This window comes from Nocardia sp. NPDC004718, assembly GCF_053601535.1.
Window position 1 is genome coordinate 57,672 of sequence record NZ_JBSGCA010000021.1, and the last position, 57,671, is coordinate 115,342.

The following is a 57,671-nucleotide window of genomic DNA, read 5'->3' on the forward strand; positions in this document are numbered from 1 at the left end:
CCGGTTGGGCCGATACTCGCCGGGGCGGTTCACCCCCATTCTGCGAAAGCTCGACACTCTGATCATCGATGAGGCATCCATGGTGCGGGCCGATTGGTTCGACTGCCTCACCAGTGCATTGGAACGGTTCGGACCCAGGCCGGGAATTCGCTTCGGTGGGGTCCAGTTGGTACTGGTCGGTGATCTGTTCCAGTTGCCGCCGGTAGTGAAGGAGGTCGAGAAGGACTACTTCGCTGCGAGGTACGCCTCGCCGTACTTCTTCTCCGCTGAAAACTACCGTCGCGAACACTTCCCTACGGTCGAGCTCACCACGGTCTTCCGCCAGATCGGCGACGCACGGCTCGTTGACATCCTGAATGCAGTGCGTGAAGGAGCTTTGCTGGACGAGGCTCGCGCGGAATTGAACTCGCGAACCGATGAAACGTTCCGGCCACCTGTCGACGAGTTCTGGCTGACCTTGACCACGACCAATCGGATCGCGAATGCCCGGAACCGGGAGATGCTCGACCGACTCCCCGGTCTTGCATCCTGTCATCGTGCCAGGGTGACAGGAGATTTGGACCGATTCGACAGGCCGACCGAGGACGACCTCGAGTACAAGGTCGGCGCGCAGATCATGCTCCTGACCAATGACTCCAGCAATCGCTGGGTGAACGGAACGATCGGGCGGATCGCTGGGCACGGCGTCGACCGCGGCGATCCGGTCGTCACTGTCGAACTCCCTGACGGGAGAGAGGTCGAGATAGGCCCGCACCCCTGGGAGGTCACCCGACCCGTCTTCGAGAGTGGGGTGCTCCGTCATCAGGTGATCGGGACGTATACCCAGTTGCCGTTCCGCCTGGCGTGGGCTATCACGATTCACAAGAGTCAGGGCCAGACGCTGGACCGTCTCGTTGTCGACCTCAGTGGAGGAACTTTCGCCGACGGGCAGCTGTATGTCGCGCTCAGTCGATGCACATCGATGGACGGGCTGGTGCTGCGGCGTTCGGTCCAACCACGAGACCTCAAAGTGGACCAGCGGATTCGCCGATTTCTTCGGTCAGTTAGATTTGGTCCGCCGCCGCGTGGGAGCGTGTACCTCGGTATCTGCACCGTCGGTGACGAAGGACGGGCCTGGAAGCCGCGGCCTGTGGAGATCGCCCTGGTGACCGACGATGGCACCGAGGTCACCACGTTGATCAACCCCACTCGCGATCTCGGTGACGCCCGCAGTGCCTACGGCATCACCGCGGGCGATGTGCAGTTCGCACCCTTGCTGAGCGAGGCATGGGCCGCACTGGCACCTCACCTGGCCGGGCGAACTCCGATCGGTCTCGATATCGACCAGCACCTGGGGTACCTAGACCACGAACTCAAGCGCAACGGCTATGTCGCTCCCATGCCCGTCGGCATCGAGCTGGACAGCTCGAATCTGTCGGAGAAGGACTGGCGGCGGCTCAATGCTTTTCGGGCTCTCGACCGAGCCCACGCCGTGAGAAATATATCGAGGAACTCGACGGTCGATATCAGTGCCGCCGACGTCTTTCCCCCGGGTGAACGCCGAGCCGGGTACCTCCTCTCACGCGGCGGTGCACCGGACTGCTTCCAGGTTGGTGGCCATGTCCCCTCCTCCTCGACTCCCGAGCAGGTCCTGGCAGGGTATCTGCGCACCAAAGCCCAGCAAATCCAGATGGATGAACGAATCCAGGGGCTTCTCCTTGAGCTCGAGGTCCGGCTCGGACACACCATCGTCGATCCCGACGTTGATGTCATCGAGCAGGACATCAACACCATCCTTGTCGCGGGCGCTCGAGTCTGCTTCACCGGAACATGCATCGACGAGGAGGGAAACGAGAGGACACGAAGCGACATGGAGGACCTCGCCGCAGCACGGGGACTCGTACCGGTGAAGACTGTCACCAAAAGCAAATGCGATGCCCTGATCACCGCAGAGGCAGGATCACAGTCGGGCAAGGCCAAGACAGCGACCACTTATGGCAAGCCGATCTTCACAGCGAGACAATTTCTCCTTTGGACTTTGGGTGGCTAACTATCACAGCAACAACAAGTTTGAAGTCAGGTAAGTGGAGCAGGCCGGTCGAAACTCGATAGAAAACCGTTGCGGCCAAAATTTTTCATTAACGGGAGAGTATAATGGTCAGTTGGCGTGAATTGGATTTCAGCCGTCGACGAGACGTGCAGGGCCTTACAGCAGCTCTGGGAGATCTTAAGGACGGCATGCACGTCAGCGCGACGTTCAGGTCCGATGAGTACGGAATCTGCCTGGTCGAAGGTATCGCGGTGCTGTCTGTCACCGGCAGCTTCCTGGTGGGCGGACAACCGCTCGACAGCGGATCTCGGCCAGGCGCGCCGCGCAAGCCGGTGGGGTCATTGCGCGCACTCACTCTCGGGATCGCCGTCCGCGATACGGACGATGCCGCTGCGGTGGACGGACCGCTCACGAACGATGTCCTGGCGCACGGCGATTTGGTCCGTGCAACATACGAGCAGTCGCCATACGGCGTATTCGAGGTCACCGGCATAGCAGTTTGGGCGCCTGTGGGCGACGTGTTCGTCATCGGCGGCGGATGGTTCTCACCAGTAAGTCAGGTCAGCAGGCGATGAGGCTGAAAGAGCTGGCGCTACTGGCCCGCCGAGGGAGCCACCGTCTGCATATCCCCTCGAAGCTCGACGCTTGGCCGAGCTCGGACGACACGGAGATGAGCTGATCGTCTGATCAGGCGATTGTAGTGATACGTCGGCGAAGTAAGTGCTGGTCCCCGCATCTCACCGCTTCGGTTCCGTCGAGGTGAGCCAAGGGAACTGGTCAGGTCAGGGCGGTCGCAACCGATCCCACAGCCATGTCGGGCACCCGGGCGGGTTGCTTGCCTACCGCAGCGTGAGGGGGTTCGTTGACGCGGTCGAATTGGGGCGGTTCGGTGGCTTGGTGCTCATGATCCCGCTGTCTCAGTGGCTATTTCGAGGATGTCAGCTTGCACGCGGCATCCACAGGCCGAACGAATGATTCGGGCAACGGCGCTCCCGCCTTTTGGCCTCCAGTCGGGAGTAGTCCGTCGAGTGTCTGCCTGATCCGAGTGTCGGTCGGCTCGTAGTAGGTATGTAGGTCCTCCGCACCGCACCGCACCGCCCAGTGTGCAGATAGGCCGGCTGATTTGCCGCGGTCGAATGTCGGGCAGCGGAGCGTGAGCGCACGATCATCGAATCCGGCTAGTGGGCAGTCCCAGATCTGTCCAACGCGAAACAGATCGAAGTGCTTGGGTATTGCTGTCCGGCGCGGCACGCCGGACTATTCTTGGCCTGTGGGTGATGGGGATGAGCTGGTCGAAACGGTGGGAGTTGATCCTTGGGCCGCTTATCTGCCGGGGCAGGAATTGGTGCCTGCCTATTTGGTGTCTCGGTTCGCCGCGCAGTATCGTGCGATCGTCGATGTGCTGGTCGAGGCGCAGGACACCAGTCTGACCGGGATGTCGTTCGATGAGATCGCTATCCGGTTGCGGGCGTGGGTGAGTGAGCGTGCCGGACAGCAGGTCGCCGATCGGCTGCTGCACGAGGATTCTTTCGCGCTCGATGCGCGTTTGACCAGCCTGGTTCGGTGGGGGGTGCTCACTCGGTGGCAGGAGCCGGCGCGCACGGGGGAGGATTTTTTGCGGCGTCGTGACCGTTTCCAGCTGACTCCGACCGCGGCCCGGCTGCACGCGTTCTGGACTATGGATCTGGCCGCTGATGAGGATGCCGCGGCGGATCTCACTCTGGCTCCGCGCGCGATCCACGACCGGTTGCGCGGGTTCGCCGACGCGGTGCGGGACCGGAATTTCCCGGCGGCTGCGGCGGAGTATCAACAGGTCATCACCTTGCATCACGGGATGGCGGTGGCGGCGCGGTCTTGGCAGCGCAGCCTGGCGCATGCGCTGTCCGGCGGGCCGGACCCGGACAAGCAGGAGGTTCTGTGGCGGACGCTGCAATCCTATGTCGGGATGTGGGGTGAGCAGGTCGACATTCACACGCCAGCTGTCGCGGCGCTGATGGCGGAGGTGGATCCGCAGCTGACCGGCTCGGTGTGGCGGGCGTGTGTGCGCGGTGCCCTTGCCGACGACGCACCTGAGAACGTGGTGGACCTGCAGGTGCAGCGATGGACGCGCACCTGGGAATCGTTGCGGAGCTGGTTCGACGGCGCCGATGGGCAGGCCAGGCGATTGCGCAGGCAATTGCGCGACTTGGTGGCGCCGTGGGCCCGCAACATGCACATTCTGCTGGATACCGGCGGTGCGCTGACCCGGCGCGGAGAGTTGCTGGAGCTCGCCGGTGCGATCGAGCGCGCACCTGACGACGAAGCGGCCTGGTGCATGTGGGACACGGCCATCGGTGTTTTCCCGGCGCGTCATCTGCTGATCGCCGCTGACGGCGCCGACGACCACGCCTTGGCCTGGTCCGATGCCGCTGCGGCACCGATCACGGCACGGTATCGGGAGCACGGCCAGCGGGCTGCGGTCGGCAGGCGGGTCAAGGCAATGAATACGGCCACCGGCCGGGCGGCGGCACGGCGGGCACGAACCGCGGCCTTGGCGCAGCGGCGGGAGGCCGAGGCGGCTTTGCGCGCGCGATCGGGGACCGAACTGGCGGACTGGGCGCCGCTGTCGGAGCCCGAACTACGGATGTTGCTCGATCTGCTGGCGACGGCGCGGGCACGACGTGGAGAGCCGCAACGTGCCGGGGTGACTGAAGACGGCCGATGGCGGGTCACTCTCACCGAGCCGGCGGTTGCCGGCGCCATCACCCTGGACTGCCCGCACGGCCGGTTCGTGACGCGGAACTGGCATTTCACGCTGGACCCGGCAGAGGTTGAGCACGGTGGATGACGATCGGGATGCGCTGGGCCGGCGGCGCGCGTTCATCGGGCTGCTGGCCAACCCGGTCGTCGACCGCGTCCGGCATAGGGAATTGTTCGGCCTCATTCGGCATCCCCGGCATCGGCCGGAATTGGTGAACTGGTTTTCCTCCCGCCTCGGCTACCGCCTGGTGGTCACCGACACCGCGGCCAGGCTGTTCCGCCTGCCCTTGGGGGACACCGTGCTCGCGCCGCGCCGGGTCAACCCGCCGCCGCGCCGGGCACTGGTGCTGGCACTGCTGGCCGCCGCAGCAGCTGAGGAAGCCGAGGACATCACCTCCACCCAGGATCTGTCGGATCGGGTGCGGGTGATCTCGGCGCGCGACGACTGCCCGGTCACGCCCTACGAGCCCGATCGGTTCACCGAGCGCAAGCTGCTTATCACGGCACTGGAGCTGCTGGTGTCCGCTGGTGTGCTGGCGCCGGCAGGCAGCGATAGTGTGGACCGCCGTGACGGCTGGGCCCGGCAGGCGGACAAGGTCGGCGGCACCTACGGTGTGCAGCGCGAGATGCTGCTGCGCATGGCCGACCCAACCGCGCTCAAGGCTGCGCTCAACCAGCGCGGCGCGGTGTTCACCGAGGCGGCTGAACGATTCGCGGTGATGCGGCGGATCCTCGAGCTGCCCGTTTGCCTTTACAGTGATCTCACCGAAGCCGAGCGTGCGTATCTGATCCGGCAGCGCACCCGGGTGGTGGCGTGGTGCACCGAGATGACCGGTTGGACGGTCGAGCAGCGTGCCGAAGGGTTGGCCCTCATCGCCGGTGAGGAATCGGCAACCGACTTGCCGTTCCCGCGGTTGCGTGCGGTCGATTTCGTTGCCCTCGTTGTGCTCGGCGACCTGTACGCGCGCAGGGACGACGATGGCGTGGTAACCGAGGCCGACCTGACGAGCGCCGTCGAACAGGTTGGGGTGCGGCATCCGAAGTCGATCACCGCCGAGGTCGCGGCGCCGACCGCGCGCCGGGAGCGGGTAGTGGAACTGTTGCGGGCGCTCGACTTGCTCCGGCCGGGACTGCGCCCCGGTCTGTGGCAGCTGACCCCGGCGGCCGCCCGATACCGCGCGCCGGAGATTCTCGCCGAAACCGCACGTATCGAGGAGCTTCGATGACCGTCGAACTCGCTGGCATCCAAGCCTGGGGGCAGGACTGGCTTCAAGCCGCGCAGTCTCGGCAACTGCCCTCGCCGGGCCGTCAGCGATGGCAACCGCTGCGCGTGGGCATCGTGAATCTGTGGGAATACGATGACGCGGAATTCTGGTTCGCCGATGGCAGACTCGTTCTGCGCGGCGGAAACGGTGCGGGCAAGACCAAGGTGCTGGAACTGACCACGCTACTGCTGCTGCGCGGAGAGATCGCACCATCGGTGCTCGACCCGTTCGGTTCCCAGCATCGCAGTATGCGATTCAATCTACTGCCCACCGGCGACGGTGACGACCCACGCGAACCTGCCGATGCCGGACTCGGATACGCGTGGGCCGAATTCGGCCGGATCACCGAGGACGGGTCCCCGGCCTACTTCACTTGTGGGCTCGGTGCCTCGGCGCGGGCAGGCAGTGGGACCGCTTCGGTCAGCACCTGGCATTTTGTCACCAGGCAGCGGTTGGGCCGGGACTTCACCTTGCTCGAGGCAGGCCGCGCGCTCGACCTCAAGGACCTCAAGCAAATCGATGGGGTGGCATTGCCCAGCAGTGCTGCGGCCTACCGGGCCCGGCTGGCCGAGGAGCTGTACGGGCTCAGTGCCGAGTCCTACGACAATCTCACCGAACTGCTCAAACAGCTACGTAAGCCGAAACTGGGTGAGCGGCTGAACCCGACCAGCCTGGCCATGACTTTGCGGGACGCGTTGCCGCCACTGGCCGGTCACGAAGTCGATCAGCTCGCCGATGGCTGGGAACATCTCGAGCAACTCCGAGCGACGATGCAGCGCACCGAGGAGTCGGCGCGGGCAATCGCGATGTTCGTCCGCACGGGGTGGCAGCCCTGGGCCAAGCGAGTGATGCGGCTGCGCGCTGACGAGATGGCTGCTGCTACCACCAGCCTGGACAAAACGACGAGTAATAAGAAAGCCGCGGAAGCCACCCTCGCGGACGCGGTGGCGCTGCGTGGCCGATCCGAGACCCGCCTCGCCGAGACACGCCGCGCCCTCGGCGACGCTATGGCGGCCTTGCGGGAACTGCTCGAATCGGATCCCTACAAGGACGCGGTGTCCGCGACCGGACGAATCGAGGGACTGCGCAGAGAGCTCCGCCGGGTGCGAGCCCAGCATGACAGCGCCGTGAAACTGGCTGAACGAGAACGCGTCTCCGAAGCGAATGCCGCGGCGAAAGCCACGAAAACCGCAGAGAAGGTGCGGGAAGCCGGCGAAGCGCTGCGTGCGGCGGAGCAGTCGATGGCCGGCAACGCGGTGCTCGCGGGCCTGGCGGAGTCGGTAGAACGCCACGTGCCTGCCCGGGATGTCGATGCCCTGATCGGTGAGCATCGGTCCCGGCAGGAACGATTCCGGCACATCCGGAAACTCGACGAACAGCGTGCCGCGGCGGCGCAGCGGGTGGAGCGGTCAGGCAGGCTGGTCGAAGCTGCCGAGACCCGGCTCGCCGGGGCGAGGGACGCCGAAGAGGAGGCGTTGTCGGCTGTCCGTCGCGCCGCGCAGACCTTGGAGACGCGGGTGCGCGACTGGTCCGGCGATGCCGAGGTGGCCCGGCCCACGGAAGAGATCCTGGCTGGCTGGTGCGATTCGATCGCCGAACTGACGGTCATCGAGGACACCGGCGAGGTCTCGGCCCAGCCGTCGGTGACAGCGCAGATCCGTGCCCACATCTCGGCCCAGCGCAGCGCGTGGCAGGAGCGCAAGCAGTCCGCGCTGCTCGAACGGGCGCCGATCGCGGAACGGTCCGATGCGGTCGCCCGAGAGCTGGCCGAGGTGCGGGCGGAAACCGATGCCGCGCCACCGGTCCCGACGACTTGGCGACGGCGGATGCGGCCGGATGTTACCCAGGGCCAGGGCGCGCCGCTGTGGCGTCTGGTCAATCCGCTGCCCGGTGTGGACGACAGGGAGCTGGAGGTGCTGGAGGCGGCGCTCGCCGGGTCCGGCTTGCTCGACGCCTGGATCGCACCGGATGGCACGATCGATGTCGAGTTCGCCGACGTGGGTCTGGCCGGCGGCGCTGTGACCGGAGACCGGTCGGGCACCAACCTGCTGGCGGTGCTGGAACCGGTCGAAGCAGGCGGGGTCGGCGTCGAACTCGTACGGCGTGCGCTTGCGCAGTTCGGTTGGCGTGCTGCCGGGGAACCCGAACCGGCTGGCGACTGGCTCGGCGCGGACGGCTGCTGGCGCGTGGGTGGGCTGGCCGGTCGCGCCGACGCCGCCGGACCGGCGACTTATGTCGGCACCGCCGCCCGGGAAGCGTTCAGGGCCCGCCGCATCGCCGCCCTCGAAGCCGAGCAGGACGAGCTGGCTCAGCAAATATCGGCCATCGATTCCCGGATCACGAAAGCCGGAGCGGCGCTGAATCGACTGGACGCCGAGGAGCATGCGCTGCCGGAGACCGAAGAGCGCAAGCTCAACGGTGCGGTGGTGCTGTGGGGCGAACGCGCTCGCGCGACGATCGCCCGTGCCGGCGAACTCGCCGACGCCGAAACCAAGCATGCGACCGAACTGGCTCATCTCGATGTCGCGCGCGCCGTCCTGGCGGAATATGCTGCGGCGCACCGGTTCTCTCAGGACCGACTCGCCGACCAGGCGGATGCGCTCACCGCGTTGCGTGGCGACATAGACCGCTACGGCATGGCCCTGCGCCAGCTGGACACAGCTGAGGATACCCATGACGACGCGATGCTCACCCTCGAGGAAAACACGCAGCGGAGAGTGGAAGCCGAGTCCGCACGCGACGATGTCGCGGAGGAGCAACGCCGCCTCGAAGTGAAACTGCACACCGCCGAGCAGGCGCTCGGTGCCGATCAGCAGCAGCAGTTGGCCAGCAAGGCGGAGCTCGACGCCCGCATCGAGCGGTTGGAGAGCGAGCGTGACATCTACGACGAACAGCTCACTGGTGCGCGCGTGGACGAGGCCCGCGCCGAAGAAGTGCTGGCCAATCATGAACGGGAGCGGGCCGGCGCCGAGCAGCGCCGCGACCATGCGATCGCGCAACTGTGGGAAGCGCTCGATCACGGGCTCGCGCAGCCGCTCGCTGTGACGGTGCCGGAGCGCCGGAATGTGCAGGCAGCGCGGGATCTGGCGACCGCGGTGCGCCGGGAGATCGAGCTGAAAGCCGAACCAGCCGACGTGGATCGGGCATGGCGCGCATGTGTGAACAAGCTGGAGGAACTGCGCCAGGCGCTGCTACCTCAGCAGGATGCACGGGTCCTCGACGACGATGAGACCCTGCCTCGGGTGGAGATTCACACCGATGCCACCGCGGGGTTCCAGTTGCCTCCTGCCGCCGCGGATACCTTGGCCGCACGGGTGATCGAACAACGCGACAGTTTCGACGCTGAGCAGCAACGAGTGCTGGCCACTCTGCTCGGCTCGACTTTCATCGAACACCTGAAAGACCGCCTCGACTACACCCAACGCACCTTCACCCACATCAACAGCCAGCTAGCAAAGCGGCCGACCCGGCAGGGCCACACCGTCAAGGTGGTCTGGCACGCGGATCCGGCCGAGCCGGATGCGGCGGCGGTGCTGGACGCGCTGGGCCAAGGCTACGCCGAATTGTCTGAAGACCGGCAGGAGATGGTACGCCAGTACCTCGCCCGCAAGATCGACGAAGCACGCTCCGAGGCGGCTGCCGAGGGTGCGGTGGACTGGAAGCATCAGCTCGGCCGGGCACTCGACTATCGAGGCTGGCTGAAGATCGGTCTGCACTACCGGCCCGGCAGCACCAGCCGGTGGGTGCCGTTCGATGCGGCCAAGCACGGCGCCAAATCGGGTGGTGAGAAGGTGGTGCTTTTGTCGCAGCCGTTGTTCGCCGCAGCCGTGGTCGCCTATGACGCAGCCGCGGCGCACGCACCGCGCTGGGTGTGGCTCGACGAGGCGATGACTGGTGTCGACGCCCAGGTGAAAGCATCGTTCATGGGGCTTACAGTCGATTTTGAGCTAGACATCATGCTCACCGCGCATGATGAATGGTGCACCTACGAAACGGTTCCCGCCGTGGCGATCTACGAGCTCGCCAGGGAGAAGCACCTGCCCGGTGTGGACGTGCTGCCCTACCTGTGGTGCGGAGGCACGCTGACCGAGGTGGACGTGGACCGGCTCGGCGCAACGCACGATCCTATGCCGGTAGACGGTCTGTTCGGACTCAGCGATGGATGAACTGCCCGCAGGGTTGCTGGCCTGGGCCGCCTTACCCGGCCCCGCACTGGTTGTCGAGGCGATAAGCCGCCGCATCCACCGCGGTGGTGGGCTGGAACGCGGCTCGCTGAAAGTGACGTTGACGACCGAACAGCGACGTCAAGTGGGGCGGTTGCTGGGTGTGGACTGGGAGGTTTCCGGGAATGCGGTGACGTTGCGAGCGCTCGGTGTTGCTCTCGCGCAGCACGGGCTCACCGTCGGCCGATTCGCCGAACTGCTTCACGGTGGCCCCTTGCCGGTGGCGTGGGAACTTGCAGCAGCGCAGCAGCGCGCGCAGCAGCGGGAACACCGCCTAGTGCTGGACACCCTCGGCAGGGTCGGGCTGTCCGGCGACATCGTCGAGATATGGCTGGCCGGTCCCAGGGCTCCGAAGCTGGGTTCCGGCCGAGCCGAGGAACTGGCCGGTCGTATCGCTGGAGTGTGGCCGCTGCTGCCCTGGACCGGTCCGCCGAAACGGCTCGGCCAGCTCGCCGCCGAGGCCACCGGCGACGCGCACGCGCTCGATTACACCACTGAACTGGGGCGCACGGTCGCGCGTCTGGTAGCCATCAGAAGCGGTAGCCCGCCGCCGGCCCGGCCGGGCAGGCAGTGGCGGGCGGCGTGGGCGGCGGCGGGCGTACGCTGCGACACCGTGTCCTCGCGCGTGCTGACACTGAATGTTCCACTGGATATCACTGCCGGGCAACGGCGCGGCGCTCCTTCGTGGCTCACACTGCGGGATCTATTGGGAACGTGGTCTTTCGCGCCGGTGCCGCCGGTGTTATTCGTTTGTGAGAATCCGGCTGTGGTGGAGGCTGCCGCTGATGAGCTGGGCGAGAACTGCCCGTCTCTGGTGTGCACCGACGGCATGCCGGCGCTTGCCGCACTGGACCTGCTTGCCGGCGCCGCGGAAGCAGGAATAGATGTCAGAGTGCGTGCGGATATCGACTCCGCTGGCCTGATCATCGTCCGGACTGTCCAGTCAGTGGTCGCCACCGCCCAGCCGTGGCGTTTCGACGCCCAGACCTACTCCAGTCACTTCGGACTCGAGACGTGTGCGGACACCTGGCCTGCCGATCTGCACGCCCAGTACAGCAAGGATTTACATGAAGAGGCGATTCTGCCGTTGCTGCTGGCCGACCTCCGGTTGGCAGCGTCGCCGGTCTGCTGAATACCTCGAGGAGGGTAGGTAGGGGTGATGCGGACATGCGGTGGCTCGCCTGCGTCGATGCTGGCGGCGACGCGAGCTTCAAGATCCGCAACGGCCTAATAGTGGCCGACCGCCCGGGCGCTGCGTGCGGGGCGCGCCCTCGCTGCGGCGGAACCGCAAGCCGTCCAGCGCGTCGATCGGCTCCCGGGCTCTGGGGAAGTCGCCTGGATGTTGGGCGGCGGTTGTAGTCGGGAACGATGCGAATCAAATATGCTGGGAGAGCGATGAATTCGGACAGGGCGGCGCGAGAAGCGTGAAAGCGTCAGCGAGACCGGCAAGCTGTTGAAGCTCGTAACCGTCGGCTCAACAAGATGAGCAAGGAGTCGCGAGACCTTCTCGAGAGCGTCGCCGACCGCTTGCCTTCTGACGTGGTCGACAGCTACCGGACCTATAGCGACGTTGGTGAGTGGGCGATGCTGGTCGACGTGCTGTGCGCCAGCCTGGTCAAGCGCCGGATCCCGGTCACTGAAGCGGAACGCGATGCCGTGGCGAACGTGCTCGGCCAGTTCAATCTCCCAGTGGAGGGATACCGCTACCTCAACGACCCCCAAGGCGTGCTGTCTGAGCTCAACGTGGTCACTGCGTGAATTCCTCGTGATCCCATCGGCGCGATGCAGTCGGTCTTGTACTTTGTCGGCGAGCGCGACACCGACCGTGTCGTCGAGTTGCAGCACTTCGCGTTTAGCTCCGACCGATTACGCTGTGGACAGCGTCGACATGTTCCAACTCGGTAAGCCGGTAGCGCCAGTCTAGGGCTCGGCCCAACAACGCGTCGGTGATCTTCATCGCTGCGGTGAAGCCGAGGTCGCGGCGGATCAGATGATCCAGCTCGGTCAGCACCAGCGGCGATGCGACCAGGGTTTCGCGTTCCCTCACGCGCAGCGTCTGCTCGTGTTCGTCTTGGCCGGCGTCGAATGCGGCGAACAGAGCCCCCACAACCCTGGATGATCACGGGTAGCCATGCTGGTCCCTGTAGACTAGCCCGACCACGAACTACGGCTGGAGTAGTAGGCCTGCCTGGCGTGTCCGGATGGTGTTCGGCTACCCTGTCGTCAGCACATCGTGGGGTTCGAGTGGGGGATAGCCTGAAGCCATGAGCTTGTTGATCAGCGATGTGAGTTTCTCCTACGGGACTCGCTCCGTGTTACGCCGTGTGACTTGGGAGTTGAATCCTGGTGTGACAATGCTGCTCGGCCCCAACGGGGCAGGTAAGTCGACCTTGCTCGCCTTGGTCGCCACACGACTCGCAATGACGGCAGGCAGCATCTCCTCCGACAAGCTTTCCTGGTCCGCCCCCGGGGATCTGATGACCATTCGGCGCCGCATAGGCTGGGTACCGCAGTCTCTCGATGTGGATCGGGCCATGCGAGTGCACGATTTCGTTTCCTATTGTGGTTGGCTGCGTGGCATGTCCAGCCGAGCGTCGGCGGCCGCGGCTGGGCAAGCACTGGAGCGGGTGGGCCTGGCCGCACGCCGCAAAGACCGGATCAAGGCACTCTCGGGGGGCATGCAACGCCGTGCGCTCATTGCCGCAGGGATAGTGCACTCGCCATCCATACTTGTCCTCGACGAACCAACCGCGGGGCTAGACCCGAAGCATCGACGCTCGCTGAACACGATGATCAACGACCTGGGCCGCGAGGGTGTAATCGTATTGCTCGCAACCCACCTCTCGGAGGACGCCGAATCGGCCGATTGGATCGGTATTTTGAGCGGCGGATCACTGGTCGCGAACGACACGCCCGCAGCGCTGAAGGCCGAGTACGGTTCGATCTCGCAAGCATACGTAGAACTGGCTTCGGACGACGAAGACGCGGGAGCGGTACCCGCGTGAGAAGACTTGTGGCTTACCTCCGCGGTGGTCGACCGATTCCCAAGTCGGCCGTGATAGCTCTTTTCGGGCTTTCGCTGACCTACATGCAGGTCTCGGATCCGAGAGAACAATTCAGCGGGTATTGGCCCGGCGTGGATGTTTCAGCTGCGGGGAGAACCCTGCTCGTGGGGGTGGGTGTAGCCGCGGTTTCGGCGTGGGTCGCGCAACGATGGCCGGTACGCCTTCGAATGCAGGCTTCGGTACGTGCTGGCTGGCAGATCTCGGTCCGCGACCTGGTTAGGCTGTATCTGGTGGTAATCACCATGTTCGCGGTGGATTACGCGTTACTCGTCGCCTACCGGTTCAGTTCGCACGGCGCAGGTACGCCAAAATATTCTGTCGTCGTTGATTGTATGGTGTGGCTTCTGTTTTGTGTCACCGTGGGGTGGGCGATCGGCAGTATACTGCGCGCTGCCGCTGCGATTTTCACCGCCGCGGCAACGACGCTCCTACTGTCGGTGGCATCGGTCATGGCCAATGATGGTCACATCGGTTTTCCCCTGCTTGCCGGACGCCAACTGCCATCATTGCCGTCCTACGCTGTGGACTTGTCTCCGACTCCTATAGTGACGATTGTCGGAATCATCACGACCCTCCTCGTAGCCGCACTGATTGTGGCTGCCACGATACCCCGACGGGTTTCGTGGAAGACCACCGGTGCGGCGCTTGCCAGCGCAGTCGTGATCCCGATCGCAGCTTCGACCGCCACAGGTGGGAGTTCCTGGCTGGAACCGCGCGTCGCGGCAACCGAGCCCGTTTGTGTCGGATCGGAACTGCAAGTCTGTTCTTGGAACGAGGACACCCAGCGACTCGCGGCGCTAGGGCCCGCGCTGCCAAAACTTACCGACGCTATGCGGAATACGGGGTACCCGATTCCGGCGCGGCTGAGCGTATCCGGCGCAATGCCCGACGCGGCGGCGAAAATTTGCCCGTTCCGCACTATGAAGGACGGCGTCGTAAACATACTGGGGCGTGTGTCTGCCGAGAGTGCTTCATGTATCGGCTCGGATCGGCCGAAACAGTGCCCGGGCGACGTTGAAATTCGAGGAGAATACTTGGCTCTCACCCAGATATACATGCGATGGCTCGGCAACTTCCCACTGGGTGCGGATCGGCTGATATCGAGGCATGCCGACGGCAGCCCCACGAAAGAATACCTCGCCGCCGAGAATATTCTAAGCTGGCCGCCGGATAAGCAATTCTTCTATATGTCGCAGGCGTATCGAGCCGTTAGTGAATGCGATGCCTCTTCGGCGCCGGCTTTGCTCGACAACATCGGGTATCGCTGATGCCGCTCAGCCAGTACCTACGTATGCGAACGTTGTTGGAAGCTGTGCCATTCTTCGTGGTGTGCTTTCCGCTCATAGCGTTAGCGAAACAGCAGATACCGCGGCTGTACGGACTGGAACAAGGGGTCGGTATAAGCCCGGCCCGGCTTGTGCCGATTTTATTAGCGGGAGCACTGGTTGTCGCAACCGGCTCGCGTCTCGGTGACGCTCACGAGCATGCACTACTCGGCAGACGCTCCCTTATCGAACGTGCACAATTGGTATTGATAGCCTTTGCCCTCGCAGTACCGGTAATCGGGGCAATGCGTTTGTCCGGTGTTCCGTTCGGTGGTGTAATCCGCGCCGGATTCGATACGGCGCTCTTCTTCGGAATCGCACTCTTAGCATGTGTGCGTCTTCCTAGAATGATAGCGCTGGGAACCTCATTGATCGTGTCGTGGTCGATTCAGACTCTGCCGTGGTGGTGGACTTTTACACCTGGCACATGGACTGACATGCGTGGATTTACAACGCCTTTCACACTGGCCGTAGTGTCTCTGCTGGGCTTGGCCCTCGGTGCGAGTGTCTGGCTCGCCCAGTATCCACAAGTCCACGGCGCGTCTTGGCGGCGATTGCGTTTCCGCAAGCTGCTGTGAAACTTGTTGCGCTGCAAACTTTTTCATTGACATCAGTACGTAAAGCGGGATAGTGTCAGCTCGGGCGACCTCGGAAGAGGTGCCCAACCTGGGAGGGTTTACGGGGGGAGTTCGCTGCTTATAGAGGACCTTCTGCGTAAACATCAGACGCGAAGCGGAGCATTTATGAAGGTCAGAAGTTGTCTCGCGATTCTCTGCGGCATTGCCACATTGATGGTCGGGGGCGTGATCGCAACGGCCCCCGCAGCAGTGGCGCAGCCTGCCCCGACACCGCTGGATTGTCGGTCGGATCGGAAGAATGATAAGGATATCGAGGTGCGCTGCTGGAATCTCAGCGCTGAAAGAAGTTACCGAGTCAGGGTTTCTATCGATTGCGCATGGCAGCCAGATCCCTCGGAAATATTTGACATCCCCAGGAAGGATGATCGCCGAGCAACGTTGAGCTGCAATTCGCTGGGTAACGCACGTGGCACATTCAAATATGAAGTGATTCAGTGACGTACCCAGTATGCTGATGCCAGGAATGTGGAACTCAACGATGCGGAAACTGCTTTCAGCGATTGCGCTGCTCTTTGTATCCATAGTCACAGCGGGGCTTGTCGGCAGTCCGGCCAGCGCGGAGCCGACGACAGAAGGACCGCACTTCGTCCAGGTGGAGGGATGGTACCCGGAAGGGCCAGGCGGTTTCTACCGGGGCGGAAACAATATGGAGCCCAAGCCGAACGAATATCGTATCCGAGATGGTCTGGTACAGACCACCCACGGTATTTCTCTGCACACCGACCCATCGGCAGTCGAGCGCTTCGGAGGTGCCTACGCTGTGATGAGTTATCCATCGACGCTGCAGATCATCCAGCGTGGAAAAGATAGGCAACATTTCGAGATGGTCCCGGCCCAGCCGATGCCACTCGATGATTATCGCGCCGCGCTTGCACACGTCCAATTGGAACTCGCACAACGAGTGAAGTGAAGGCGTACCTGGTCAACAGATAACCAACCATTAGGGCGGGCGCTGCTGGAAGTGTCCGCCGTAATGGTCGGGGCGACTTGGGACCGCTGGCGAAGTGAGCATCCTGGGAAAGCGGTTTACGGTTCGCTGCCGTCACCGTCGAAAGATTCGACCGGCGCGAGCAGGGCTGATAACTGACAAAGTGATTCGCAATTAAAGGCCGTTCTCCTTCGCCTCAACGAGTGCAGGGTATACACAGTAGAACTACATGAAACAATGAGACGCATTTCGCGGATGAATGCGCTATATCTACGCTCGACGTGGCAGGCGGCCCACTGGGCAGCAGTAGGCCCGGAACCGAGTAAACTTATCGACTGAGATCAACGGTGATTCCCTGAGACTCCGAACGCACTCGACATTCGTTCGATCTACAGGCAACCCCACACGAGGTAGCTGCTGCAGGCCGATCCGGTGGAACACGATCCCGGCAGAGTCTTGTGGTAGTGACTTGCCGGAGACCAGCTGGCAGAATAGTGGAATGGCAAGTGTAAAAGGGATGGCTGTTCGTTGGGTTGCCGACGACCAGCCAGGAATCATAGAGGTCCAACTGACTGACGCCGAGGGTGTCGTACACAGCCTGATCGACAAGTTGCCGATCTTCGATGGAACCGAAGATCTTGGGCCTGGCTCAACCTACCCGGTGCCAGTCGAAATCGAGGTGGATCTCGTAGAACCAATCGATGGCGACAATGCGGTGGTGGATCTGAGGTGGGGAGCGGTGAATACCGATCGCGTCCGATTCGTCGTACCCGGCGTCGACCTCACACTGTAACCATCAGCGCTGTTCTCTGGGGTTCGCGGTTCGGGGAACAGCGGCCGCCGCCGCCAGCGAACATCGACTGTTCGGCATGAAAATATTGCTAGTGAGACATCGTCTTATTTAGCCTCTATCTTTCGCTGGCCTGCGGCCCGGCGTGATCAGGTACGGATTGGGTTTCGCTGCTTGTGAGCAGCGTATTGGCAAACTGGCGCGGCCCGGTCGGGTGTCTGCCGGGTTCCACAGGCTCGAGTGATGCGTCCTTTCATGTCGTAGGGGTGGATTCGTTCTGGTCAGCCTGGGTGGGTTCTTCCACGCGGTTGCCCATGTTTTGTGTTTCCTAGGGGCTCGTACGGAGGCAACCGTCTTGACTTGCACGTTTCCGTTCTATCCAATGGACCGGAAGCAGTCCAGGAATCACGACAACCCGCGGACGTGCGGAAACGCGTCGCAGCTTGTGCCCTCGGCAGGACACACAAAACATGGGCAACCGGAAAACGGCTGGTCATCGTGGGTACGTATCCTGTCTGAGGGATCGCGATGACCTGCGGGCGTTGGTCAATCGGCCCCAGATCTGGGGCTGGGGCATGTCGAACATGGGAACGGGACGACCTGCGGTTTTCGGGTGGGCGGCTGGTTTCGAATCGGTACCAGCTGTAGTGGCGTGTGGTGCCTCTTGTTCTGCTGGGTCTGGGCCGGTACGACCAATACCATTGACGCGCCCGTCATCGACGGCCTCGGCACCTATCCGCTCGTTCTGACACGATTGGTGCATAGCCCTCAAGGCGCACCAATGCACAGCTTGGTGATCTTGTTCTGGCCATCGGCAGCACTGCTTCATTTCCGTATCGCCACCGCATCATCTCAGGTCAGCCCCTTATTTTCTCCGGGGGGTTTCTTGTCTGTGGGGTATTCGGGGGTGGGGGTATTCCGTGCGGGAGGGCACCACGAAACGGTGCCCTCACAGCACTTGCGATGCACCGTCGTTATCCGGAACTCGAGAAGACGGAGGCTTCCATGAGCACAGCAGCTATCGCTATCGAGGCCATTACCACGGTGGCGGGTACCGGCACCGAGGGCTACGGCGGCGACAACCAGCCCGCGATTGACGCCGACCTTGACTACCCGGAGGGTGTGGCGGTGGACGGGGCGGGCAACCTCTACATCGCCGAACGCTACAACTATCGGGTGCGGAAGGTGGATCACGCCACCGGGGTCATCACCACGGTGGCGGGTACCGGCACCGCGGGCTACAACGGCGACAACCAGCCCGCTATCGACGCCGACCTCAACGCCCCGTTCGGTGTGGCGGTGGACGGGGCGGGCAACCTCTACATCGTCGACCGCGTCAACTATCGGGTGCGGAAGGTGGATCATGGCACCGGGGTCATCACCACGGTGGCGGGTACCGGCACAGGCGGCTACAACGGCGACAACCAGCCCGCTATCGACGCCTACCTTGACTACCCGGAGGGTGTGGCGGTGGACGGGGCGGGCGACCTCTACATTGCCGACCTCCGTAACCATCGGGTGCGGAAGGTGGATCATGGCACCGGGGTCATCACCACGGTGGCGGGTACAGGCACCGCGGGCTACAACGGCGACAGCCAGCCCGCCATCGACGCCGAACTCCACTACCCGAACGGTGTGGCGGTGGACGGGGCGGGCAACCTCTACATCGCCGACAGCGGCAACCAGCGGGTGCGGAGGGTCGATCCAGCCGGGATCATCACCACGGTTGGGGGTACCGGCACGCCGGACTACAACGGCGACAACCAGCCCGCCATCGACGCCGAACTCGACGCCCCGGACGATGTGGCGGTGGACGGGTCGGGCAACCTCTACATCGCCGACCTCCACAACCAGCGGGTGCGGAGGGTCGATCCAGCCGGGATCATCACCACGGTTGCGGGTACCGGCACCGGCGGCTACAACGGCGACAACCAGCCCGCCATCGACGCCGAACTCGACGCCCCGAACGATGTGGTGGTGGACGGGGCGGGCAACCTCTACATCGCCGATGTCGACAACCAGCGGGTGCGGAGGGTCGATCCAGCCGGGATCATCACCACGGTTGCGGGTACCGGCACCGAGGGCTACAACGGCGACAACCGGCCCGCGATCGACGCCGAACTCAACCAACCGTGCAGTGTGGCGGTGGACGGGTCGGGCAACCTCTACATCGCCGACCTCCACAACGAGCGGGTGCGGCGGGTGAATCCTGCCGGGGTCATCACCACGGTGGCGGGTACCGGCGCCCACGGCTACAACGGCGACAACCGGCCCGCCATCGACGCCGACCTCAGCTACCCGGTCGGGGTGGCGGTGGACGGGTCGGGCAACCTCTACATCGCCGACCTCTACAACCAGCGGGTGCGGAGGGTCGATCATGCCACCGGGGTCATCACCACGGTGGCGGGTACCGGCACCGACGGCTACGACGGCGACAACCAGCCCGCCATCGACGTCGACCTTGACTACCCGGGCGGTGTGGCAGTGGACGGGGCGGGCAACCTCTACATCGCCGACACCGGCAACAAGCGGGTGCGGCGGGTGGAGGCTGTCGTCTTCTCGGTGGTTCAGGATCCACCGGATCCGGTGGTGATGACGGCGGGGGTGACCACGCGGCTGGCGTTCACGGTGTCGGCGAATACAACGGTTACCGCCGGTCAGACCATCACCCTCGGTTTCCCTTCAGGGGTGGGTTTGGCGCCTGACGGTGTCGTCCGCCATCGCTGCCCCGACACCGGTATCGACACTCCGCTGCCGGTCACGGTCGGCGCGGACGGGTCGGTGAGCGTCACCGCGCCGGAGATCACCGCCTCGACGGCATGCTTCTACACCGCCGACGTCCAGGCCTCGACGATCCCTGAGGGCACCGTCTCCATCGGCGGCACCACCCAGCCGATCCACTTCCGCATCAACCTGTAGATGCATCTGGTGTAAGCGGTGCGGGGTCCGGACGGGTGGATCACGATCACCGGGTCCGCCCGGCCGGGCAACGTCGTGAACACGACGAACAATCCGGGTTCAGGCTGGTACGACATCGAAAGCGGTCGCGTCTATGCCGCGACCGATGGATACTTCCCTGAAGACCGGACGCCTCATCAATGGCCAGGCCGCAGTCAGGCCCCTTCGAAGAGACGGGGAGGCTCCGCATCCCAACCGCCCAACCCCGACAGCGGCGTCGGCCGCGTCGCGAGGTTCCGGCTCAATTAAGGGTCCAAGTCCCGCCAGACCCGGCGATAAGACACCACCACAGATAGTTCCGCGAGTAGGTAGCACCTGTGGAGAAAGACTGGGCTCACCGACAGCGAACTGGCCTTAAGACGCCCTGGGCTCCAATGAGTCGGCGCGCCTAGCAATGCAGGATGAGACGATGCGGGCTATCGCACACGAGCTGACCGCCATCGTTCGCGAGGATGCGAAGACAGACTGGAACGTGAAGGAGACGGTGGGCGCGAAGCTTCGAACCCGGATCAAGCGCCTGTTGCTCAAGCATGGCTACCCGTCTGACTAGGAGTCGTCGGCAACTGACCTGTTCTTCAGCAAGCGGAGCAGATTGCAGGTGATGAGTTCAAGTAGTAGTCCGTCGGCAGGCAGGAGCCGAGACGAGCGACGTTGTAATGGTCCTGCCGATGAATTCGGTTGTCGTGGTGACGGTTGCAGCTAGAGTCGCAGGTACCGGTACTCGGCAGGACACGAGAAACATGGGCAACTGGGAAACGCTTGGTCATCGTGGGTACGTATCCCATCTGAGGGACTGATCAGTACGACACCGTGTGGTTTAGCGAGCGGTGTCGGACGTGGCGTTGCGTTGCACGACGCAGTGGGATTGACACCCCTGGAGGTGATCGCTACGGTCCAGCCATGACTGATGGGGGAGCTTCAGCCTCCGGCGCAAGCATTTCGGTTGTGCCAGAGGAGGTTAGAGAGGTTGGGCAATACACCTACGAGCTAGCGGAATCCTTGCAGTCCGCCCTGCGGTCCGTAGCTCAGGACATCGCGGCTTTGCTCGACGGGGGCTGGTCTGGCGGCGCAGCGACCGACTTCTCCGCAGGGTGGTCCGAGGTCCGCGATGGGGGAAGTCAGATCATTGCGGCGTTGAGGGAGATGGCTGAAAAGCTTGGTGTTTCCGCCCAAACCTACGAAAGGCGCGACTGCACCAACGCATCAGCGTTGAACACCTCCGCATCCAGCCTGGAGCTTCCGTGAGCGAGTTCACCGTCGATGTCGACCAACTGGACCAGATCGTCGCCAGGTTGTCCGGCCTGGCCGGATTCATCAGTGATCACCTCGACGACCTCGACGACAAGGTAGCAGGACTCACCGGTACCGGTTGGGAAAGTGTCGCAGGGCAGGCCTATTTCGAAGCGCATACGAAATGGGTCACAGCCGCGCGGGAGTTCGCGGAGGGCGTACGCGACATGAGCGACGCCGCCCGCAAGGCACACTCGAAGTACATCAACGCTGCCGAGGTCAACAAGCAGATGCTCAACGGCGGATAGCGCCCATGGGATGGGCCATTGATTCCGGCATCTACTTCGATGCGGCCAAGAAATGCCAGCTTCTCGCCAGTGACATCTCTCTCGCGTTGGGTCCGTTGCTGTCCACGTTGGTCCACGAGTGCGGCGGAATGGCAGGCAACCACGAGAAGTGCCAGGCATGGATCACCGCCTACGACCAGTACGCCGGCGATATAGTCGAGCTGACAGCGGCCCTGGCGAACGCACTGCAGCGATACGGCGATGTGCTTGCGGCCACCGGCTACAACTGGTGGCAGGCTAACCGCTCCACCGCCAGCGGCGCCGAACCGACCCGTCCAACAGAGTCCCAACTGCTGTACGACACCGGGATGGACCTCCCCGCTACCGCGAAGGGGGACAACGGATCCGGAATCGATAGTCCGATTACGGGCCTACTGGAGAAGGTCGGCAAGATCCCCAACGGGGATGTCGCCAAGTTGCACACTGCCGCAGAGGCGTGGAGAGCGTTCTCCGAGCACACGAACATCACCGGGGCCGCAGAGCGGATCAAGGGCATCAATGCCAAGTTCGCAGACAGCACCGACCCGAACATCATTGCGATTGAAGAGAAACTGTCCACGCTGCAGAAAGCCGCGGAACTGTTGGCTCAGGCCGCGAAAGCGTTATACGGACCGGTCCAGGGACACTACGACGCTCTCGACAAAATGCGCTCCGACATCCAGAAAGCCGTCTCCGACGCCAACAAGGAGCTCGCCGCATCGATAGCTGTCACGATCGCGGTCGTCGGAGTCCTAGCCCTCGTAACAGGCGGTGTGGCCGCTGGGCCTGCCGCCGCGGGTGGCGCTGCGGTGACCACAGAAGTCGTCACGGCGACGGCAGCGGTTATCCGCACTGCTGTTCATGCCAGTGACCTCATCCACATCTACGAGGCGGTCACCTCCGTTGGTTCTGCCGGCTCGGGTGTGTTCTCGGCCATCCCCGACCTCTCTCAGGGCGGCACCAAAGCCGCTCTCGACGGTATCGCGGCAATGACCGTCAAGCTGACCGACGGCGGCAGTAGCGGGAACCAGTGGGACAAGGTGGAGGGGGCGAAGCCCAACCCGGCGAACATTACTATTTCTCAGAAACGACGGATCCATATCCTCGACGGCGACGGGAGTGACGACATCAACGGTGGTGGGCACGCGCCCGGGACTGGAATGCCCAACAAGACCGAGTTCCCCGACACCGATGACTGGGAAGACGACAAAATCATCGACCGAATAGTCGACGTCGCGAAGAACCCGGACCAGCCGCCAGTCCTCCAGGACAACGGCAACTGGAAAGTCAACGGCACCCGCAACGGCGTCCAAATCGAAGTCATCGTCGCTCCCGACGGCTCAGTCGTGACCGGCTACCCCATCGGCGGCGAGGGTGTAGTCAGGAACGACGCGAATGGCGACCCGATCAAATAGGCTAGGAGAGCGATGAATCCGGACAGGGCGGCACGAGAAGCACGAAAGCGTCAGCGAGACCCGCAAGCCATCGAAGCCCGTAACCGTCGGCTCAACAAGATGAGCAAGGACTCGCGAGACCTTCTCGAAAGCGTCGCCGACCGTCTGCCTTCTGACCTGGTCGACAGCTACCGGACCTATAGCGACGTTGGTGAGTGGGCGATGCTCGTCGACGTGCTGTGCGCCACTCTCGTCAAGCGCCGGATCCCGGTCACTGAAGCGGAACGCGATGCCGTGGCGAACGTGCTCGGCCAGTTCAATCCCCCAGTGGAGGGATATAGCTACCTCAGCGACCCTCAAGGTGTGCTGTCTGAGCTCAACGTGGTCACCCGTAGGTCCTCGTGATCGATCGGGGACGGACGGCGGAGTCATGCGCGGCGGCGGTGCGGTTCCGACTTCCACCTCCGGTAGCGGTTTGTTGGTCGGGGTAGCTGCCGGTACCGCGCCGCAGCAAGCCGGGAGTTCGACTCCTAAGAGGCTCCCGGGTCAATGGTGGGTGGGATAGTACATCAGCCCGGCTGGATGCTGCTTGTCATGTGCCTATGGATTTCGCTGCCGCTTACCGATCGGGTGCCGCGGTCAGCGACGCGGACAGGAAGACTGGTCTGCCCCTTGTAGTTCGGTCCCCGAGCCAATCAATGGGTCCCGCCAGGGGCGCTCGGCAGGGGTGCCCGCCGTCGGCCACGCCAATGAATGGCTTGTCCGTTCGGAAGTCGAGACGGGTCACAGTGTAGTGGTCTCGTCGATGAATCCGATCGTCGCGGTGTCAGGTCCAGCGGAAGTCGCAGGTACCGGTACTCGGCAGGACACGCAAAACATGGGCAACTGGAAAACGCCTGGTCATCGCGGGTGTTTACCGAATTTAAGCATCGCGCCGCCGTCGCGTTGATCTTTCGCGGTTCCCATGTTCGACATGTCTTCGGCAGGGCACATCGAACATGGGAACCGGGATGACCTGCGGTATTCGTGTGGGCGTCTGGTTGTCGAAGCCGGTTACCAGTTGTAGGCGGGCAACGGGGGGTAGCGCGTGTGTTGAGGTATCCGATGCGAAAAGTCGGACAGCCCTGGTGTTGGGTGTCCCGAACTTCGGGACGGTGATACCTGAGATCGCAGAGCTTGCCAGACACCTCCGACAGGAAGTGGTGGACGGCCTCAAAGTCGACGTCGCAGTCGGTGGCGCGCCAAGACCAGCTCGGTCGGTTGACCCCGATCTCGGGGCAGACGGTTCGGCATTTCGCGAGGCGGGCACCGAGGGCACTGTCCGGGGGAGCACCTCACAGCCGATACAAGGGGCAGGTGGTCTTTCGCCCGTCACTGCGGCGAGGCTGTCCTCGACGGATGCCCGAGGCCGACCTCGTGTGCTCGGCCTTTGGGCTGTGAAGAGGTCGAGGTCGACGAGGCGGGCAGCCCAGCCGCTGAGTTCTTTTCGCGTCGGATTTCGTGGGGCGGCGCTCGTCTTTTCGTGGTTCAGGTGTCAGCAGGGGGCCGGTTCCGCCGTCGGGGGTATACCGTGCGCCCGATCGCAGGGAGGCCGTCCACGGCCTCGTACTGATCGAGGACCCGGTCCATCTCGGGCCGCACCTTCGACCGGAACGCGGCCAACTCGTCGCTGCCGCGTTGGAGTCGTGGTTCGAACTGGTCGATCAACTGAACGATCATGGCGACGCACGCGACGGCGTTGTTAGCCGTAGACAACCGGTTTCTCGTTCTGCCTGGGTTTCAGGTGTCCAGCATCCCTACAGGACTATTCATAGGGCTTGCGCATAACTGCTGTGTGGCGTGGTCTAGGCTGCGGTCTGCTCGACGGATCTGTCCCACCACCTGCCGACACCGAAAGGCACACATCGTGGAAGACTTTTCGCTTCGATACTCGCGCTGACCGCCGCTGTACTGGTCAATGTGGCTGGACCGGCCAGCGCAACGACCAGCATATGGATCGGGAGAGCGTTCCCAGACGCACACGGCGACTACAGCTGGTGGGTCGTCGCCGAGATCGCCTACGTCTGCGAACCCGGCCAGGCCAACGCCCTGTGGGTCAAGGTCGAGTCCGAACGGTTCAAAAGCCCGGAAGGCCAACCCGTCCGTATGAAAGACGAGGCCCTGGATCGGGTGACCTGTGACGGCGAATCTCGGCAGACGAAGGTCAGGGTGCCATTGGGCTACGACTACGGCGAGGGCCCGAATCGCGCAGATGCTCACGACGGCGACAGCATTGAACTCATGACGTATTACTACGATGGCCGTGCGGTCGAGATCACCGCCGCGTTCGCCTACCTGCCGCCTGACGCCGAGGACATGAGCCAGGTCGAGATCCAGAAGGACACCACCGAGAACCGGACCCTGACTCTGACTCAGGAATAGCCCTCGGCCCGCCCTGCTCCGCGCCGGACCGCTGCGCAGCGTGGGAGCCTGGAACGTGAGAACCGGCCAGATACTCTGGCCGGTTCTCGTTGTGTTCGGTAGCTTCAGGCGTTGAGCTACCAGAAGGAGGGTGCTTCTTCGTGCCAGAGTGCGTCGAGCCGTCGCCCGCTGCCCACCAGGATGTCCTCGGCCCCGGCGGCTCACGTCGAGGTCGCCCGGTTCGGACCACTTGGCAAGGGGTACGACCGTGAACCGGTCATCGAGTGCGAACCACAGGACACATCCACGTACGGGTGCAGGCCTCGTTCGTCTAGGAACCGGTACGCGGCCGAGACACCGGGACAACACAGCGAAACGCCCGTAACCGGGCACACCCGTATCAATCACGCCGACATGAAATCACCAGCTCAACAGGAGGATTCAGCCTGTCTGCTTAACGTGACTTTCTCCCGGATGAGCCTCAACCCTCTCATACGGGCACACCTGCACCGCTTCATAAGCCCACGCCGGCGCGTCCTCGTCCACCGCGCCACACTACCGCCCAGATTCGCTGCCACCTACGCGTTCACCGTCCACGGATCCAGCAGGAACGTCGGGCCCTCCGCACACACTTCTGGCGGCGGCGACACGGTCAGTGACGTCAATATTCACCGTCACACCGACGCTGCTCGGTCCAACAGCGACTCCAGGATTCACCGATCAACGACGCCAGAATTCACTGGCATAACCAACGGCCTCGTCACCACGACCAACATCGACCTCGGCGTCGGTAGCAACCACCTCCTCGCGACCCGCAAACCATCCGCACGTGTAGTCGATTGCCGGTCACGGTCTCCGGCGGCTTTAGCGCGCCTGATGACAGGCTCGCCAGCAGCGATGACGGGGACATCGCCGACGCCGTTGCGCCGGCCGACATGGCCCAGCAGTTGACCAGCGTTGTCCGAAAGTTTCACACCGAGGAGTGTCTGTGATCGTCACGCCACTACAGCCAGAACACGTCAGCGAAGTCCGCGCACTCATGGGGCTCGGGGAGCCATTTGTCAGTGCTCGCACCCTGTCCGACTACTGGCTCTACGCCAAGCTGTTCTCCTCGACCTGCCCCATCACGATCGGCGAGGACAACATCATCACCGGAGCGGTCATCGCATTCCGAAGCCAAGACGATCCCGCAGACGTGTACGTCCAGGACGTCATGACCCATCCTCAGTATCGGCAATGCGGCATCGCGCGAGCGCTTCTGCACAGCGTGCGGTCGCAGGCCGAGAAGTGGGGCTGCGAGCGTTTGTATCTGACATCCGACCCCGAGAACCATGCAGCACACGCCAGTTGGACTGCCCTCGGATTCGTCAACGTGCCAGGCGACCACGAGATCAACGGCATCTCGATCATCAGCGACTTCAAAGGACCCGGGCGCAGCCGGGCGGTGTACGAACTGCGCCTGACCTGATTGCGTCGGATGGGCAGCTCAGTCGATCCAGTACCGGCGACTCAGGGTGCCGTCGCTGCATGGTACGACCGATTCGACAATGCCGCCGCATGATTCGATGATGCGCCGGGAGGCGAGGTTGGTGTCGTCGCAGGTGATGAGTATCCGGTCGAGGCCGATCGCGCGGGCGACGGTGAGGCTGTGGCGGAGGATGGCGGTGCCGTAGCCACGGTGCCGAAATGGTGTAAGGACGCCGTAGCCGATGTGGCCGCCTCGTTGACGCAATCCGTCGTTGAGGGTGTGCCGGATGGACGTGCGGCCGACGACCTGGTCATCGACCGTGGCGACCAGGTAGGTGGCTGCCACGATTCCGTCGGGCAAGTTGATCCCGTGGCGGCAGTCCTCCAGCGCCGATAGGTACTGCCGCCAGGGCATGGCCGGTGTGAGACCCAATGCGAAGGGGAATCCGTCGCTGTCGGCCATGGCCTCATGCGCCGCGCGGATCACCTGCTCGTCCGATGCGCGCAACGGCCGCAGGCGCACTGCATCGAGAACAATCGAGGCCTCGGAGTCAGGTGACATGCCCGAACCGTGCCCAGCGAGACGCTCGTCGGCGACGGAATTTCAGCGATGACCCGCTGGTGCCGACACTAGGTTTCGCCGAGTCGGATCGGACCGTAGAGGTCAGCTGTATTCACGATTCAGACGCGGACTGCTCGACAAGCCATTCAACCGTCGTGGTGATTGCTTCGTCCTCGCGCCGGCGTGAGTCAAACCCATGATCCGAACCGAAGACGGTGTGCAACGTCGTGTTCTGTCGTGATCGAGCCGCTCCGGCGGCAATGTCGTAGGAGACCGCTGAGTCTCGGTCACCGTGCACGATCAGGGATGGCACTGTGCTTTCGAGGAACAGATCGAGGGGCCGATAGTGCGCGAACTCGTAGAACAGCACTCGGCCAAGCTCGAATTGGCCGTCGACGACAAGCCATCCGTGCTCTGCGAGGTCTTTCTGCTGCTGTGGGCCGAAGTTCTCCTTTCCCCAGGCCAACTCTGGCTCGAGGAACGTTCGGCGTAGGTCTAGAACCGGATTCCACAGCACCAGTCGATGGAGGGTGCTTTCTAGCCACGGCAGTGACAGCGTCGTGGACACCGCGCCGAAACTTGCCGCCACGATTGAAAGCGGCCCCGGAAAGCGTTCACGAACAGCCTCCACGGCAGCCTGGAGATCGAGACATTCCCCAGCCACCGTGACCCCACGAGTTGTCCCGCCGCTGTTGCCGTGACCACGGAAGGAGAACCGCGCCACGTTGAACCCCGCAGCATCGAGCTGCTCGGCCAACCGGATGAACATCCCGCCGCCCTCATCCATATCTACGGTGATTCCGTGGACCAGCAATACCACCCCGCGGCCGGTACTCGAGGAAACCGGATGAAGGGCGGTATCGAGTCGAACACCATCGACCGAACGCACCGTGATGTCCTCCACAGCACAGCTCCCTTCGCTCACAAACCGGTGGTGGACAAGCTCATGTGGTGCAGTATCTATCCGCCCCGCCAGCGATCGCCATAAGGCCGCGGTTCCCCTGACGAGATGCTGCCTCGGCCGTTGTAGCAGTGCGGCGAACGCTTGGTCCTCGCTTGTTCTGGGACTGTCGGTGCGGCGGGCTTCCTCCCGCTTCATTGCCCGCGCTACGGCTCCCGCCCTGCTCAGGGCGCGAACCGACCATCTGTCAGCGGCCAGCACGAATTCCCCAGGACGGCCAGTTAGCACGGCCAAGCGGCTCCCGGCCCGCGGCCAGATAACTGCGCTAGCAATGAACAGCAGACAGCGCGCCTGTGGATCGGCGACCCTGCCTTGGTTCCGAGCCTGGCATCCGAGGGGCGCGTGAGCAGGCGGAGACGCGCGCGTCGCGGTATTTCAATGTGTTCGGATCGGCGCGGGTGTTGGTGCCGTCGGGTCGGAAGCGGATTCAGTTACTGGCACTGGTGGCGTTCCTATGACCCGTGTAGACAGTCGGCGGAGTATCGCTACCGAATTTCAGCCCTGCAAGGTGGCGATGGCCTTCTCGATGCGCCGTTGACGCGTGTCGGGCTTCTTCGCGCTTTCGATGGCGTGCACGTGCTCGCGCTTGCGGCTGTAGGCAAGGTCGTCGTACGCGGCGCGGGCGACGGGGTCGGCGTCCAGAGCTTCGGCGAAGTCCGGCGGTTCGACGACGACACGAGGCTGGGTGTCGAGTTCGACCTCGACCTCGATTTCCTCGCCGATCTCGACACCCGCGGCCTGCCGGTTGGCGTTGCTGAGGCCGAGCAGGTAGCGGCCGCGCATGAGGGCGACCCGGCTCTTCCAGGAATGCCCGTTGATCGTGATCGTCACCGGTGGCCGCGCGCCCTCGCCGAGCGCGGCCACCACCTCGGGCGGAACTTCCAGGCCACGCATGGGCTCGGGCGGTTCGACGTGGGTCCGAAACTTCATGAGCCTTCTCCTGTTGTTCTGCCGCTGGTCAACTTGTGGGCTCAGGCCGTGGCTTCCCACATGAACCCGTCCGGGTCGGTGAACGAACCAATGCCGCTGTCCATCACGATGCGGTGCGATCCGCTGCCTTCCGGCGACATCCCGGCGTCCTTGGCGGCGGCCTTGCGCGGATACATCGCCAGGGTCACCGGCGAACCCGGGTTGGCGAACTCGGCGTACTTGCCGCCGAAGCTCTTCGCGACCGTGAACCCGCGATCGACGTAGAACTGCTTGCTGGCCTTGACATCTGCCACGCCGAGCAGCAATACCAGGTTGTCGATCTCGCGAGTGAACGGTCCGACGTCCTTCTTGTGGGAGGTGTCAACCTTCCAGATCGTGCCTTCGGGTGCTTGCAGGACCGCGCCGTATCCCCACAGGCTCTTCTTGGCTGGTTTGACGATGGTGAACCCGGCTGTGAGGGCGGTGATGACGAGGCTGTCGACCGCGGAGGGCTGGGAGACGACCAGCGACAGCAGGAATCCGCGGAATCCGGTGCTGGGTGTCTGCGAGGCGCGGAACCCGATCCGGTCACCGAGCCCGAAGGCGGACTCGTAGATCGCGGCGGCTGCTCGGGGGTCGGCCACTTCGAGTTCGATGGTGATGTCGGTGCTGGTCTTCGTGGTGATTTCCATGTCCATAACGATAGGAACGGGCCACCCCGATGCCATCCGTGCCGACCACGGAACCCACCACGGAGAATCCAGTAGGTGGTTCGTTGGTGGACCGCGGCGGCCCTGTCCCCATGACCGAGCAGAAGACCTTCGGGGTGTGCGTATGGAGTTCCAACTGGCCGCTGACAACCATCCCGGCTCCGGCGCGTGATGAGTCGCGCTGCGCCGAATTTGGAATACAGTGGAGTGCAACCTGATTGGTACTGAGCAACCACACGGAATCGTAACGTCGCCTCGAGCCGACGTGAGAGACTTCGACCAGTTTACTTGCAAGCCGACCCTCACTGGGCTGGTCGGCTTCATCGCCTGTGCATGTCACCTGTTTCATCCCACCTACTCTTCAGAGAGGACTACTCCGATGCCCGAAAAGGTCAGCAAGGATAAAGTGCTGGTCTACATCGTGCGCGACGGCAAGCTGCTGGTTTTCCGTCACACTGAGTTCTCCTACGAGGAGGTCGGTATCCAGGTCCCCGCGGGCAGTATCCGTCGCGGTGAATCGCCGGAGGACGCCGCGCTGCGCGAGGCCCGCGAGGAGACAGGACTGACCGAGTTCAGAGTTGTCCGCAAGCTGGGCGAATACTCTTACGACATCTCGCCGTATCGGTGGGAGTTGCAGCAGAGGCACGTATTCCAGCTGGAGTTGTGCGAGGCCGCGCCCGAACGCTGGAGCAGTCAGGAAGACCATGACGGTCAAGGCGAGCCTACCCACTTCGAATGCTTCTGGATACCGCTGGAGGCTGCGCACATCTTGCAATCTGGTCAGGGCGCACTGCTGGGGCGACTGTTCGACTGACAGAGAGGATGTGGGTGGGTACCTCCCGCCGGGGTCTGACCCATCGACTGACTGACTTGGGGTCTTCAACGGGATTTGTCGGCGCCTGGGCGGGAGGTGCTCGTGTGCACTCACTGGGTGTGGCGTTGTCACTTCATAGGAGCCTGGCCAGAGGCCCCATCTCTGTCTTGTCCGCGTGCCCGGCTGGTGCGTGCCGCCCTGCCCAGTTGACGAGTAACAGGACGACGATGCGCTCCATTACACACCAACACACCGCGTCGGGCGAGGTCGCCGGCGGAGTCGATACCCATCAGGACACTCACACCGCCGCCGTGCTCGACACCGTCGGCCGGGTCCGTCGATCATGCCTTCGACGACCCCAAACGCGCGGCCCGCCAGCTCGGCAACACCCGCGAGGTCGCCAAGACGCACTACATCGACGTGCCCGAGACCGTGCCCGACAACCGTGCCGTTCTGGAGGCCTGGGCGCGCGGGGAGAGCCCGAAAACGTGAGATTTCTGTGAGATGGGTCGAATCCCGGCGCCTCTCCACTGAACGAGAAAGCCCCTTCCGACGCTGGTCGGAAGGGGTTTTCGTTGTCGGGCTGACAGGATTTGAACCTGCGACCACTTGACCCCCAGTCAAGTGCGCTACCAAACTGCGCCACAGCCCGTTGCGTCCGCTGTGCGGGCGCTCGAAGAGATTACCGCACGAGGCTGGAGGGGTGCTAATCGGCTGGTCAGAGGGGGGTGAAGTGTTGGGCTGGCCGGGGTGGATCGCCGGTCGGGGATGGGGGTGGTCAGCGGTAGTCGTCCACGTGGTCTACGGCCCATTGGGCGAAGGTGCGGGCGGGTGTGCCGGTGACCGACTCGGAAGTGGGGCCGACCGGGCTCGGTTCCGAGCCGGCCTTCGCCCACATGTCGAGGACGGGGCGGTAGTAGACGTCGGCTGCTTCCTCATAGGTCAGTTCGATCAGTTGGACCGGCTCGCCCAGGGCGGCGGCGATGGCGGCGACCTGCTGGTGGTGCGACAGGGATTCCGGGCCGGTGAGCGGGTAGGTCTTGCCCGCGTGGGAGGAGTCGTCGAGCGCCGCGATGGCCGCGTCGGCGATATCGGCCTCGTGGATGGGGGTCAGGTGCAGGTCGGGGAAGGGGACGCGGACGACGCGCTCGGCTTTGATGGTGGGAAACCAGGTGCGGGCGTTGGCGGCGAAGGCTCCCGGCCGCAGGACGGTCAGCGGCAGGCCGGATGCGCGCAGCGGGTTCTCGACCGCGAGATGCCTTGCGCCGATGGGGTTCTGGTCGCTCTCCGCCGCGATGGACGACAGCAGCACGACGTGGGCGACGCCGGCGGCCTCGGCGGCGTCGATGAAGTTGCCGATGCCTTCCTCGGCGGCGTAGCAGAAGACCTTGTCCACACCCGCGAGCGCGGCGGTGACCGATTCCGGATCGGTCAGGTCGAGTCCGACGAGTTCGACATCGTCCGGCACGGTGGTCTCGGCGGGGCGAGAGCTGGCCGCGCGCACCGGTTTTCCGGCCGCGCGCAGCTGGTCGACGACGGTCCGGCCGACGATGCCGCGAACGCCGGTGACGAGGTAGGTCATGAAATATCTCCTTCGGAACGGGAATCGGTGAGATGGGCGAGAATGCGGCGCAACTGTTCGCCGTAGCGCTGCTCGAATTCGGCGGTCTGGGCCTCCACGCCGAACAGTTCGCGAACCTGGGCCGGCAGCAGCAGCGGGGCGATGACCATCCCCATCACCGCGAGCTGGAACGCGGCCGGGTCGATGTCGGCGGCGACCTCGCCGCGCTCTTGCCTGCGCCTGGTCTCGGCGATGTCGGTCTCGGAGATCGGGTGCGTACCGGTCGGCGCGGCATCGGACAATCCCCGCCACATGAGCAAGCGGATGCCGCGGGGGTCGCGCAGACCGTGGCGGAGATAGTTCGTGACCGCCTCCGCCAACGGCAGCGCCGGATCGCTGAAGGCGGCCTCACGCTCCAGCCAGTTCTGCTGGAGCGCCCGGTAGAGACCTTCCTTGCCGCCGAAGTAGTAGGTGATCAACTGCTTGTTGACACCGGCCCGCTGAGCGATGTCACCTACCCGGGCACCGGCATAGCCCTTGGCGGCGAACTCCTCCAAGGCGGCCTCGAGCAGGCAGCGTTTGGTGCGTTCGGCGTCGCGGACGCGGTGAGCGGGATCAGGTGTGCGGTGTGTCGCCACATACCCAGATTAGGTCACTATTTTACAAATGGCTAATTGTTTTAGACGCTCGGTGGACAGTCCGAGGTGTGTTGCCTCGCAACGCAAGCCGCTCCATCGCTGTCAAACGAACGCCAGGGGCGGAGATGCCGGAAAGGTCACCGGAACGGCCGCCGGTGCGCGGTGGAAAGAGCTCGGCAGCCACTCCAGTTCGTCGGCGGGCACCGACAGCCGGATCTCCGGAAGGGCGTCCAGCAGTTGGTCGAGCGCTTCCTGGACGATGACCATGGCGACCGACTGGGCCGGACAGGTGTGCGGCCCGGCGCCCCAGGCCAGGTGCGAACGGTTGCCCTGGCGTTCGCCTGCCACCGCCGCGGGATCGTTGTTGCACGCCGCCAAACCGATCAACACCGGTTGGTGCTGGGGCAGCCACACATTCCCGACGATCTGCGGCTGGTTCGGGTATCGCACGCAGGAATTCGCCGTGGGAGGATCGGTGAACAGCACCTCGTCGATGGCGTCCCTGGTGGACAGCGCTCCGCCGAGCAGTTCGCCGCCGAATCGTTCATCGGTCACCAGCAACAGCACGGTGACCGCGATGAGGTTCCACGTCGGTTCGGCGCCCGTGATGTACAACGATGCCATCTGCTGCACGAGTTCGGTTTCGCTCAACCGAGCCGGATGTTGTACCAGCCAGGACGCCACATCCGCCGCGGGCGCCGCGCGTTTGGCCGAGATCACCTCGAGCATCGCCGCGGCGAGCGTTCGGTGGCTCGCCTCCGCCGAGGCCGCGTCGGCGGCGTCGCGCAGGCTCATCATCGCCGTGTAGGCGTTCTGCCGGACCTCCGGCGGGAATCCCAATACCTCTTCCAGCACCCTGACGGTGAGCGGGATCGCATACTGGCTGAGCAGATCCGCCGAACCGGCAGCGCAGAAACCGTTGATCAGCGACAGCGCGGTGTGTTCCACGATGTCGCGCAGCGCGTGCAGGTCGATGCGATCGAGGCTGCCGGTGACGGCGTTCCGGTAGCGAGCATGCTCCTCTCCCGCCGTCCGCGACGCGTCCGGCCGCCAGCGCATCGCCCACGGCACCGGACATCCTTCCGGCACGTTCTGTTCCCATTCGCTGGGATCGGCCGAGAAATGCACGGCATCGGTGAGCACGTCCAATGCCGTGCGGTAATCGATGATCAATGTCGCGGGCACCTCCGGCGCTACTTCGACCGGGACGAGCGGACCGTGATCGCTGCGCATCCGCCGGTATGCGGTGTGCGGGTCGGCCGCGAACTCGTTCGAATACAGCTTCACCCGCGCGCACCGTGGCGATCGAAGGACAGCGCAAGAGACGAGGGATCAGTCAAGACAGGCTCCTGGAAAGGAAATGCACGATCGAGAGCGGAATCCGCACGACTTCTCTGGCGTACGCGAATCCGGCCCTGCGCGGAATAGCCGGGTCGGCTACCGAAGGAAAGCGTGTGCGAGAGACCGACGACACGCAGCGGGTGAAAATAGTCGCAGGCCTGCCGATCGGATCGTGCATCCTGACGATCCGTGTACCCGATGCCACCTCGGCATTTCTGAACTCCCCTGCTTACGCCGCCGGTATTCGGCGCCACGGCCCAACCCGGCCGTCATACCGACCGGTCTGCCAAAAGTGTTCGACCGCAGCGTAATTCGACTAACGAGGGGAGCATACCCAGGTCTGTCGTCCTTCGCAGCGCGAGCAATTCGAGACAGCCATGCGCCGCGAGCCATTCGCATCCGCGACGTTCTGCCCGGGCATGAATATTTGTCGAGCATCTCTGACAAACGCGTGAACTGATCGCCCCCGACGTGGTGGGTCAAACCATGACACTCGTGGGCGACGACTGCGCAGGGGCCTGCACAACAGTCAATTTCGAACGTTTGCGCAGCGTGAATCCCAGCGTCTCGTACAAATGGATCGCCGACGTATTGCCGGCGGAAGCGTGCAGAAACGGTGTTTCACCCCGCGCGCGGATGCCCGCGCCGACCGCGCGGACCAGGCGCGTGGCGAATCCCCGGCCACGGAAGCCGCCGTCGGTGCACACGGCGCTGATCTCGGTCCAGCCCGGCGGGTGCATGCGCTCTCCGGCCATCGCCACCAGTCTGCCGTCGACCCGCAGGCCCAGATAGGTGCCCATCTCGATGGTGCGCGGCGCGAATGGGCCGGGTTGGGTGCGAGCGATCAGCTCGAGGATCTCGGGCACGTCCGCCGCGGTGAGCCGTTCCAGTTCCGGGTCGTGGGCGACGCGCAGGGCGGTGCCGTCCATCTGTACCGAGTCCATTCGGTTCAGGACCGTCCAGCCGTCGGGCGGAACGTGGCCGTAGCCGCGCAACGCGGTGCTGCCGCCCGGCCCGAGAAGTGTCGCCAGGTCGGCCCAGTCTCGTTCGTCCAGCACCGGCGGGTGGCCGACGAACCTGGCGACCTCAGGGTCGTAGCGGCCGATCCGGCCCACCCAGCCGGCGAACCGGCGGTGTTCGCGACGCAGCGACGCCCGCACCGGGTCGTCGAGCGGGTGTAGCGAGGTATCGACGTCGACAATCGAATCAGTGGTCACCGCGCACTCCTCCACAACAGCGTCCGACGAGAGAACGTTAGCGAGGCGCACGATCACCCGACACGGGTTGCGCTCACCGCGATTCCGATTCATCCACCCGCGGGGAAGACTGGGCGGGTCATCGCGCGTGTGTCGAAACCTGCAGTGTCTGCGGCGTATTCGCACCGGTGCGGAAGTCGGGCGCGAACGCCGCCACCGTCGCCAGGGCCGAGGCCGCGAAGCACAGCAGCACCGCCCAGCCGAGTGACGCCGACGACGCGGTTCCACCGAACGCCAGTAGTACGCCGGTCGTGAGCGCGATGCAGAACGTGGCCGAAAGCCGCTGCGTCAACTGCAGGAAGGATGCGGCCACCCCGTGCAACGACGAGGGCGAGAACGCAAGCGTCACCGCCCGCAGCGGCGGCTCCACCACACCGCTGGTGAGACCGCAGGCGACTTGGATCGCGGCCAGCACGAGGAACAGAATCCACCCGTCCAGGAACAGTGTCGTGGCGGCGGTCGCCGCCATGCAGGCGGTTTGGGCGACGAGGCCGTAGGCGACGACCACGGACCCGTGCACCGCGAAAAGCCGTTGCCCCCAACGCGCCGCGAAGATCCGGGCCAGCGCGGAGGGAATCAGTGCCAGCGCGACCACCAGCGCGGGGATCTTGTGGACCTGGAGGAAGTACACCGTCTTCACCGTGGTGAACGCGAGCATCGATCCGAACCACAGCAGCGCCACCACATTTCCCGTGACGTAGCCCCGGGAACGCATCAAGGGCGGCGCGAACAGCGGCAGACGGCCGCGGCGGGCGTATGCGCGCTCCCAGATGGCCAGTCCGGTGACGAGAAGTCCGCTCGCGACGACGATGGCGGCGACCGCTGGGGCGGGGAGACCTGGATCGATGACGGGGATCGTCACGATGACGACGAGCAGCCCGAGCGCCGCGATCCCAGGGAGGTCCAGATCGGTCGAGCGGCGCGCACGGACGTCGCGAGGGAGCCCGCGGAGGCCGAGCGCGACCGTCGCGAGTGTGAACGGCACGGGCAGCACCAGCACGGCGCGCCAGCCCAGATCCGGCGGCAGCACCCAGAGTGCCGTCCCGGCGAGGACCGGCCCGGCGATCGCGGCCAGCGCGCCCGCGGTGGTGTACGCCGCGAGAGCGCGCAGGCGGGCGGCTCCGGTGAAGACGTCCTGGATGACGCCGAGCACCTGCGCGCTGATCACCCCCGCGCCGAAGCCCTGCACCAACCGGCCCGCGATCAGCGGCCACGCGCCCGGGGCGAACGCGGAGCCGACGGCGCCCACGAGGAACAGCCCGAGTCCGGCGACGAACAGGTTGCGGCGGCCGTACGCGTCGCCGAGCCGCCCGGCGGGGGCGAGCCCGAGGCCGAAGGTCAGCGAGTACGACGCCAGGTACCACTGCACGTCCGAGTTCGCCAGATCGAGCGTCGACCGCACGTCCGGCGCCGTGAAAGCGACCGCCGCGGAGTCGAGCAGCGTCGCGAAGCCCGCCCCCAGACAACACCAGAGAGCGGCAGCCCGATCACGGATGACCGGTGGGTGGGTCACCGGGGATTGCGGTGAGTGCCTCAACTCGGCACCTGTCCAGCACCGCCGTGCGGCCTGATCCGGCCGCCGGTGGTCGTCGCATGCATGCCGGAAGTATCGAGCCGCGACGAACCGATCGGAAGCTTTAGGATCGCCCCGATCTCATGGCCGATTGCCCGGCATGCGCGCCGGAGAGGCGCCGAATCACACACTTTCTTGACCTGCCGGTCGAAAACTATTACGGTTCGGATCATGGGCAGGCCGCGCAACTTCGACCCCGACACAGTGGTGGAGCGGGCCATGGAGGCGTTCTGGACCCATGGGTACGCCAACACCTCGCCCGCTCAGCTGGCCGAGGCCACCGGGGTCGGCAAGGGGAGTCTCTACCACGCTTTCGGTAGCAAACGCGCGTTGTTCGACCAGGCTTTGGATCGCTACGACCGGCTCGGTGCCGAGCTGGCCGCCGAGATCCTGTCCCGCCCGGGTTCCACTCGCGACTGTCTGGCCACGTTCCTGTGCGGTCTGGTGGATGCCGACCTGGCCCAGCCGGTTCGGCGCGGGTGCTTGGCGGTGAACACCGCCATGGAACTGGGCGGACACGACCCGGAGATCACCCGCGCGGTCCGCGCCATGCAGGACCGTGTGATCGGAGCGTTGGAGGCTCGCATCGATCGGGGACGGCGCGACGGTGACGTACGCGCCGAGGCCGACCCCCGGGCGGCGGCCGAATTCTTGATGAACACCATCGTCGGCCTGCGAGTGATGGCCAAGACCTACGATGCGCCCACGTTGCATCGTGTCATCGATACCGCTTTGACCAGCCTCTGAATTCCGACGCCCGCCGTCGGCCCGCTTGCTGCCCACATTATTGACCTGTAGTTCAAGAAAGAAAGGTTCCCTCATGGATCTCGAACTGTCCGGCAAGACCGCCGTCGTCACCGGCGCCGGTCGCGGCATCGGCCTCGCGGTGGCGGAGGCGTTGACCGCCGAAGGTGTCCGGGTGGTCGGCGCCGCGCGCACCATCACCCCCGAGCTCGAAAAGGCCAGTGTCGCGGCCGTTCCCGTCGACCTCTCCACTTCCGAGGGGGCGACTCGGTTGATCGATGCCGCCCTCGAAGAACTGGGCGGCGTCGATATCGTGATCAACAACGTCGGCGCGGTGAACGCCGCGCGCCTGGAGTTGGGCGGATTCCTCGAGGTCGAGGACGCGCAGTGGCGCGAGTTGTTCGACCTGAATCTGTTCAGCGCGATCTGGGTCACCCGTGCGGCCCTGCCCAGCCTGCTGGAACGGCGCGGCTCGATCGTCACCATCTCATCGATCAACAAGCATCTGCCTGCCGCGGGCCCGGTCGGTTACAGCGAGGCCAAGGCCGCGTTGACCGCGCTCACCAAGCGGCTCAGCGAGGAGTTCGGGCCGCGCGGAGTGCGGGTCAACACCGTCTCTCCCGGTGTGGTCGGCACGCCGCTGTGGCGTGGACCCGATGGCGTCGGCGCCAAGTTTGCTGCCGCGCAGGGGGTTTCGCAGGAAGAACTGCTCGCGGCCGTGCCCGAGCAGTTCGGCATCGCCTCCGGCCGGATCAGCGAGCCGGAGGAGGTCGCCGCTCTCGTCGCCTTCCTCGCGTCACCGAAAGCCGCCAATATCGTCGGTGCGGACTACGTCATCGACGGAGGCACCTTGAAGATCGCCTGACGAAGTCCGCGGCGGGAGTGCTCTCGTGCTCCCGCCGCATGGGCTCCCGGTCGAATCCGTTCGCGCACTTGATATTACGAGCTCCGCCAGTATCTTTCGCGTCCGGAAGCGTCAGCGTGTAGCGTGGCTGGCCGGACGGCGCGGATAGGAGCGGACTGGTGCGTGTCCATCATCTGGATGCAGGGGGAACTCGTCCCTTCGGAGGCCGTTTGTTCGACGGCCGGCCGGGGTTTCGGCGGACGGCCGCCGGAGCTTGCCACTGTTTGCTGATCGAGCACTCCGCTGGATTGGTCCTGGTCGACACGGGTTACGGCGAGCAGGCGCTGTCCCGGCCGGATGCCTGGGTGGGGCGTCAACTCATACGGCAATCGAATCCGGTTCTCGACCAGCCGATCGCACGGCAGGTCGAGGCGCTGGGCTTTTCCCGCGACGACGTCCGCGACGTCATCGTCACGCACCTCGATCTCGATCACGCCGGTGGCCTCGCCGATTTCCCGCAGGCCACCGTGCATGTGCACCGAGCGGAACTCGATGCCGTCGCGGGCCCCTTCGGCAGGCGCGAGAAGTTGCGATATCGGCCGGTGCAATTCGAGCACGGACCCGAGTGGTCGGTGTACGACGAAACCGACAGCGACGCGGAGCGCTGGTTCGGGTTCCAGGCGGTGCGTGAACTGCGGGGGCTGTCGCCGGAAATTCTGATGGTTCCGCTGGCCGGACACACGCACGGTCATGTCGGCGTCGCCGTCGACACCGGAAACGGCTGGCTGTTGCACGCCGGTGACGCGTACACCTATCACGGGCAGATGCGTGCGAAGCCGTCGATGCCGTTGGGCGCGCGAATCTTCCAGTGGTATGTGGACACTCGGCGACAGTCCCGCATCGAGAATCAGCAGCGGCTACGGGAACTCGTCCGCGACAACGGCGACGCGGTGACGGTTTTCTCCGCCCACTGTGCGACGGAATTCGAACGACTTCGCGGTTGACACCCGACGCCCGGAGCGGCACGCGCCTTCCGTGATCCGCCGCCGAGGGATCGGTGCGACGGCCGACCCCGAAGGCCGGGTTCAGCGCCGGGCGATCGCCCGCGCCACGCTGCGGAAGAGCTTGCGCCGAAGGTTCGCCCGTGCCCTGGCCAGCAGCGGTGGCACCGGCGCCGGTGCGGTCGCGCCGAAGCGCGGGAAGAGCGCGATGGCATTGTCGCGCTGAATGTTTCGCCGCGTGCTGTCGTCACATCCGGGAAAGGTGGCGAGCCCGGCGTTGAAATAGTGCACGGCGGGTTCGGGTGCGAAGGGCCAGTCGCTGCCGTAGAGCACGTGCCCGGGTTCGGCGAACGCGAGCAGGGACGGCAGTGCCGCTGCGCTCGCTGACAACGCGGTATCGAAATAGAACCCGGCGAAGTCGTCCAGGATGTCCAGCGGGCTGCGCCCGGTGTCGTTGAAGATGGCCAGTGCCATGCGGTGTGCGGCGTAGGGGACGAACCCGCCGGCGTGGGCGAGGACGAAGCGGATGTTGGGATACCGCCGCCGAATGCCATTGCGCACGAGCAGGTACGCCGCGCGGGTGGTGTCCAGTAGGAAATCCGCCGCGAATGGCGCGACGCCCGGCACGGCGGGCGCGGGCAGGTCCGCGGGGTGGACGAACGCGACGGCCGATCGCCGGTCCAGCACCCGGAAGAGGTCGTCCTGCCCGTCCTCGCCCAGATAGGTCCCCGCCGCGTTGCCGAGCAGCACGACGCCGTCGGCGTGCAGGTCGTCGAGGGCGCGTCGAGCCTCGTCGGCGGCCGCGGTGACGTCGGGCATGGCGAGGGTGGCGAAGAACCCGAACCGGCCGGGTTCGGCCTGTGCCAGCGCGGCGGTGTAGTCGTTGACCGAGCGGGCGAGTGCGGCCGCCTGTGCCGGGTCGGCCAGGAAGGTGGTGCCGGGCGTCGACACCGACAGCACCGCCGAAGCGATCCCGGCCCGCGTCATCGATGCACGCGCCGCCCCGGGACTCCACTCGGGCAGTGCACGCCCGCCCGGGGCGGTCACGCCGTGCGCCCGCAGCGCTTCGGCATAGTCCGGCGGGATCAGGTGCTGATGCACGTCGATGCGATTCATGGGGTTCTACCAGTCCTTTCTCCGGGCGCACCGGGCTCGAAGAGGTCCGGACCCTCACTCTGGCGCACTCCCGGGGCGTTGTGCAAGCAATTCTGATGATTTCATCATCTTTGCTTGACAGACTATTTCTACATAACTGATGATTACATCAGATCCACGATCTGGGAGGTAGTGATGACAACCGGCAGTGCCGCCGAGACCGGGCGGATGATCCGGGTCGGCAATCGAGACATCTTCTACAGCGAAGCCGGCGCGGGCGCCGCCGTGGTGCTCTTGCACGGGGGCGGACCTGGAGCCGGCGGCAGGTCGAACTACTCCCGCAACATCGAGGCGCTGGCCCGGCGTTTCCGGGTGATCGTTCCGGACATGCCCGGCTACGGGCGCTCGACCAAGCGCATCGACCAGTCCGATCCGTTCGGCGACTTGGCCGCGGCGGTCGGTGGGTTGCTCGACGCTCTCGATATCGACTCGGCGCACCTGATCGGCAACTCCTATGGGGGAGCGGCGGCGTTGCGGTTGGCCATGGACCGACCCGAGAAGGTGCGGAAGCTGATCCTCATGGGCCCCGGTGGGGTGGGCACCACGCGCGCGTTGCCGACCAAAGGCTTGCAGTCGCTGCTGTCCTATTACGGCGGTGACGGCCCGAGCCGGGCCAAGCTGGCCGAGTTCATCCGCGAGTATCTGGTTCACGATGCCAGCGGTGTCACCGAGGAGATCATCGACGACCGTTATCGGGCCAGTCTCGATCCCGACGTGCTCGCCGATCCACCCTTGCGGCGTCCCTCGGGACCGTCGGCATTGCGAACGCTGTGGCGGATGGACTTCACCCGCGACGCCCGGTTGTCGGACGTGCGCAATCCGACGCTGGTGATCTGGGGCGCCGAGGACAAGGTGAACCGGCCCGACGGTGGGCGCATGCTCGCCGAGCGGATGCCGAACTGCGATCTGTACCTGGCGGCGAAGACCGGCCACTGGGTGCAGTGGGAGCGTGCGGAGCTGTTCAACGAGCTGGCCGTCGCGTTCCTGGGAGCGGCGTGATGAGCGAGCGCACGGGCCTTGCAACCGATGGGTCGGTGTTCGGCGCGGTGCATCTGGGCTATGTCGTCGTGCATTCGCGGCGACTGGCCGACTGGCGCCGGTTCGGCGGGTTGGCCATCGGGATGCACGTCGATGAACTGGACACCGATGTGTTGCGCTTCCGTCTGGACGACCACGCCTGCCGCTTCCTCGTCCGGCACGGCACGGCAGAGGACGTCACCGCGCTGGGCTGGCAGGTGGACGACCACGAGACCTTCGACCGCATCCTTGCCCGGGTCGGCGACCGCGGCGTGCCGATCGAGGAAGGCACCGCCGAGCAGGCGGCCGCTCGCGGTGTACAGCGCCTGTGGCGCTTCCCCGGCCCCAAGGGCATCGCCACCGAAATCTTCACAACGCCGGTGACCGGTCCGGAACCCTTGCGGATGCTCAGTTCCGGCTGGGTCACCGGGGAGGCGGGGATGGGCCACGTGGCGATCGTCTCCCGTGAACCGGAGTCGATGCGCTGCTACTACGACACGGTGTTCGACGCGCGGTTGACGGACTATATCGACGAGAACATCTCCGGCTTGACGATGAAGATCCGGTTCTTGCGAGTGAACGAGCGTCACCATTCGATCGCGATCGCGAACATGCGCGGGATGAAGATCGATCCGCTGCGGACCCGGGTGCAGCACATCAATATCCAGTCCGCGAGCCTGGAGGACATGCTGGCAGCATTCGGCAGGGTCACCGATCTGGGTTTCCGGATGGCGTGGTCGGTCGGCCAGCACACCAACGATCGCGAATTGTCGTTCTATTGCGTGACGCCGTCCGGTTTCGAGCTGGAGGTCGGCTGGAATCCGGTGGTGATCGGCCCGGAACTGGAATCGACCTGGGAACCGAGCACCTATCGGGGCATCAGCATCTGGGGCCACACCGCGGTGGGGGAGACGGTGCTGGACAAGTTCGCCCAGTTCCGGCAAGCCCTGCGGACCATCAGGACTCCGGAACCCACTGTCGCCGAACTGACGGGAGGACTGTCGCGATGAGCGCCCTCGATGTCGATGTGGTGGTGGTCGGCCTCGGCCCGACCGGTTTGACCCTGGCCAACCTGCTGGGACGGCGAGGGGTGCGAGTGCTGGTGCTGGAACGGGAGCCGGAGTACTACGGGTTGGCCCGCGCGGTCTACACCGATGACGAAGGCATGCGGGTCTTCCAGACAGCCGGTGCCGCAGAGGAATTGGCGGCGGACATGAACGTCGATTCGACCGTGCAGTGGGTGCGCGGGGACGGCTCGGTGCTGGCGCAGTTCCATCAGACCGACCGGCCGCTGGGCTGGCCCGTGGTCAACTTCCTGTACCAGCCGTATCTGGAGAACACGCTCGAACGGACACTCGACCGCTATCCGCACGTCACCGTGCGGCGCGGTCGCGAGGTGGTCGACTTCGACCAGGATGCCGACGGCGTGCACGTCGAGCACGCCGAATGCCGGGGCACGGGCTACGGCAAGCACCCGGCGGACACCGATCCGCGCACGGCCGAACGGGTGCGGGCGAAGTTCCTGGTCGGCTGCGACGGCGGGCGGAGCGTGGTGCGCACCAAGCTCGGTATCGAGATGTCCGGCACCAGTTTTCCGGAACGGTGGCTGGTCGTCGATCTGAGAGCCCGTGCCGGTGTCGATGCGTTCCGGCATCTGCCGTATTTCAACTTCGTGTGCGACCCGGAACTGCCGATCGTGTCCTGCCCGCAGCCGGACCGGCATCACCGGTTCGAGTTCATGCTGTCGGAATCCCAGACCAAAGAGGAGATGGAGGACCCGCAGACCGTACGCCGCTACATCGCACGCTTCGTCGACCCGGACGAAGTGGAGGTGCTGCGCAAACTCGTCTACACCTTCAACGCGGTTGTCGCCGATCGCTGGCGCGACGGGCGGATCCTCGTCGCGGGGGACGCCGCGCACATGACCCCGCAGTTCATCGGTCAAGGCATGAATTCCGGAGTGCGCGATGCGGACAACCTGTCCTGGAAGCTGACCGCGATCATCGAACACGGTGCGGCGCTGGACATCCTGGACAGCTACGAGTCCGAGCGGAGGCCGCACGCGAAGGCGATGATCGATCTGTCGGTGTTGAACAAGCAGATCGTCTCGCTCGACAACAGGCTGCTCGCGGCGGCCAGGGACATCGGGCTCACCACCGCGCTGCGGGTGCCGGGGCTCGGCGGCTGGATCCGCGGCGCGAAAATGAAACCGCGGCCGCGCTTCCGTCGCGGCGCCTATCTCGGTCTGCCCCGGCGCGTGCTGCGTGGTATCGAGGGAACCCTTGCCCCACAACCGGACATCCGCGACTACAACGGACGTCACCGGCGCTTGGACGAGGCTTTGGGCATCGGATTCGCGGTCTTGGGCTACGGCACCGATCCGCGCCGGGCCTTCGGGCCGGAGGAATTGGCATTCCTGCGTGGTCTCGACGCCGCCTTCGTCACCGTGTATCCGCTCGGTGGACGCCCGCAGGGCAAACCGGGCGACGGCCGCGACGACGTGACCGACATCGAAGACCACACCGGCACTCTGACCCGCTGGTTCGGCAAGGCCGGACTGCGTCCCGGCGGTGTCCTCGTGCTGCGCCCCGACCGATTCGTCTTCGGCACCGCCGCGGCCGGGCACGGCGCGTCATTGGTCACCGAACTCGCACGGCAACTGGGCATCTTTCCGATGTCGCGAGTGGAACAGCCCGACACCCGCGCGCAGTACGAGCAGGCCTGACAACCTCGCGCGGCATGTGCACAGCCGCGGCTGCGGTGGCAGCGGCCCGGATACCAGCTTGCAGCACGTGAAGGTCACCTTGTCCGACAGCGCACCGGCATCCGCATCTGGCTGCCGGTCGAGGCCCGCGCGCTGCCTTGCCGCCCGATCCGGCCCAGGGAGTCGGGCGAGCCGCGATTGGCCTCGAGTTTGCCGAGATGGACCGTTGTAGGGCGTGTTCTGGTGGAGCGAGGTAGCGTGAAGAGGTGTCGGCCGAGGCCGGCCACGGCGAAACAGCGTGGTCGTCCCCGTCGGCAGCGCGTGGTCGGTGCGTTCACATCGTGGTTCGTACCCGGCCGGAAGCCGCCCGGTGGCTTCCGCTGAACAGCAGTGCCGGTTCGTGCGAAAGATCCGCCATCATGAGTGTTCGCGCCCCCCTCTACCACGAGGTGCTCTCCCGCGAGGAGTTGCCGGACGAGTTCTTCGGGCTCTTCCTCGACCCGACCCGCACCTACAGCTGTGCTTTCTGGTCCCACCCCGACGACACCCTGGAAAAAGCCCAGACGGCGAAGATCGACCTGGCCTTGGCCAAGTGCGATCTACAGCCGGGAATGGCCCTGCTGGACGTCGGTTGTGGCTGGGGCTCCACCATGCTGCGCGCCATGGACACCTACGGGGTGAACACGATAGGGCTGACCCGCAGCCGTAACCAGTACCGATACGTGCGGGATATGCTCGTCGACCGGCTGATCCGGGGCCGTCCGTACGGTGGGGTGCGCGTGCAGGGCTGGGAGGACTTCGACCGGCGCGCCGACCGGATCGTCTGCATCGGAGCGCTGGAACACCTGCCGGTGGACCGCTACGGAGAGTTCTTCGATTTCGCCTATGGGATCATGCCCTCCGACGGGGTGCTGCTGTTGCAGACCGTGGTCAGCTACAGCCGTGAACATCTGCGAGCACACGGTACTCAGATCACCAGCGACGACTTCGCGTTCTTGCGATTTCTGCGCGAGACCATCTTCCCCGGCGGCGAGCTTCCGCTGCCGACCGGTCATCATCCCAAAGGGGTCACCGAATACGCCGAGGACGCCGGATTCACCGTCGCCGACATCCAGGCACTGGGACCGCACTACACCACGACACTGGACTGCTGGGCCGACGCCCTCCACGAGAACCGGGACCGGGCGGTCCAGCTCGCCGGGCGGGACACCTACAACGCCTATATCCGGTATCTGACCGGTTCCGCCGAGTACTTCCGCCGCGGGCATACCGACGTCATGCAGTTCACCTGTCTCAAACCCGACGCTCGGCGCCCGCCCCGGCCGCACTGAATCCGTACCCTCGCCCGCCGGGCGGCCGCATCAGCGATTCGCCTCCGTTGGGAACAGGTCGTCGTCGCCGGTCGACGGGCTCATGCCGTGCGTGCCGGGGTCCGCGGCCCATCGCACGTCATCGCGCGGGTGCCGGATGGGCAGCGGTAGTCTGCGTCTGCGGAGCTTGAGGTTGATGAGCGTCATGTCGCCGTTGTAGTGGGCGAGGACGCGGGGGTCCATGACCGCCCGCCACAGCGGGGGGATCGCGGCGAGCACGACCATGGTGGCGTAGCCGGCGGGCAGTTGCGGCGCCACGTCGCAGCTGCGCAGCGTCTGATAGCGGCGGCCGGGGTTGGCGTGGTGGTCGCTGTGGCGCTGGAGGTGGAACAGGAAGATGTTGGTGACCAGGCGGTCGCTGTTCCAACTGTCGCGCGGCGAGCAGCGCGCGTAACGCCCGTCCGGCCGGCGGGTACGCAGCAGTCCGTAGTGTTCGACGTAGTTGACGGTTTCCAGCAGGCCCGCGCCGATGATCGCCTGGAGGGCGAGGTACGGCGTGATGACTGGGCCGAAGGTCACGATCAGGCCGCCGAACAGCACCGCGCTCATCGCCCAGGCCTGCAACAAGTGGTTATCGGGACTGAACCAGCGTTTGCCGTTACGGGCCAGGCGCGTGCGTTCCAGCGCCAGTGCCGACCGGAATCCGCCCGTCATGGTACGCGGCAGGAACTGCCACAGCGATTCGCCGAACCGGGCGCTGGCCGGGTCCTCGGGCGTGGCGACGCGGACGTGGTGGCCGCGGTTGTGCTCGACGAAGAAATGTCCGTATCCGGACTGCGCGAGCGCGATCTTGGCCAGCCACCGTTCGAGATGTTCGGCGCGGTGGCCGAGTTCGTGGGCGGCGTTGATACCGATACCCGAGACGAAGCCGAGGGTGACCGCCAAGCCGAGCTTGTCGGCGAGGCTCAGCTCATGGCTGGCCCACATATAGCCGGCGATGAGCAGGCCGATGAATTGCATCGGCAGGAACAGAAAGGTGCACCACCGGTAATAACGATCGTTGGACAGCGCTTCGTAGTCTTCGTCGCGCGGGTTGCTCCCGTCGTCGCCGATGAACCAGTCCAGCAACGGGATCACCACCAGCACGATGATCGGGCCGATCCACCAGAACAGTTCCAGTCCGGTGTGTGCCACCAACGTGGAAGGCAGCAGTGCGCAACCCGGGGCGATCAAACCCAGAATCCAGAGATACCGCTTGGGGTCGCGGGCTCGCGTGTGCTCGAAGATCGTCATAGTCATCTCGCCGATCCGTGAGGACGACACTCAACCGACAGTTCCGACTGCGGACAACACCTGAACCATGCGCGCCAATCCAGGATAACTGGAAGTTCGCCAGGTGGTGGTGAACGGTGGAAACCGCTGTCTGAGCGGGCAATCCTCATCATGCCCACACGGTCCGAGGCCTGATCGGTGCGGAGGTTTTCGGGACCCGTCTCGCGTGTGTCGCCTGTTCGATTCGGCGTGGCGTGGACGGGATAGGCAACGGTGTGCTTGTTCGCCGCTGTGCCGTCGACTGCCTGGAAGTGCTGCGAATTTCGACAGCCGAGGTTGGATAGCCGGCCCTCGGGCGGTCGAAGTTGCCGGATCGGACGCGGGTCGATTCGTGCCGGATGTCCGAGTGTCACCGTTGCGCGCACCTGAGTGGCTCAGGTCGGCGGGGGTGAGTCAACTCCGACATCCGCACCTTTCCGTCCCGATTCGACCCAGCTAGCGAAGATCAACAGCAAATTTCCTGCAAATCAATGCATCGGCTCCGGGTATCGGGAGACCGTGGGGTGACGCTCCAGCTGCCGCACGGACGCCTGTGCTCCTCCGAGCGGGCAGTCGGCCGCGGCTCGGTCGTGAAACCGAACCGCGGCCGACCATGGTGCACGAAGCTCGCGGCACTACGAGCAGAACCGCTGTGCGCGGCGCGCCGTGCCGAATCTCCGATTCAGATACTGACGGTATCCGAGTTGGTCGTGCTTTCGCAAATCAGGGCAGCGCTCCGCAGTTGGTCGGCGCGGGCTGGCCCGCGAGCCGTTCGGTCATCCAATCCTGCGAGGCTCCCAGCGACGGGAAGAACGCCAGCACGTGGGTAACCCGCAACCCGGTGATGACGCTGGGTAGTTCGGCATTCGCATTCAGCTGGACGGGTGCGCCACCGCCGCACCATCCGGCGGCCAGTTCGCGCACGGGCACGTACGGCGCGCCCTCGTCGGCCTGGTTCGAGGCGATGAGGACGGGCACTCCCGGGGTCATCGTGCCGACCCGCTGGTCGTTGAACGCCGCCTTCAACACCGGGGACTGATCGATCACCGCGGTCAGTGGTTGCCCGCTGGTGGTCCACTGTGAGGTATTCGGGAACTGCTGGGCCAGTCCCAGCGGCACGGCGCACTTGTCCATCGACTCGCGCATGATCGCCTTACCGGTGTCGTTGAGCTCGGCGTCGAGCACCGGCCGGGTCTCGGGGTAATTGGCGGCGATGCCGTTGAGGATCCACGCGAAGGCGGGTCCGAGCGGGGCTCGTCCGTCGTTGAAGGCGATGAAGTACTCGTCATCCACCACCGGCCCGCCGACGTAGGCGCCCCGCACGTTCAGATCGGGGGCGTAACTCGGCTGCAGTTCGGCCGCGCCCGCGGAGGCCATGCCGCCCTGGGAGTATCCGTACAGAATGACCGGCGATCCGGGATTCAGGCTGGTGCCCGGCAATTGCAGCGCCGCGCGCGCGGCGTCGAGGACCGCGTAGGCCTGAGATTTGCGGTTGAGGTAGTCGTGCACATCCGGTGTGCCCAGACCGTGGTAGTCGGTCACCATCACCGACATGCCGCGGGCCAGCAGCGTGTAGATCGCCAGTACGTCGTATTCGACGATTACGTCGAACGGGGGCTGGTATTGGATGAATTGCGCCAGCAATTTCGACGGCGCGCACTGATCGCCTTGCCCCTTGGTGCCGACCGCGTAGGAGATCAGCGGTCGTTCGCCCGGACCGGTCCACGGCTGGGACGGTTCCAGATAGGTTCCCGTCACCGCTGTACGGGCACCGTGGGTATCGCTGCTGGTGTACATGATGCGCGTCGACGTCGCGGGGACCTGCCCCGGGGCGCCTGGGACCGAGATCGCCAGCCGCGACCCTTCGGCGCGGATGATGGAGCCCGGTGCGCCCGCCAGTGCCGCCGGAGGGATGTAGAAATCGTCGCCGGCGACGGTTTCCGCGGCAGGTTCCGTCCATGCGTGTGGGGCGGCGACGGCCCCACCCCCGGCCACGAGGAGGGTTCCCGTCAAAGCTGTGGCCAATCTGAGTATGCGGCTCCTCACGATGCGATCCTTCCTGCGATTGGGATACCCCTGGCATCTAGAATCGGATACTGAGAGTATCTGTAAGGGGTCGAGATTGTCCGGGAATAGCGATGAGTGTCGGCGGCTCGCGGGGGCGGGGCGTTCCCGGCCGACCCGGGCGCAGAGCCAGGCGCGGACGCGCGCCGTTTTGATCGCGACCGCCAAGCGGCTTTTTCTGGAGGACGGTTTTCAGGCCACGACTCTGGACAAGGTCGCGAAAGCCGCCGGTTTCACCAAAGGGGCGGTGTATTCGAACTTTCGCACCAAAGACGAGTTGTGTCTGGCGGTGCTCGACGAAATTCACGGTGAGCGGGCGGCGGAGGTCGCCGAGATCATCGCCGCGCCGACGGCCGCGCAGCGACTGCTCCGGATGACGGAATGGGCCGAACGGGTGGTCGGCGAGCCCGACTGGACGCATCTCGAACTGGAGTTCAGCGTGCACGCTCGGCGCGACGAGCACCTGCGCGCCGAGCTGGCGACCCGGCTCGACAACATCGTGGGCATGGTCGGCGCCGCATTGCGCGCGACGGACGATCTCGACACCCCGATGCCCCGGGCCGAAGCCGCCGTCGCCGTGCTGGCCCTCGGCGTGGGGCTGGGTCTGTTCCGGTCGATCGATCCCGGCATCCCGGTCGCGGGAATGATCTCCGCGCTGCGCGCGATCGCGGGGTTGTCTCCGGACGACTGATCGGGGCGGCGCGCGTCCGGTCCCGCGAGGTGGCGCCGCATCGGTCTTGCGGTCACGCCGCGGGCCGCTAATATAAGTCAAAAATTATTAAGGAGGTTGTCATGGCGTTGCTCACCGATCCCGCCGCCATCGCCGGGCTCGTGACCCGTGAGGTCCGCACCGGGTCCCGCGACGGCGTACCCACTCGGATCGCTGTCGCGCGCCGGAACTACCCGACCGATCGAGCGGATCTCTGGGACGCGCTCACCGATGCCGATCGGATTCCGCGCTGGTTCCTGCCGATCAGCGGTGATCTGCGGGTCGGCGGGCGCTATCAGCTCGAAGGCAACGCCAACGGCGTCATCGAACAGTGCGACGCGCCGGAGCGGTTCGCCGTGACCTGGGAGATGGGACCGCAGATCTCCTGGCTCACCGTCGTTCTCGCGCCGACCGCGGACGGCACCGAATTGGAGTTGCTGCACGAGGCGCCGGTCGTCCCCGAGTTCTGGGCGCAATACGGGCCGGGTGCGGTGGGCGTCGGCTGGGATCTCGCCCTCATGGGCCTCGGGCTGCACTTGTCGAGCGGAGATCCGGTGGACCCGGCCGAGGGGCTGGCCTTCCCGACCACACCCGAGGGCCTGACGTTCGTCCGGATGGCGGCTCTCGGCTGGGCGGAGGCCGCCGTGAGTGACGGTGACGACCCGGACGCCGCGAACTCGGCGGCGCGGCGGACGATCGACTTCTATACGGTCGTCCCGGAGGACGGCGCCGAGTCCTGATGGATCGATCCCCGGCGAAGATCTTCGAGGCGCTCGGCGACCCGGTCCGCCGGTTTCTCCTCGAAATGGTGGCGGCCGAAGAGCAGCCCGCGGGCGCGCTGGTCGCCGCCGTGCAACAGCGCACGAAGATCTCCCAGCCCGGCGTCTCCCAGCACCTCAAGGTGCTCCGCGACGCCGGGCTGGTACACGTCCGCGCCGAGGGCACGCGACGGCTGTACGCCCTCGACCCCGCCGGTATCGAGGCTGCCCGGGCTTGGCTGACCGGGCTGGCGGACCCGATGCGTCAGTTCGCTCAACCGCTCGACGCGCTCGCGACGGAGATCGCCCGTGGAAAACGCACGCGCCGCGGGGCCGGTCGAACCGGCGGCGAGGATTCCGGCGGGCGAGCTCGCCACGCATGAGTGGCGGGCGCATGGGGCGTCGCCGCGGTCAGCAGCGGCCGAACACCACGGCCGCGTTGTGGCCGCCGAATCCGTACGAGTTGTTCAGCGCGTACTCGATGTTCTGGGTGCGCGCGCTGCCGTGCACGATGTCGAGATCGATCTCGGGATCCTGGTTGTCGAGGTTCAAGGTGGGCGGCACCACACCGTCGCGCACGCTGAGCACGGTCAAGGCGGCTTCGACCGCGCCCACCGCGCCTACGGAATGTCCCAGTGCGGATTTGGGGGCGTAGACCGAGGGGTGATCGCCCACCGCCGCCCGGATCCCCTTGGCCTCCGCCAGGTCGCCGAACGAGGTGGCCGTCGCATGGGCGTTGACGTGGTCGATGTCTTTGCCGCTCACGCCTGCCGTTTCCAGCGCGCGGCGCATCGCGCGAATGTTCCCCGCGCCCTCCGGATGCGGGAGCACCATGTGGTAGCCGTCAGCGGTCAGGCCTGCCCCCATCAGGCGAGCCATCGGCTTCGCGCCTCGCGCCCGCGCGTGGTCTTCGGACTCCAGCACGAACAGCGCGGCGGCTTCGCCGAAGACGAAACCGTCGCGGTCACGGTCGAACGGGCGCGACGCGCGCTCGGGCTCGTCGATCCGGGTGCTCAACGCCCGCATCATCGCGAATCCGGCCACCGCCAGCGGGTTGATGCGGCCTTCCACACCGCCCGCCACGATCATGTCGGCTTCCCCCAGAATGATCGAGCGCCACGCGTGGACCAGCGCCTCGCATCCCGAAGCGCACGCCGAGACGGGTGTGATCACGCTGGCTCGCGCACCGAGCTCCAGCCCGACCACCGCGGCGGCGCCGTTCGGCATGGCCATGGGCACCGCGAAAGGGGACACCTTGCGGTAGCCCGATTCCCGCATCAGGTCGTTGGACTCGATGATCGTATCGGCGCCACCGAGACCGGTGCCGATGCAGACGCCGAGTCGATCGGGATCGACCTCCGGGCGGCCCGCGGTGTCCCAGATCCGCTTGCCCATGACATAGGCGACTTGCTGGACATAGGACATGCGGCGCTTCTGGACGCGGCTGAGCTCTTCGGTCGGATCGAGTTTGAACTGGCCGCCGATGTCGACGGGAACCCGGAAACGCTCGAAATCGGGGTCCTGCACCTTGGCGATCCCGGTCTCTCCGGCGAGCAGTCCCTTCCATGTCGCATCGGTGCCGGTGCCGACGGCGGTCGACATCTCGACAGCGGTCACGACGACGCTCCGGAACCCTCCGTTGCTGGTCGAGAAGTCCGTCAAATCGGACATCAAACCCCTTCTTTCGGCTTGTCGGCTCGCATACTCGAGCGAGGCTATGTGCGCGCCGGAAGCCCGGGGTAGTAGCCCGAGTGCCGTTCACCGCTACGATCGGGCCATGCAACCGGATGGGGGAGAGCGTCGGGTCACGGTGGTCATTCCCGATGAAGTAGTGCTTCTGGACGCCGCGATCCCGATCGACGTGTTCGGATCCGACCCGAACTACCGGCTCGAGGTGTGCGCGGTCTCGCGGACGGCGGCGACCTCGGTTCCGGGGCTGTCGTGTGTGACGGTGGCCGGGCTGGAGGCGCTGCGTGACGCGGAGACGGTGGTGGTGCCCGGGTACGCGTCCTTCGCGACGCCGCCGCCGGAACCGGTGTTACGGGCGCTTCGCGAGGCCCACGGCCGCGGCGCGCGAATGCTGTCGATCTGTACCGGGGCTTTCGCGCTGGCCGCCGCGGGGTTGCTGTCGCACCGGCCCGCCACGACGCACTGGCGGGCCGCTCCGTTGCTCCAGAGCGAATACCCCGACGTCGAGGTGCACGCGGATCGGCTGTTCGTGGACGACGGCGATGTGCTGACCTCCGCCGGAGTGACCAGCGGTATCGATCTCTGCCTGCACGTGGTGCGCAAAGACATCGGCGCGGCGGCCGCCAACGAACGGGCTCGCGATCTGGTGGCGCCCCCGGTGCGCGAGGGCGGCCAAGCCCAGTACACCCGGCAGTTCGCCAAGCAGACCTCCTCCGGCGCGCTCGCCGAGACACGGGCGTGGATTCTCGCGAACCTCGACCGCAGGCACTCGCTCGAGGATCTCGCCAAGCGTTCGAATCTCTCACGCCGCAGCTTCATACGGCGATTCCGGGAAGAGACCGGAACCTCCACGCACGTCTGGATCACCAGCGCGCGCCTGAACCAAGCGCGGGAACTGCTCGAGACGACCGAACTCCCGATCGACCAGATCGGCTACCGCGTCGGTCTCGGGAACCCGGCGAACACCAGGGCACTGTTCAAGCGCCATCTCGGTGTCAGCCCGGGGCAGTATCGGCACATGTTCACGATCAGCAACGGAAGGCAGCAGGGAAGCTAGCCTGGCAGCCGTTCCGCGGGATAGCCGTGCAGCCGCCGATCGGTGTCGCCGACGACGACCGGATGGCCGACCAGGTCGAACATCGCGACATCGGAGTGGTGATCGCCGAAGGCCGTGCAGGACGACAGGTCCACGGCCGTTCGCTCGGCGTAGCGCAGCAGCGCCGCCGACTTGTCGGCGCCGACCATCGTCGCGGGCACCTCACCGGTGTACGCGCCATCCGCGGTCTCCAGCGTCGTGCACAAGACCGACGTGGCGCCGACGGCTTCGGCGATCGGGTGGAGTGCGGGGACGAACGAGCCGGACACCAGGACGATGCGAGTCCCGGCGCGGCGCAACTCGCCCAACCGGCGCCGCACCGCGATATTGAAGAACGCCGAATCCGCGGCACGGTACGCGAACCAGTCCCGGCCGGTGCGCGACACCTCGGCGACTTCGCGGCCGGCCCAGTGCCGATAGAACCACCGATGGGATTCGCCGCGACTCATCCCCGCCGCGCGCAGCGCGCGGAACTCCTCGAGCACGGCGTCGGCCTCCGTGCCGCGCCCACGGCGTCGCGCGTCGAAGACGAACAAGGACAGGAAGGTGACATCACGGACCAACGTTTCATCGACGTCGACGAAAGCCGCTGGGACGTGGCGGCCGTCGACCGCGGGAGCGCTGGCCGGATCGGAAGCCGCGTGCGGATGGTTCACGAGGCCGCGGCCTCCGTCTGAACAGCGGATTCCGCGCGTCGCTCGGTTTTCCCCGTGCCCTCGGGCGCGCCGTCGTCGCGCAGGGTGTGCGGGACACCGAAGAGTTTCAGCAACGGCGCCGTCATCGCCGTGGTGATCAACGCCATCATGACCAGCAGCGAGTACAGCCGCTGGTCGATGACGCCGATCGTGAGCCCCACATTCAGGATCACCAGCTCCGTCAACCCCCGGGTGTTCATGAGCGCGGCCAGCGCGGCGGATTCCGTCCGGCCGGTCCGACCGAAGCGAGCCGCGGAGTAGGTACCGCCGAGTTTCCCCGCGAGCGCTGCGAACATGATCGCCGCGAACTCGGCGATACTGGTGCGATCCAGTCCGCCCAGATCGACCTGGAGGCCGGCCACCACGAAGAACGCGGGCAGGAAGATGCTGCTCAGCAGTTGCGCGCCGCTGTCGACGGCCGCGCGCAGCCGCCGGGGGAAGACGACCCCGAACAGGAACGCGCCGAAGATCAGGTGCAACCCGATCCATTCGGTGGTCGCTCCCAGCAGAAGGGCGCCGGAGACGCCGATGAAGACCATGTTGGACGGGTTCTTCTCGGATCCGGCGCCCGCGATGCGGTCCAGGGCGGGGCGCACCGCCCACCACAACACCACGACCAGCGGAACGAACAACAGCAACCGCCAGTGGTGACCGAGGCCGGGCCGGGCGATGCCGATGACCACCGCCAGGACGCACCAGGCGAGGACGTCGTCCAATGCCGCGCAGGTCATTGCCGTCTGGCCCAGCCGGGTGCCGAGCAGCTTGCGGTCGTGCAGGATGCGGGCCAGCACCGGAAACGCCGTGACGGCCAGGGCGCAACCGATGAAGAGCGCGAAGTTCAGCCGGTTGCCGCCGTCGTGCCGGGCCAGCGCCCACACCGCGACGGCGGAACCGAGCGCGAACGGTGTGAGGTAGGCCGAGAGCGCGACCGCGGTGACCGATCGTCGCCGTCCCGCGACGGACCGCAGATCCATCTCGAGGCCCGCCGAGAACATGAAGATCATCACGCCGACGTTCGCGAATGCCGTGAGATACGAGCGAATGTCGTGCGGGAAGACGGTCTCGGACAAGTGCGCCCCGAGCAACGTCGGGCCCGCGAGTACGCCTGCCACGATCTCGCCGATCACCGGAGGCTGGCCCAATCGCTCGGCCAGCCAACCCAGCACACGCGCGGCGGCCACGATCAGTACGAGATCCAACAACAAGAAGATCATTTGGTCGCTCGGCAACGCCTCGACTCCGTTCGACATCGAGGGGAGGAACGGATCCGACACTCGCACGGGGTATTTCCGTGACGCGTCGACCGCAGTGTGAAACCCCCGAAACATGGACTGCCTGCGCTCAGACGATATCGCACCGGCCCGACGAGCGAGAGTCGAGAGTGATCTACGACACATTTACGGGGGTGCCGGCGCGGGCTGGCGCAAAGGTGTGCATGTCTGTCGCGAAAGGTACTGGCTGGTCGCTCTTTTCGTTCGGAATACTTCGATCCATGGCTTGCGCCGGTCGGAGGGCGTAGCCGAGGGGAGTCGACGTTGTTCGAAGGTAAGACAGTACTCGTAACCGGTGCGGCAACCATCATCGGCACCGAAGTCGCTCGCGTCTTCGCCGATTATTCGGCGAATGTCGTACTGGGTGACCTGGATACGGACGGAGGAGAGAAGGCGGCCGCCGAGATCGGCGAGCGCGCTCTCTTCGTACCCGTCGACCTGCGCAGCGATTCGTCGCTCAGGTCGTTCGTCGCGGCCGCGGCCGACGCGCACGGACGCATCGACGCGCTGGTCAACATCGCCTGCGTCTACGGTGACGACGGGCCTGCCGCAGATCCGCGGGCCGAGTGGCTCGAGGTGCTGAACACCAATGTCGTCGGCACGGCGATGTTGTGCGAAGAGGCCCGGAGCCGACTGCGGGACACGGCGGGGTCCATCGTCAACTTCACTTCGCCCAGCGGGCGAATCGCTCAGGCCGGGCGCGTTCGATACCCGGTCAGCAAGGCGGGGTTGTTGCAGCTGACCCGCAGTCTCGCATTGGAATACGCGGGCGACGGGATCCGGGTGAACAGTGTCTCGCCGGGCTGGACCTGGTCTCGCGTGATGAACGAGATCACCGAAGGGGACCGTGCCCGCACCGATGCGGTGGCCTCCCGGTTCCACATGCTGGGCAGGGCGGCGGACGCGCGCGAGATCGGCGAAGTCGCCGCGTTTCTCGCCTCGACCAAGGCGAGTTTCGTCACCGGCGCCGAATGGACCGTGGACGGCGGTTACTCGGCCCTCGGTCCCGAGCAGACCACTTCGGCGATCGAACTGCTCCAGCGTGAGCGGTCGCGACCGCACGCAACTTCTCTGGCTTAGGAATTCCGCAATGACTGCAGCAACAATTTCGGCGACCTCCCTGCTGACCGCGGTGCGTTCGCTGGTTCCCGATCTGGCGGCACGTCGCAGTGAGATCGATGCGGAGCGCAGGCTTCCCTCGGACATCGTCGAGCGGCTGCGTGAGATCGGTGTATACCGCATGTGTTTCAGTGCCGAGATCGGTGGACCCGGCCTGACGTCGCTGGAGCAGTTCGAGGTCGTCGAGGCGCTGTCCTACGGGGACACCGCCACCGGCTGGTGCGCCATGATCGGCGCCGCGACCGGCATCTACGCCGGCTATCTCGACGAGCGGGCCGTCGCGGAGCTGATGCCGACCCAGGATCTGATCACCGCGGGACTGATCTTCCCGGCCGGCCGCGCCGAGCGGGTGGCGAACGGTTATCGCTTGACGGGGCGTTGGAAGTTCGGCAGCGCCATCACGCACGCGGACTTGGTCATCGGCGGCGCTTTCGTGACATCGGGCGGCCGCATGGAAGAGACCGCGGAGGGCGCGCCGGTCGTCCGGCTCTTCTTCATGCCCCGCGATCAGGTCGCCGTGTTCGACACCTGGGACACCACGGGCTTGCGCGGCAGCGGCAGTAACGATTACGCGGTCGAGGGTCTCTTCGTCCCGGAGCACCATTCCTTCGCGTTCAGTGAACGGAAGAGCTGCCGCGGGAAGCTGTCCGAACCGGAGGCGCTGGCCCGCATCATGCCGGGCGTCCCGCTCGGCACGGCCCGTGCGGCCCTGGACTACGTCCGCGGCCTCGCGGACGGGAAGACGGTGAACGCGACCGGTCAGAAGTGGGCGGACAACTACCGCGCCCAGTACCTGCTCGGTGAGTGCGAGATGGAGTACATCGTCGCGCGCGGCGCCGTCGTCAACACGGTGGAGGAGCTGTGGAACGCGTTGGACCACAGGCGTTTCGCGGAATTGCCGACCGATCTCCGGATCGCGACCGCCTTGGCGAGGACCAACGCGTTCCGCGCCGCGCAGCGGATCCTCACCCGTCTGTGCGAACTCGTCGGTACCGATTCGATCTACCGGCCGAATCCGCTGGACATCTGGCTGCGTGACACGAACACGATGGCGCGGCACATCATCGCGCACGACCAAGTGA

Annotated in this window: 50 protein-coding genes and 1 tRNA gene (2 of these 51 cut by a window edge); 33 read left to right on the plus strand and 18 right to left on the minus strand. The window is 65.3% G+C overall.

The annotated features are described in order from the left end of the window. The 5 genes from ACWEH3_RS17885 to ACWEH3_RS17905 form a co-directional block, all read left to right on the plus strand. Positions 1-2,029: the 3' portion of an AAA family ATPase gene (locus tag ACWEH3_RS17885; protein WP_450017251.1), read on the plus strand. 257 nt of this gene lie to the left of the window's left edge; the window shows 2,029 of its 2,286 coding nt (coding positions 258-2,286); the start codon falls outside the window, past its left edge; it ends in the stop codon at positions 2,027-2,029. A 104-nt stretch (positions 2,030-2,133) separates the two neighbouring features. Beyond that, positions 2,134-2,604, plus strand: coding sequence for a hypothetical protein (locus tag ACWEH3_RS17890; RefSeq protein WP_450017253.1), 471 nt, complete (start codon positions 2,134-2,136; stop codon positions 2,602-2,604). Between the two features lie 695 nt (positions 2,605-3,299). Further along, a complete protein-coding gene (locus ACWEH3_RS17895; RefSeq protein ID WP_450017255.1) occupies positions 3,300-4,856 on the plus strand; it encodes a DUF2397 domain-containing protein in 1,557 nt (518 codons plus the stop codon). Continuing rightward, a complete protein-coding gene (locus tag ACWEH3_RS17900; protein ID WP_450017257.1) occupies positions 4,849-5,994 on the plus strand; it encodes a DUF2398 family protein in 1,146 nt (381 codons plus the stop codon). Before ACWEH3_RS17895 ends, ACWEH3_RS17900 begins: the two co-directional genes overlap by 8 nt. Continuing rightward, entirely contained in the window at positions 5,991-10,199 is a 4,209-nt protein-coding gene (locus tag ACWEH3_RS17905) for a TIGR02680 family protein (protein ID WP_450017259.1), read from the plus strand. The genes ACWEH3_RS17900 and ACWEH3_RS17905 overlap by 4 nt, the downstream gene beginning before the upstream one ends. A gap of 31 nt (positions 10,200-10,230) precedes the next feature. Here the strand turns inward: ACWEH3_RS17905 and ACWEH3_RS17910 are convergent, their stop codons facing one another. Further along, complete coding sequence (locus tag ACWEH3_RS17910) at positions 10,231-10,461, minus strand: hypothetical protein (RefSeq protein WP_452358353.1); 231 nt, start codon at positions 10,459-10,461, stop codon at positions 10,231-10,233. Here ACWEH3_RS17910 and ACWEH3_RS17915 point away from each other — a divergent pair. Together ACWEH3_RS17915 and ACWEH3_RS17920 are read left to right on the plus strand one after the other, a co-directional pair. After that, positions 10,360-11,388, plus strand: a complete 1,029-nt coding sequence (locus ACWEH3_RS17915; RefSeq protein ID WP_452358352.1) for a DUF2399 domain-containing protein — start codon at positions 10,360-10,362, stop codon at positions 11,386-11,388. The genes ACWEH3_RS17910 and ACWEH3_RS17915 overlap by 102 nt on opposite strands. A 350-nt stretch (positions 11,389-11,738) precedes the next feature. Then, positions 11,739-12,014 (plus strand): hypothetical protein, encoded by a 276-nt coding sequence (locus ACWEH3_RS17920; RefSeq protein WP_450017263.1) that lies wholly within the window; start codon positions 11,739-11,741, stop codon positions 12,012-12,014. A 94-nt stretch (positions 12,015-12,108) separates the two neighbouring features. Here the strand turns inward: ACWEH3_RS17920 and ACWEH3_RS17925 are convergent, their stop codons facing one another. Beyond that, complete coding sequence (locus ACWEH3_RS17925) at positions 12,109-12,363, minus strand: hypothetical protein (protein WP_450017265.1); 255 nt, start codon at positions 12,361-12,363, stop codon at positions 12,109-12,111. 157 nt (positions 12,364-12,520) lie between these two features. Between ACWEH3_RS17925 and ACWEH3_RS17930 the strand changes: the two genes are divergently transcribed. The 12 genes from ACWEH3_RS17930 to ACWEH3_RS17985 all read left to right on the plus strand — a co-directional run bounded on the left by ACWEH3_RS17930 (position 12,521) and on the right by ACWEH3_RS17985 (position 26,778). Then, positions 12,521-13,261: an ABC transporter ATP-binding protein gene (locus ACWEH3_RS17930; protein ID WP_412807948.1), complete on the plus strand. Its 741-nt coding sequence runs from the start codon at positions 12,521-12,523 to the stop codon at positions 13,259-13,261. A 290-nt stretch (positions 13,262-13,551) separates the two neighbouring features. Beyond that, positions 13,552-14,589, plus strand: coding sequence for a hypothetical protein (locus ACWEH3_RS17935; protein WP_450017268.1), 1,038 nt, complete (start codon positions 13,552-13,554; stop codon positions 14,587-14,589). A 1,173-nt stretch (positions 14,590-15,762) separates the two neighbouring features. Further along, positions 15,763-16,194 (plus strand): hypothetical protein, encoded by a 432-nt coding sequence (locus ACWEH3_RS17940; RefSeq protein WP_412807946.1) that lies wholly within the window; start codon positions 15,763-15,765, stop codon positions 16,192-16,194. A 517-nt stretch (positions 16,195-16,711) separates the two neighbouring features. After that, a complete protein-coding gene (locus tag ACWEH3_RS17945) occupies positions 16,712-17,005 on the plus strand; it encodes a hypothetical protein (protein ID WP_412807945.1) in 294 nt (97 codons plus the stop codon). Positions 17,006-18,007: 1,002 nt separating this feature from the next. Continuing rightward, positions 18,008-19,921: an NHL repeat-containing protein gene (locus ACWEH3_RS17950; protein WP_450017270.1), complete on the plus strand. Its 1,914-nt coding sequence runs from the start codon at positions 18,008-18,010 to the stop codon at positions 19,919-19,921. A 403-nt stretch (positions 19,922-20,324) separates the two neighbouring features. After that, positions 20,325-20,510, plus strand: a complete 186-nt coding sequence (locus tag ACWEH3_RS17955; RefSeq protein ID WP_450017360.1) for a type I restriction enzyme endonuclease domain-containing protein — start codon at positions 20,325-20,327, stop codon at positions 20,508-20,510. A gap of 350 nt (positions 20,511-20,860) precedes the next feature. After that, positions 20,861-21,205 carry a WXG100 family type VII secretion target gene (locus ACWEH3_RS17960; protein ID WP_450017272.1) on the plus strand — a complete coding sequence of 115 codons (345 nt, stop codon included), beginning with the start codon at positions 20,861-20,863 and terminating at the stop codon, positions 21,203-21,205. Further along, complete coding sequence (locus tag ACWEH3_RS17965; RefSeq protein ID WP_450017274.1) at positions 21,202-21,498, plus strand: WXG100 family type VII secretion target; 297 nt, start codon at positions 21,202-21,204, stop codon at positions 21,496-21,498. Before ACWEH3_RS17960 ends, ACWEH3_RS17965 begins: the two co-directional genes overlap by 4 nt. 5 nt (positions 21,499-21,503) lie before the next feature. Next, positions 21,504-22,931, plus strand: coding sequence for an EndoU domain-containing protein (locus ACWEH3_RS17970; protein WP_450017276.1), 1,428 nt, complete (start codon positions 21,504-21,506; stop codon positions 22,929-22,931). A gap of 12 nt (positions 22,932-22,943) precedes the next feature. Beyond that, entirely contained in the window at positions 22,944-23,315 is a 372-nt protein-coding gene (locus tag ACWEH3_RS17975; protein ID WP_450017278.1) for a hypothetical protein, read from the plus strand. A gap of 1,554 nt (positions 23,316-24,869) precedes the next feature. Further along, positions 24,870-25,331 (plus strand): hypothetical protein, encoded by a 462-nt coding sequence (locus ACWEH3_RS17980; protein WP_450017280.1) that lies wholly within the window; start codon positions 24,870-24,872, stop codon positions 25,329-25,331. Positions 25,332-26,298: 967 nt separating this feature from the next. Continuing rightward, entirely contained in the window at positions 26,299-26,778 is a 480-nt protein-coding gene (locus ACWEH3_RS17985; protein ID WP_450017282.1) for a GNAT family N-acetyltransferase, read from the plus strand. Between the two features lie 18 nt (positions 26,779-26,796). Here the strand turns inward: ACWEH3_RS17985 and ACWEH3_RS17990 are convergent, their stop codons facing one another. The 4 genes from ACWEH3_RS17990 to ACWEH3_RS18005 all read right to left on the minus strand — a co-directional run bounded on the left by ACWEH3_RS17990 (position 26,797) and on the right by ACWEH3_RS18005 (position 29,901). Then, positions 26,797-27,339 carry a GNAT family N-acetyltransferase gene (locus ACWEH3_RS17990; RefSeq protein ID WP_450017284.1) on the minus strand — a complete coding sequence of 181 codons (543 nt, stop codon included), beginning with the start codon at positions 27,337-27,339 and terminating at the stop codon, positions 26,797-26,799. Positions 27,340-27,451: 112 nt separating this feature from the next. Next, on the minus strand, positions 27,452-28,243 hold the full coding sequence (locus tag ACWEH3_RS17995) for an alpha/beta hydrolase (protein WP_450017286.1): 792 nt from the start codon (positions 28,241-28,243) through the stop codon (positions 27,452-27,454). A 552-nt stretch (positions 28,244-28,795) separates the two neighbouring features. Then, on the minus strand, positions 28,796-29,230 hold the full coding sequence (locus tag ACWEH3_RS18000) for a YdeI/OmpD-associated family protein (protein ID WP_397278104.1): 435 nt from the start codon (positions 29,228-29,230) through the stop codon (positions 28,796-28,798). A gap of 41 nt (positions 29,231-29,271) precedes the next feature. Next, positions 29,272-29,901 carry a glyoxalase gene (locus ACWEH3_RS18005; RefSeq protein ID WP_450017289.1) on the minus strand — a complete coding sequence of 210 codons (630 nt, stop codon included), beginning with the start codon at positions 29,899-29,901 and terminating at the stop codon, positions 29,272-29,274. A 397-nt stretch (positions 29,902-30,298) separates the two neighbouring features. Between ACWEH3_RS18005 and ACWEH3_RS18010 the strand changes: the two genes are divergently transcribed. Continuing rightward, a complete protein-coding gene (locus ACWEH3_RS18010) occupies positions 30,299-30,733 on the plus strand; it encodes an NUDIX hydrolase (RefSeq protein ID WP_449939281.1) in 435 nt (144 codons plus the stop codon). Positions 30,734-31,311: 578 nt separating this feature from the next. On the opposite strand, the gene ACWEH3_RS18015 is transcribed toward ACWEH3_RS18010, so the two are convergent. From ACWEH3_RS18015 to ACWEH3_RS18040, 6 genes are all read right to left on the minus strand, one after another. Then, positions 31,312-31,385 (minus strand) — tRNA-Pro (locus ACWEH3_RS18015). 126 nt (positions 31,386-31,511) lie between these two features. Then, on the minus strand, positions 31,512-32,315 hold the full coding sequence (locus ACWEH3_RS18020) for an SDR family oxidoreductase (protein WP_450017291.1): 804 nt from the start codon (positions 32,313-32,315) through the stop codon (positions 31,512-31,514). Continuing rightward, entirely contained in the window at positions 32,312-32,932 is a 621-nt protein-coding gene (locus ACWEH3_RS18025; RefSeq protein ID WP_450017293.1) for a TetR/AcrR family transcriptional regulator, read from the minus strand. The genes ACWEH3_RS18020 and ACWEH3_RS18025 overlap by 4 nt, the downstream gene beginning before the upstream one ends. 102 nt (positions 32,933-33,034) lie before the next feature. Next, complete coding sequence (locus tag ACWEH3_RS18030; RefSeq protein ID WP_450017295.1) at positions 33,035-34,219, minus strand: cytochrome P450; 1,185 nt, start codon at positions 34,217-34,219, stop codon at positions 33,035-33,037. Between the two features lie 533 nt (positions 34,220-34,752). Further along, entirely contained in the window at positions 34,753-35,490 is a 738-nt protein-coding gene (locus tag ACWEH3_RS18035) for a GNAT family N-acetyltransferase (RefSeq protein WP_450017297.1), read from the minus strand. Positions 35,491-35,608: 118 nt separating this feature from the next. Next, positions 35,609-37,042 (minus strand): MFS transporter, encoded by a 1,434-nt coding sequence (locus ACWEH3_RS18040; protein ID WP_450017299.1) that lies wholly within the window; start codon positions 37,040-37,042, stop codon positions 35,609-35,611. A 231-nt stretch (positions 37,043-37,273) separates the two neighbouring features. Between ACWEH3_RS18040 and ACWEH3_RS18045 the strand changes: the two genes are divergently transcribed. The 3 genes from ACWEH3_RS18045 (at position 37,274) to ACWEH3_RS18055 (ending at position 39,694) form a co-directional block, all read left to right on the plus strand. Further along, positions 37,274-37,849 (plus strand): TetR/AcrR family transcriptional regulator, encoded by a 576-nt coding sequence (locus ACWEH3_RS18045; protein WP_450017301.1) that lies wholly within the window; start codon positions 37,274-37,276, stop codon positions 37,847-37,849. 73 nt (positions 37,850-37,922) lie between these two features. Beyond that, positions 37,923-38,711: an oxidoreductase gene (locus tag ACWEH3_RS18050; protein ID WP_450017303.1), complete on the plus strand. Its 789-nt coding sequence runs from the start codon at positions 37,923-37,925 to the stop codon at positions 38,709-38,711. A 158-nt stretch (positions 38,712-38,869) separates the two neighbouring features. Then, positions 38,870-39,694, plus strand: a complete 825-nt coding sequence (locus ACWEH3_RS18055; protein WP_450017305.1) for an MBL fold metallo-hydrolase — start codon at positions 38,870-38,872, stop codon at positions 39,692-39,694. Between the two features lie 81 nt (positions 39,695-39,775). Here ACWEH3_RS18055 and ACWEH3_RS18060 read toward each other — a convergent pair whose 3' ends face one another. Continuing rightward, entirely contained in the window at positions 39,776-40,807 is a 1,032-nt protein-coding gene (locus ACWEH3_RS18060) for an amidohydrolase family protein (protein ID WP_450017307.1), read from the minus strand. Positions 40,808-40,981: 174 nt separating this feature from the next. Here ACWEH3_RS18060 and ACWEH3_RS18065 point away from each other — a divergent pair, with 174 nt between their 5' ends. The 4 genes from ACWEH3_RS18065 to ACWEH3_RS18080 all read left to right on the plus strand — a co-directional run bounded on the left by ACWEH3_RS18065 (position 40,982) and on the right by ACWEH3_RS18080 (position 45,898). Then, positions 40,982-41,845, plus strand: a complete 864-nt coding sequence (locus ACWEH3_RS18065; protein WP_450017309.1) for an alpha/beta hydrolase — start codon at positions 40,982-40,984, stop codon at positions 41,843-41,845. After that, entirely contained in the window at positions 41,845-42,873 is a 1,029-nt protein-coding gene (locus ACWEH3_RS18070) for a VOC family protein (protein WP_450017311.1), read from the plus strand. Before ACWEH3_RS18065 ends, ACWEH3_RS18070 begins: the two co-directional genes overlap by 1 nt. Next, on the plus strand, positions 42,870-44,588 hold the full coding sequence (mhpA, locus tag ACWEH3_RS18075; RefSeq protein WP_450017313.1) for a bifunctional 3-(3-hydroxy-phenyl)propionate/3-hydroxycinnamic acid hydroxylase MhpA: 1,719 nt from the start codon (positions 42,870-42,872) through the stop codon (positions 44,586-44,588). Before ACWEH3_RS18070 ends, mhpA begins: the two co-directional genes overlap by 4 nt. A 398-nt stretch (positions 44,589-44,986) precedes the next feature. Next, a complete protein-coding gene (locus ACWEH3_RS18080) occupies positions 44,987-45,898 on the plus strand; it encodes a class I SAM-dependent methyltransferase (RefSeq protein WP_450017315.1) in 912 nt (303 codons plus the stop codon). A gap of 30 nt (positions 45,899-45,928) precedes the next feature. Here the strand turns inward: ACWEH3_RS18080 and ACWEH3_RS18085 are convergent, their stop codons facing one another. Continuing rightward, positions 45,929-47,176 carry an alkane 1-monooxygenase gene (locus ACWEH3_RS18085; protein WP_450017317.1) on the minus strand — a complete coding sequence of 416 codons (1,248 nt, stop codon included), beginning with the start codon at positions 47,174-47,176 and terminating at the stop codon, positions 45,929-45,931. 735 nt (positions 47,177-47,911) lie between these two features. Further along, entirely contained in the window at positions 47,912-49,234 is a 1,323-nt protein-coding gene (locus ACWEH3_RS18090) for a lipase family protein (RefSeq protein WP_450017319.1), read from the minus strand. Between the two features lie 169 nt (positions 49,235-49,403). Here ACWEH3_RS18090 and ACWEH3_RS18095 point away from each other — a divergent pair, with 169 nt between their 5' ends. From ACWEH3_RS18095 to ACWEH3_RS18105, 3 genes are all read left to right on the plus strand, one after another. After that, on the plus strand, positions 49,404-49,943 hold the full coding sequence (locus ACWEH3_RS18095; RefSeq protein WP_450017321.1) for a TetR/AcrR family transcriptional regulator: 540 nt from the start codon (positions 49,404-49,406) through the stop codon (positions 49,941-49,943). Between the two features lie 101 nt (positions 49,944-50,044). Further along, positions 50,045-50,701, plus strand: coding sequence for an SRPBCC family protein (locus ACWEH3_RS18100; protein WP_450017323.1), 657 nt, complete (start codon positions 50,045-50,047; stop codon positions 50,699-50,701). Then, positions 50,701-51,102 (plus strand): ArsR/SmtB family transcription factor, encoded by a 402-nt coding sequence (locus ACWEH3_RS18105; RefSeq protein WP_450017325.1) that lies wholly within the window; start codon positions 50,701-50,703, stop codon positions 51,100-51,102. Before ACWEH3_RS18100 ends, ACWEH3_RS18105 begins: the two co-directional genes overlap by 1 nt. Positions 51,103-51,130: 28 nt before the next feature. Here ACWEH3_RS18105 and ACWEH3_RS18110 read toward each other — a convergent pair whose 3' ends face one another. Beyond that, positions 51,131-52,390, minus strand: coding sequence for a KasA/KasB family beta-ketoacyl-ACP synthase (locus ACWEH3_RS18110; RefSeq protein WP_450017327.1), 1,260 nt, complete (start codon positions 52,388-52,390; stop codon positions 51,131-51,133). A gap of 106 nt (positions 52,391-52,496) precedes the next feature. Between ACWEH3_RS18110 and ACWEH3_RS18115 the strand changes: the two genes are divergently transcribed. After that, complete coding sequence (locus ACWEH3_RS18115; protein WP_450017329.1) at positions 52,497-53,465, plus strand: GlxA family transcriptional regulator; 969 nt, start codon at positions 52,497-52,499, stop codon at positions 53,463-53,465. Here ACWEH3_RS18115 and ACWEH3_RS18120 read toward each other — a convergent pair. Continuing rightward, positions 53,462-54,160, minus strand: coding sequence for an HAD family hydrolase (locus ACWEH3_RS18120; protein WP_450017331.1), 699 nt, complete (start codon positions 54,158-54,160; stop codon positions 53,462-53,464). The genes ACWEH3_RS18115 and ACWEH3_RS18120 overlap by 4 nt on opposite strands. Further along, a complete protein-coding gene (locus ACWEH3_RS18125; protein ID WP_450017333.1) occupies positions 54,157-55,449 on the minus strand; it encodes a cation:proton antiporter in 1,293 nt (430 codons plus the stop codon). Before ACWEH3_RS18125 ends, ACWEH3_RS18120 begins: the two co-directional genes overlap by 4 nt. 285 nt (positions 55,450-55,734) lie before the next feature. On the opposite strand from ACWEH3_RS18125, the gene ACWEH3_RS18130 reads away from it, so the two are divergent. Both ACWEH3_RS18130 and ACWEH3_RS18135 read left to right on the plus strand, forming a co-directional pair. Then, on the plus strand, positions 55,735-56,550 hold the full coding sequence (locus tag ACWEH3_RS18130; protein WP_450017335.1) for an SDR family oxidoreductase: 816 nt from the start codon (positions 55,735-55,737) through the stop codon (positions 56,548-56,550). Next, positions 56,513-57,671 carry the 5' portion of an acyl-CoA dehydrogenase family protein gene (locus ACWEH3_RS18135; RefSeq protein WP_452358350.1) on the plus strand. 68 nt of this gene lie beyond the right edge of the window, so the window shows 1,159 of its 1,227 coding nt (coding positions 1-1,159); its start codon is at positions 56,513-56,515; its stop codon lies beyond the right edge, outside the window. Before ACWEH3_RS18130 ends, ACWEH3_RS18135 begins: the two co-directional genes overlap by 38 nt.

Coding starts and splice junctions, on each gene's coding strand:
- ACWEH3_RS18085 (WP_450017317.1), bottom strand. CDS start 47,176: ATGACTATGACGATCTTCGAGCACACGCGAGCCCGCGACCCCAAGCGG.
- ACWEH3_RS17945 (WP_412807945.1), top strand. CDS start 16,712: ATGGCAAGTGTAAAAGGGATGGCTGTTCGTTGGGTTGCCGACGACCAG.
- ACWEH3_RS17950 (WP_450017270.1), top strand. CDS start 18,008: ATGAGCACAGCAGCTATCGCTATCGAGGCCATTACCACGGTGGCGGGT.
- ACWEH3_RS18065 (WP_450017309.1), top strand. CDS start 40,982: ATGACAACCGGCAGTGCCGCCGAGACCGGGCGGATGATCCGGGTCGGC.
- ACWEH3_RS18125 (WP_450017333.1), bottom strand. CDS start 55,449: ATGTCGAACGGAGTCGAGGCGTTGCCGAGCGACCAAATGATCTTCTTG.
- ACWEH3_RS18060 (WP_450017307.1), bottom strand. CDS start 40,807: ATGAATCGCATCGACGTGCATCAGCACCTGATCCCGCCGGACTATGCC.
- ACWEH3_RS18105 (WP_450017325.1), top strand. CDS start 50,701: ATGGATCGATCCCCGGCGAAGATCTTCGAGGCGCTCGGCGACCCGGTC.
- ACWEH3_RS18115 (WP_450017329.1), top strand. CDS start 52,497: ATGCAACCGGATGGGGGAGAGCGTCGGGTCACGGTGGTCATTCCCGAT.
- ACWEH3_RS18080 (WP_450017315.1), top strand. CDS start 44,987: ATGAGTGTTCGCGCCCCCCTCTACCACGAGGTGCTCTCCCGCGAGGAG.
- ACWEH3_RS17975 (WP_450017278.1), top strand. CDS start 22,944: ATGAATCCGGACAGGGCGGCACGAGAAGCACGAAAGCGTCAGCGAGAC.
- ACWEH3_RS18020 (WP_450017291.1), bottom strand. CDS start 32,315: ATGACCTACCTCGTCACCGGCGTTCGCGGCATCGTCGGCCGGACCGTC.
- ACWEH3_RS18110 (WP_450017327.1), bottom strand. CDS start 52,390: ATGTCCGATTTGACGGACTTCTCGACCAGCAACGGAGGGTTCCGGAGC.
- ACWEH3_RS17890 (WP_450017253.1), top strand. CDS start 2,134: ATGGTCAGTTGGCGTGAATTGGATTTCAGCCGTCGACGAGACGTGCAG.
- ACWEH3_RS17905 (WP_450017259.1), top strand. CDS start 5,991: ATGACCGTCGAACTCGCTGGCATCCAAGCCTGGGGGCAGGACTGGCTT.
- ACWEH3_RS17920 (WP_450017263.1), top strand. CDS start 11,739: ATGAGCAAGGAGTCGCGAGACCTTCTCGAGAGCGTCGCCGACCGCTTG.
- ACWEH3_RS17960 (WP_450017272.1), top strand. CDS start 20,861: ATGACTGATGGGGGAGCTTCAGCCTCCGGCGCAAGCATTTCGGTTGTG.
- ACWEH3_RS18010 (WP_449939281.1), top strand. CDS start 30,299: ATGCCCGAAAAGGTCAGCAAGGATAAAGTGCTGGTCTACATCGTGCGC.
- ACWEH3_RS18005 (WP_450017289.1), bottom strand. CDS start 29,901: ATGGAAATCACCACGAAGACCAGCACCGACATCACCATCGAACTCGAA.
- ACWEH3_RS17940 (WP_412807946.1), top strand. CDS start 15,763: ATGCGGAAACTGCTTTCAGCGATTGCGCTGCTCTTTGTATCCATAGTC.
- ACWEH3_RS18045 (WP_450017301.1), top strand. CDS start 37,274: ATGGGCAGGCCGCGCAACTTCGACCCCGACACAGTGGTGGAGCGGGCC.
- ACWEH3_RS18050 (WP_450017303.1), top strand. CDS start 37,923: ATGGATCTCGAACTGTCCGGCAAGACCGCCGTCGTCACCGGCGCCGGT.
- ACWEH3_RS17970 (WP_450017276.1), top strand. CDS start 21,504: ATGGGATGGGCCATTGATTCCGGCATCTACTTCGATGCGGCCAAGAAA.
- ACWEH3_RS18100 (WP_450017323.1), top strand. CDS start 50,045: ATGGCGTTGCTCACCGATCCCGCCGCCATCGCCGGGCTCGTGACCCGT.
- mhpA (WP_450017313.1), top strand. CDS start 42,870: ATGAGCGCCCTCGATGTCGATGTGGTGGTGGTCGGCCTCGGCCCGACC.
- ACWEH3_RS17930 (WP_412807948.1), top strand. CDS start 12,521: ATGAGCTTGTTGATCAGCGATGTGAGTTTCTCCTACGGGACTCGCTCC.
- ACWEH3_RS17990 (WP_450017284.1), bottom strand. CDS start 27,339: ATGTCACCTGACTCCGAGGCCTCGATTGTTCTCGATGCAGTGCGCCTG.
- ACWEH3_RS18000 (WP_397278104.1), bottom strand. CDS start 29,230: ATGAAGTTTCGGACCCACGTCGAACCGCCCGAGCCCATGCGTGGCCTG.
- ACWEH3_RS18070 (WP_450017311.1), top strand. CDS start 41,845: ATGAGCGAGCGCACGGGCCTTGCAACCGATGGGTCGGTGTTCGGCGCG.